Annotated in this window: 53 protein-coding genes, 1 tRNA gene and 1 pseudogene (1 of these 55 only partly in view); 22 read left to right on the top strand and 33 right to left on the bottom strand. The window is 62.5% G+C overall.

All coding sequences use genetic code 11. From position 1 onward, the window contains the following. Window positions 1-2,003, bottom strand: the 5' portion of a protein-coding gene (locus VGE08_RS10440) for a M13 family metallopeptidase (RefSeq protein WP_331067816.1). 46 nt of this gene lie to the left of the window's left edge; 2,003 of the gene's 2,049 nt are visible here — the first part of the coding sequence; the start codon lies at window positions 2,001-2,003; the stop codon falls past the left edge of the window. Between the two features lie 30 nt (window positions 2,004-2,033). Further along, on the bottom strand, window positions 2,034-3,782 hold the full coding sequence (locus VGE08_RS10435) for a homoserine dehydrogenase (RefSeq protein WP_331067815.1): 1,749 nt from the start codon (window positions 3,780-3,782) through the stop codon (window positions 2,034-2,036). Between the two features lie 368 nt (window positions 3,783-4,150). Between VGE08_RS10435 and VGE08_RS10430 the strand changes: the two genes are divergently transcribed. Next, window positions 4,151-4,357, top strand: coding sequence for a CsbD family protein (locus VGE08_RS10430; RefSeq protein WP_331067814.1), 207 nt, complete (start codon window positions 4,151-4,153; stop codon window positions 4,355-4,357). 70 nt (window positions 4,358-4,427) lie between these two features. Here VGE08_RS10430 and VGE08_RS10425 read toward each other — a convergent pair whose 3' ends face one another. Together VGE08_RS10425 and VGE08_RS10420 are read right to left on the bottom strand one after the other, a co-directional pair. Further along, window positions 4,428-5,969, bottom strand: coding sequence for a M48 family metallopeptidase (locus tag VGE08_RS10425; RefSeq protein WP_331067813.1), 1,542 nt, complete (start codon window positions 5,967-5,969; stop codon window positions 4,428-4,430). Between the two features lie 175 nt (window positions 5,970-6,144). Then, window positions 6,145-6,579 (bottom strand): RcnB family protein, encoded by a 435-nt coding sequence (locus VGE08_RS10420; protein ID WP_331067812.1) that lies wholly within the window; start codon window positions 6,577-6,579, stop codon window positions 6,145-6,147. A gap of 192 nt (window positions 6,580-6,771) precedes the next feature. Here VGE08_RS10420 and VGE08_RS10415 point away from each other — a divergent pair, with 192 nt between their 5' ends. Next, window positions 6,772-8,376: a glucan biosynthesis protein D gene (locus VGE08_RS10415; protein WP_349258671.1), complete on the top strand. Its 1,605-nt coding sequence runs from the start codon at window positions 6,772-6,774 to the stop codon at window positions 8,374-8,376. A gap of 448 nt (window positions 8,377-8,824) precedes the next feature. After that, complete coding sequence (locus tag VGE08_RS10410) at window positions 8,825-9,355, top strand: MEDS domain-containing protein (protein WP_331067810.1); 531 nt, start codon at window positions 8,825-8,827, stop codon at window positions 9,353-9,355. Here VGE08_RS10410 and waaA read toward each other — a convergent pair. Next, entirely contained in the window at window positions 9,334-10,653 is a 1,320-nt protein-coding gene (gene waaA, locus VGE08_RS10405; RefSeq protein ID WP_331067809.1) for a lipid IV(A) 3-deoxy-D-manno-octulosonic acid transferase, read from the bottom strand. The two genes, VGE08_RS10410 and waaA, sit on opposite strands and share 22 nt — an antisense overlap. Before the next feature lie 6 nt (window positions 10,654-10,659). Between waaA and VGE08_RS10400 the strand changes: the two genes are divergently transcribed. Together VGE08_RS10400 and lpxL are read left to right on the top strand one after the other, a co-directional pair. Then, entirely contained in the window at window positions 10,660-11,643 is a 984-nt protein-coding gene (locus VGE08_RS10400) for a hypothetical protein (protein WP_331067808.1), read from the top strand. Next, window positions 11,643-12,572, top strand: coding sequence for an LpxL/LpxP family Kdo(2)-lipid IV(A) lauroyl/palmitoleoyl acyltransferase (gene lpxL / locus VGE08_RS10395; protein ID WP_331067807.1), 930 nt, complete (start codon window positions 11,643-11,645; stop codon window positions 12,570-12,572). Before VGE08_RS10400 ends, lpxL begins: the two co-directional genes overlap by 1 nt. Here lpxL and VGE08_RS10390 read toward each other — a convergent pair. Next, entirely contained in the window at window positions 12,569-13,366 is a 798-nt protein-coding gene (locus tag VGE08_RS10390; protein ID WP_331067806.1) for a 3-deoxy-D-manno-octulosonic acid kinase, read from the bottom strand. The genes lpxL and VGE08_RS10390 overlap by 4 nt on opposite strands. 10 nt (window positions 13,367-13,376) lie before the next feature. On the opposite strand from VGE08_RS10390, the gene VGE08_RS10385 reads away from it, so the two are divergent. The 8 genes from VGE08_RS10385 (at window position 13,377) to aceK (ending at window position 22,433) form a co-directional block, all read left to right on the top strand. Next, a complete protein-coding gene (locus VGE08_RS10385; protein WP_331067805.1) occupies window positions 13,377-14,444 on the top strand; it encodes a glycosyltransferase family 9 protein in 1,068 nt (355 codons plus the stop codon). Between the two features lie 45 nt (window positions 14,445-14,489). Continuing rightward, on the top strand, window positions 14,490-15,323 hold the full coding sequence (locus tag VGE08_RS10380; protein WP_331067804.1) for a glycosyltransferase family 2 protein: 834 nt from the start codon (window positions 14,490-14,492) through the stop codon (window positions 15,321-15,323). Window positions 15,324-15,332: 9 nt separating this feature from the next. Continuing rightward, entirely contained in the window at window positions 15,333-16,364 is a 1,032-nt protein-coding gene (locus tag VGE08_RS10375; RefSeq protein WP_331067803.1) for a CDP-glycerol glycerophosphotransferase family protein, read from the top strand. A gap of 89 nt (window positions 16,365-16,453) precedes the next feature. Then, window positions 16,454-16,846, top strand: coding sequence for a DUF6165 family protein (locus tag VGE08_RS10370; protein ID WP_331067802.1), 393 nt, complete (start codon window positions 16,454-16,456; stop codon window positions 16,844-16,846). Between the two features lie 59 nt (window positions 16,847-16,905). Continuing rightward, window positions 16,906-17,592 (top strand): response regulator transcription factor, encoded by a 687-nt coding sequence (locus VGE08_RS10365; RefSeq protein ID WP_331067801.1) that lies wholly within the window; start codon window positions 16,906-16,908, stop codon window positions 17,590-17,592. Between the two features lie 52 nt (window positions 17,593-17,644). Next, entirely contained in the window at window positions 17,645-18,892 is a 1,248-nt protein-coding gene (locus VGE08_RS10360) for a HAMP domain-containing sensor histidine kinase (RefSeq protein WP_331067800.1), read from the top strand. A gap of 139 nt (window positions 18,893-19,031) precedes the next feature. Then, a complete protein-coding gene (icd, locus tag VGE08_RS10355) occupies window positions 19,032-20,333 on the top strand; it encodes an NADP-dependent isocitrate dehydrogenase (protein WP_331067799.1) in 1,302 nt (433 codons plus the stop codon). A gap of 336 nt (window positions 20,334-20,669) precedes the next feature. Further along, window positions 20,670-22,433 carry a bifunctional isocitrate dehydrogenase kinase/phosphatase gene (gene aceK, locus VGE08_RS10350; RefSeq protein WP_331067798.1) on the top strand — a complete coding sequence of 588 codons (1,764 nt, stop codon included), beginning with the start codon at window positions 20,670-20,672 and terminating at the stop codon, window positions 22,431-22,433. Between the two features lie 66 nt (window positions 22,434-22,499). On the opposite strand, the gene VGE08_RS10345 is transcribed toward aceK, so the two are convergent. Continuing rightward, window positions 22,500-23,066 (bottom strand): hypothetical protein, encoded by a 567-nt coding sequence (locus VGE08_RS10345; RefSeq protein ID WP_331067797.1) that lies wholly within the window; start codon window positions 23,064-23,066, stop codon window positions 22,500-22,502. A 214-nt stretch (window positions 23,067-23,280) separates the two neighbouring features. Between VGE08_RS10345 and VGE08_RS10340 the strand changes: the two genes are divergently transcribed. Continuing rightward, window positions 23,281-24,654 carry an amidohydrolase family protein gene (locus VGE08_RS10340; RefSeq protein WP_331067796.1) on the top strand — a complete coding sequence of 458 codons (1,374 nt, stop codon included), beginning with the start codon at window positions 23,281-23,283 and terminating at the stop codon, window positions 24,652-24,654. A 78-nt stretch (window positions 24,655-24,732) separates the two neighbouring features. Here VGE08_RS10340 and VGE08_RS10335 read toward each other — a convergent pair whose 3' ends face one another. Further along, window positions 24,733-25,065: a DUF962 domain-containing protein gene (locus VGE08_RS10335; RefSeq protein ID WP_331067795.1), complete on the bottom strand. Its 333-nt coding sequence runs from the start codon at window positions 25,063-25,065 to the stop codon at window positions 24,733-24,735. A 151-nt stretch (window positions 25,066-25,216) separates the two neighbouring features. Here VGE08_RS10335 and VGE08_RS10330 point away from each other — a divergent pair, with 151 nt between their 5' ends. From VGE08_RS10330 to VGE08_RS10320, 3 genes are all read left to right on the top strand, one after another. Next, window positions 25,217-25,366, top strand: a complete 150-nt coding sequence (locus tag VGE08_RS10330) for a hypothetical protein (protein ID WP_331067794.1) — start codon at window positions 25,217-25,219, stop codon at window positions 25,364-25,366. A gap of 181 nt (window positions 25,367-25,547) precedes the next feature. Next, window positions 25,548-25,853, top strand: a complete 306-nt coding sequence (locus VGE08_RS10325; RefSeq protein WP_331067793.1) for a type II toxin-antitoxin system RelE/ParE family toxin — start codon at window positions 25,548-25,550, stop codon at window positions 25,851-25,853. A 2-nt stretch (window positions 25,854-25,855) separates the two neighbouring features. Further along, a complete protein-coding gene (locus VGE08_RS10320) occupies window positions 25,856-26,170 on the top strand; it encodes an addiction module antidote protein (protein WP_331067792.1) in 315 nt (104 codons plus the stop codon). Between the two features lie 2 nt (window positions 26,171-26,172). Here VGE08_RS10320 and VGE08_RS10315 read toward each other — a convergent pair whose 3' ends face one another. The 11 genes from VGE08_RS10315 to VGE08_RS10265 all read right to left on the bottom strand — a co-directional run bounded on the left by VGE08_RS10315 (window position 26,173) and on the right by VGE08_RS10265 (window position 38,558). Then, a complete protein-coding gene (locus VGE08_RS10315) occupies window positions 26,173-27,159 on the bottom strand; it encodes an LLM class flavin-dependent oxidoreductase (protein WP_331067791.1) in 987 nt (328 codons plus the stop codon). Window positions 27,160-27,351: 192 nt separating this feature from the next. After that, entirely contained in the window at window positions 27,352-28,518 is a 1,167-nt protein-coding gene (locus VGE08_RS10310; protein ID WP_331067790.1) for an aminotransferase class I/II-fold pyridoxal phosphate-dependent enzyme, read from the bottom strand. Then, complete coding sequence (locus VGE08_RS10305) at window positions 28,515-29,324, bottom strand: amidohydrolase (RefSeq protein ID WP_331067789.1); 810 nt, start codon at window positions 29,322-29,324, stop codon at window positions 28,515-28,517. Before VGE08_RS10305 ends, VGE08_RS10310 begins: the two co-directional genes overlap by 4 nt. Window positions 29,325-29,452: 128 nt before the next feature. Next, the gene (locus VGE08_RS10300; protein WP_331067788.1) at window positions 29,453-30,598 is read right to left on the bottom strand and encodes a methionine aminotransferase; all 1,146 of its coding nucleotides are present in this window, start codon (window positions 30,596-30,598) and stop codon (window positions 29,453-29,455) included. A 51-nt stretch (window positions 30,599-30,649) separates the two neighbouring features. Then, window positions 30,650-31,486: an ABC transporter permease subunit gene (locus VGE08_RS10295; RefSeq protein ID WP_331067787.1), complete on the bottom strand. Its 837-nt coding sequence runs from the start codon at window positions 31,484-31,486 to the stop codon at window positions 30,650-30,652. A 10-nt stretch (window positions 31,487-31,496) separates the two neighbouring features. After that, a complete protein-coding gene (locus VGE08_RS10290) occupies window positions 31,497-32,504 on the bottom strand; it encodes an ABC transporter permease subunit (RefSeq protein WP_331067786.1) in 1,008 nt (335 codons plus the stop codon). After that, the gene (locus VGE08_RS10285) at window positions 32,501-33,661 is read right to left on the bottom strand and encodes an ABC transporter ATP-binding protein (RefSeq protein ID WP_331067785.1); all 1,161 of its coding nucleotides are present in this window, start codon (window positions 33,659-33,661) and stop codon (window positions 32,501-32,503) included. The genes VGE08_RS10290 and VGE08_RS10285 overlap by 4 nt, the downstream gene beginning before the upstream one ends. Window positions 33,662-33,676: 15 nt before the next feature. After that, a complete protein-coding gene (locus VGE08_RS10280; RefSeq protein WP_331067784.1) occupies window positions 33,677-34,777 on the bottom strand; it encodes a polyamine ABC transporter substrate-binding protein in 1,101 nt (366 codons plus the stop codon). 221 nt (window positions 34,778-34,998) lie between these two features. Next, a complete protein-coding gene (locus VGE08_RS10275) occupies window positions 34,999-36,387 on the bottom strand; it encodes an aspartate aminotransferase family protein (protein ID WP_331067783.1) in 1,389 nt (462 codons plus the stop codon). A 60-nt stretch (window positions 36,388-36,447) separates the two neighbouring features. Then, complete coding sequence (locus tag VGE08_RS10270; RefSeq protein WP_331067782.1) at window positions 36,448-37,782, bottom strand: glutamine synthetase family protein; 1,335 nt, start codon at window positions 37,780-37,782, stop codon at window positions 36,448-36,450. A 5-nt stretch (window positions 37,783-37,787) separates the two neighbouring features. After that, entirely contained in the window at window positions 37,788-38,558 is a 771-nt protein-coding gene (locus tag VGE08_RS10265) for a gamma-glutamyl-gamma-aminobutyrate hydrolase family protein (protein WP_331067781.1), read from the bottom strand. A gap of 248 nt (window positions 38,559-38,806) precedes the next feature. On the opposite strand from VGE08_RS10265, the gene VGE08_RS10260 reads away from it, so the two are divergent. The 3 genes from VGE08_RS10260 to VGE08_RS10250 all read left to right on the top strand — a co-directional run bounded on the left by VGE08_RS10260 (window position 38,807) and on the right by VGE08_RS10250 (window position 43,802). Beyond that, entirely contained in the window at window positions 38,807-40,180 is a 1,374-nt protein-coding gene (locus tag VGE08_RS10260) for a glutamine synthetase family protein (protein WP_331067780.1), read from the top strand. Window positions 40,181-40,346: 166 nt separating this feature from the next. Continuing rightward, a complete protein-coding gene (locus tag VGE08_RS10255; protein ID WP_331067779.1) occupies window positions 40,347-41,630 on the top strand; it encodes an FAD-binding oxidoreductase in 1,284 nt (427 codons plus the stop codon). A 138-nt stretch (window positions 41,631-41,768) separates the two neighbouring features. Further along, window positions 41,769-43,802 (top strand): response regulator, encoded by a 2,034-nt coding sequence (locus VGE08_RS10250; protein WP_331067778.1) that lies wholly within the window; start codon window positions 41,769-41,771, stop codon window positions 43,800-43,802. Between the two features lie 29 nt (window positions 43,803-43,831). Here VGE08_RS10250 and queD read toward each other — a convergent pair whose 3' ends face one another. From queD to VGE08_RS10225, 5 genes are all read right to left on the bottom strand, one after another. Then, window positions 43,832-44,188 (bottom strand): 6-carboxytetrahydropterin synthase QueD, encoded by a 357-nt coding sequence (gene queD / locus VGE08_RS10245; RefSeq protein ID WP_331067777.1) that lies wholly within the window; start codon window positions 44,186-44,188, stop codon window positions 43,832-43,834. Between the two features lie 79 nt (window positions 44,189-44,267). Further along, on the bottom strand, window positions 44,268-44,642 hold the full coding sequence (locus VGE08_RS10240) for a hypothetical protein (RefSeq protein WP_331067776.1): 375 nt from the start codon (window positions 44,640-44,642) through the stop codon (window positions 44,268-44,270). Window positions 44,643-44,932: 290 nt separating this feature from the next. Then, window positions 44,933-47,149 carry a bifunctional 23S rRNA (guanine(2069)-N(7))-methyltransferase RlmK/23S rRNA (guanine(2445)-N(2))-methyltransferase RlmL gene (gene rlmKL / locus VGE08_RS10235; RefSeq protein ID WP_331067775.1) on the bottom strand — a complete coding sequence of 739 codons (2,217 nt, stop codon included), beginning with the start codon at window positions 47,147-47,149 and terminating at the stop codon, window positions 44,933-44,935. 9 nt (window positions 47,150-47,158) lie between these two features. Then, window positions 47,159-48,034, bottom strand: a complete 876-nt coding sequence (gene aguB / locus VGE08_RS10230) for an N-carbamoylputrescine amidase (protein WP_331067774.1) — start codon at window positions 48,032-48,034, stop codon at window positions 47,159-47,161. A gap of 52 nt (window positions 48,035-48,086) precedes the next feature. After that, window positions 48,087-48,635, bottom strand: a complete 549-nt coding sequence (locus tag VGE08_RS10225; RefSeq protein ID WP_349258670.1) for a cupin domain-containing protein — start codon at window positions 48,633-48,635, stop codon at window positions 48,087-48,089. A 155-nt stretch (window positions 48,636-48,790) separates the two neighbouring features. On the opposite strand from VGE08_RS10225, the gene VGE08_RS10220 reads away from it, so the two are divergent. Beyond that, window positions 48,791-50,110, top strand: a complete 1,320-nt coding sequence (locus tag VGE08_RS10220) for an aspartate aminotransferase family protein (RefSeq protein ID WP_331067773.1) — start codon at window positions 48,791-48,793, stop codon at window positions 50,108-50,110. A gap of 91 nt (window positions 50,111-50,201) precedes the next feature. Here the strand turns inward: VGE08_RS10220 and VGE08_RS10215 are convergent, their stop codons facing one another. From VGE08_RS10215 to VGE08_RS10200, 4 genes are all read right to left on the bottom strand, one after another. Next, on the bottom strand, window positions 50,202-50,903 hold the full coding sequence (locus VGE08_RS10215) for a TorF family putative porin (RefSeq protein ID WP_331067772.1): 702 nt from the start codon (window positions 50,901-50,903) through the stop codon (window positions 50,202-50,204). 296 nt (window positions 50,904-51,199) lie between these two features. Further along, on the bottom strand, window positions 51,200-51,568 hold the full coding sequence (locus VGE08_RS10210) for a cupin domain-containing protein (protein ID WP_331067771.1): 369 nt from the start codon (window positions 51,566-51,568) through the stop codon (window positions 51,200-51,202). A 153-nt stretch (window positions 51,569-51,721) separates the two neighbouring features. Continuing rightward, window positions 51,722-52,441: an OmpA family protein gene (locus VGE08_RS10205; RefSeq protein WP_331067770.1), complete on the bottom strand. Its 720-nt coding sequence runs from the start codon at window positions 52,439-52,441 to the stop codon at window positions 51,722-51,724. A gap of 216 nt (window positions 52,442-52,657) precedes the next feature. Next, window positions 52,658-53,431 (bottom strand): glucose 1-dehydrogenase, encoded by a 774-nt coding sequence (locus VGE08_RS10200; RefSeq protein WP_331067769.1) that lies wholly within the window; start codon window positions 53,429-53,431, stop codon window positions 52,658-52,660. A gap of 264 nt (window positions 53,432-53,695) precedes the next feature. Here VGE08_RS10200 and VGE08_RS10195 point away from each other — a divergent pair. Further along, window positions 53,696-53,772: transfer RNA gene (locus tag VGE08_RS10195), tRNA-Met, on the top strand. 218 nt (window positions 53,773-53,990) lie between these two features. Here the strand turns inward: VGE08_RS10195 and VGE08_RS26540 are convergent. The 5 genes and pseudogenes from VGE08_RS26540 to VGE08_RS10170 all read right to left on the bottom strand — a co-directional run. Continuing rightward, window positions 53,991-55,100, bottom strand: a pseudogene (locus tag VGE08_RS26540) (Arm DNA-binding domain-containing protein); the annotation flags it as partial. After that, complete coding sequence (locus VGE08_RS10185) at window positions 55,082-55,315, bottom strand: hypothetical protein (RefSeq protein WP_331067767.1); 234 nt, start codon at window positions 55,313-55,315, stop codon at window positions 55,082-55,084. The gene VGE08_RS10185 and the pseudogene VGE08_RS26540, both read right to left, overlap by 19 nt. A gap of 311 nt (window positions 55,316-55,626) precedes the next feature. Then, on the bottom strand, window positions 55,627-56,049 hold the full coding sequence (locus VGE08_RS10180; protein ID WP_331067766.1) for a helix-turn-helix domain-containing protein: 423 nt from the start codon (window positions 56,047-56,049) through the stop codon (window positions 55,627-55,629). An 18-nt stretch (window positions 56,050-56,067) separates the two neighbouring features. After that, complete coding sequence (locus tag VGE08_RS10175; protein WP_331067765.1) at window positions 56,068-56,367, bottom strand: hypothetical protein; 300 nt, start codon at window positions 56,365-56,367, stop codon at window positions 56,068-56,070. Window positions 56,368-56,373: 6 nt separating this feature from the next. Next, on the bottom strand, window positions 56,374-56,724 hold the full coding sequence (locus tag VGE08_RS10170) for a hypothetical protein (protein WP_331067764.1): 351 nt from the start codon (window positions 56,722-56,724) through the stop codon (window positions 56,374-56,376). Window positions 56,725-56,868 lie beyond the last annotated feature (144 nt).

Genomic DNA, 56,868 nt, shown 5'->3' with positions numbered 1-56,868 from the left:
TCCGGCTGCACGTTGAAGGCTTGGTACCATTCGTCCATGTTACGCACCGCGCCGTTGACGCGGAAATACGGCGGAGCGTGCGGGTCCGACAACACCAGCGCACGCAGCGCTTCATCGCGGACCTTGGTCCGCCACACCTGCGCCCAGGACAGGAAGAAACGCTGATCTCCGGTCAGCCCGTCGATCACCGGCGCCGGCTTGCCCGCCAGCGAGTTGTGATAGGCCTCGTAGGCCATGTTCAGGCCGCCGAGGTCGCCGATATTCTCGCCCAGCGAGGTCGCACCGTTGACCTTCAAGCCCGGCAGCGCATCGAACGAGGAATACTGGTCCACCAGCACCTTGGTCTTGGCGCCGAACGCGTCGGCGTCGGCCTTGGTCCACCAATCGGTCAAGCTGCCGTCGGCGGCGAACTTGCGGCCCTGGTCGTCGAAGCCGTGACCGATCTCGTGGCCGATCACGGCGCCGATGCCGCCGTAGTTCACCGCGTCGTCCGCGGCGGGATCGAAGAACGGCGGCTGCAGGATGGCGGCCGGGAACACGATCTCGTTGTTGAGCGGGTTGTAGTAGGCGTTGATCTCGGTGACGCTCATGAACCACTCGTCGCGATCCACCGGCTCATCCAGCCGCGCGACCTGGCGATTCCAATCCCACACGGCCGCGCGCCGCACGTTGCCGATGATATCGTCACGCTTCACTTCCAATGCGGAGTAGTCCTTCCACTTGTCGGGATAGCCGATCTTGGCCACGAAAGTGGACAGCTTTTCTTTGGCGCGCTGGCGCGTCTGCTCGCTCATCCAGCTCAGTGTCGCCAGCCGTTCCTCGAGCGCGGCACGCAGGTTGGCCACCAGCACTTCCATCTTGGCCTTGGATTCCGGCGGGAAGTATTCCTTGACGTAGACCTGGCCGACCATTTCGCTCAGCGCGTCGCTGGTGAGCGCCACGCCACGCTTCCAACGCTCGCGCTGTTGCGGCTGTCCGCGCAGCTGCTGGCCATAAAACGCGAAGTTCGCTTCGTCGAAGCGCTTCGGCAGGAACGCTGCGTTGGTGCGCAACAAATGGAAGGTGAGATAGTCCTTCAGCGTCTGCAGCGACGTGGCGTCGACGACTTTGGCGCTGTCGCGGATCGCGGTGAGCGGCCCCAGGACGAAGTTCTCGCGCCCGCCCAGGCCCGTGGCTTCGAAGAATGCCTGCCAGTCGAAGCCCGGCGCATAAGCCAACAGCTGCGCCTTGGTGCGTGGGTTGTAGTTGGCCTCGGCGTCGCGGCGTTTCTCCAACGGCCATTGCACCTTGGCCAGGGCAGTTTCGAACTTCAGGATGTCGCGCGCCTTGGCGGCCGCGTTCTGCACGCCGCCGAGCGTCAGCATCTGCTCGATGTATGCAGCGTACTTCTCGCGATGCTCCTTGAGCTTGGCGTCGTCCTTCAAATAGTAATCACGGTCCGGCAGGCCGAGACCGCTCTGGCCGATATCGATGGAATATCGGCTGGGATCCTTGAGGTCGGGAGAAATGCCGACGCCAAAGGTCGACATGTAGCCCGGCAGGCCAAACAAGGTCGCGATGTCCTGCTTGGTCTTGGCGGCCTGGATGCGCGCCAGGTCCTCCTCGATGGGCTTCAGGCCCTTGGCCTCGATGCCCGCCTCATCCATGAAGCTCGCGTAATAGTCGCCGATCTTCTGCTCCGGCGTGCCGGGCGCCGGCTGCGCGGCAGCGGCTTGCTCGATCAGCTGCTTGACGCGCTGCTCGGACAGATCGTTGAGCTTGTGAAACGGGCCGTACGCGGAGCGGTCGGGTGGGATCTCGAAGGTGTCGTACCACTTGCCGCCGGCGTAGGCGAAGAAATCGTCGCCGGGTTTGACGTCGGGATTGCCGGCCGAGAGGTCCAAGCCGAAATCTCCCAGCTCAGCCTTGGGCGCAGCCACGGACGCTTCGGCTTGCGGCGGTTGGTTCCTGGTGCATCCGGATTGCAGCGCAAGCGCCGCCAGCAGCAGCAATGCTTTTTTCATGCTTGGGAAAGGTCCTGTAAGAGAGTTCGGTCATGCGTTGACTACGGCCGGCTCCGCCTGCGCCTCCTGCTGGTCCAGGCGTCGGCCCCGCAAATATTCATGGACATCGCCGAGGATGGAAAGTGCGGTCGGCCAGCGACCGGCCCCCTTGCCCGCCAGGCGCAGCACCTGGCCGTCGCCCGCCAGGATCTCGACGCGATTTTCCTCGGCCCGGGCCCCGGCCAGAAAGTCGCTGGCCGGCAGCTCGTGCAACTTCACCACACCACGAATGTGCCCTTCAATTCGCTCGCAACTGCCCACCAGCTTCAGGCTCGAGCCTTCCTCGCGCACCAGCGCGGCCTGACTGGCCGTCACGCCGACAATGCCGCGCACAGTCAACTCGAAATGCGAGTGCTCGCCGAACGCCGCCCGGGCAATCAGCTCGAGCTTGCGCGCCGCGTCCAGACCGACCAGATCGTCATGCGGATCGGCTTCGGCGAAGCCGTTCGCCTGGGCGTGCGCGATCGCCGTGTCGAAATCCATGCGCTGTTCCAGGGCGTCAAGAATGAAGTTGCACGTACCATTCAAGATGGCACGAACCTGGGCGACTCCCGCGTGACGCGCCAGCGCCGCGATCGTCTCCAGAACCGGCACGGCGCCGCCGACCGCAGCACCGAATCTCAGCAACGGTTGCCGGCCGGTGGCAAACCGCGCCAGCCTCTCCCACCAGGTCGAAGCGATCATTGCCTTGTTCGCCGTCACCACCGCACGACCGCGCAGCAATGCTGCGTGCACGACTTCTCCGGCCGGCTCCAGTCCCCCCAATGTTTCGATCACCAGATCGGCCGGCTGCGTGACGGCATCCCACACGTCGGTGGACAACAGAGACCGGGGCACATCGAGATCGGCTTGCGAGCTGCGCCGGGGCTTCTCCAGATCCCTGACCACGACGCGCACGATCTCGAACAAGTCCGGCCGCCGCGCCAGATGCGCATAGACACCGAGTCCGACAGTGCCCAGACCCAGCAACACGACTCGCACCGGCTGAATGTTTTCGTGCGGCACGATCGCCATGTCGTCCGGACCGGCATCGACCAGCGTTGCAAGGTTCGAGCCCACGCACGCGACTTCGAATGCCTGGCCATGCGACTGCGCGAACTGCAGCGCGCGCGGCTGAATGATGCGTCCGCCGATCTCCAGCGCTGTGCGCCAGCTCAATCGATTGAAACGTCGGGCGTGATTCTCGGGGATGGCGGGATCGCTTTCATACACGCCGTCGACATCCTTGATGAGCCGGCAGCGCGCGTCGAGACTCTTCGCCAGGAACAACGCCGTGAGATCCGAGCCGCCGCGTCCGAGCAATACCGTGCGGCCTCGAATATCCTGTGCGATGAATCCAGGGACCACGAGCACCGCGTGCTCATGCAAGCATTCGCGCAGATGATGCGTATTCAAAGAAACCGGCGTCGACTCGTGCGGCTCTCCATGAGCACGCAGCCCGGCTACACGCGCATCGACGTAGAGCGCCGACACGCCGTTCGCGACCAGGGCCGCCGCCAGCTTGTTGCCGGATTCCTCTTCACCACCGGCCACCCAGGCCGCTTGCTCGTGCAAATCGGAAGTGATGGCGCGTGTTTCCGCGAAACGCCGATCCGTAACGCCGGCGAACGCGGAGACGACGGCAATGACGCGATGCCCCTGGCGCCACTCGCGATAAATCTCATCGATGGCCTGCGGCAGATCCGCCTCGCTCTGCAATACCGAGCTGCCGAACTTGAGCACCAATATGGAAGGATTCACGCCATTCTCCCGACACGGATTCCGTTGCTTCACGGCGTCGACCAGGGCTGGCGGGGACCACGGCCGACCCGGATTCCGGTCGGCAAGCAGGCATAAAAAAACCCGCTCGCCAAAGCTCAAGCAGGGTTGCTTCGCTTTAGCCGTATTTCTTACGCGCCCGCAAGCTGAACTCAAATCGGCGCAAGGGCGAACGCTAAAGGCTCAGGGGCCGGGCTGTCAAGAAAAGAACCTGGCAATGTCAGCGCGGCACCGTGCCGGAAGTCCACGAACATCGCACCATCGACAAAGTGAACTTTGTCCGGCGGCGGACCGTTACTCCAGCACGGTGCCCACGGGCAACCTCATATCCAGCCGAACCGGAGACTCGCATGAACAGAGACATTACAGGCGGCAACTTCAAGCAGCTCAAGGGCAAGATCAAGCAACAGTGGGGCAAGCTCACGGACGACGAGATCGATCAGATGGAAGGCCACGCCGAGATTCTTGCCGGCAAGCTGCAGGAGCGATACGGATTGGCGCGTGAGGACGCCGAGCGGCAAGCACGCGAATTCCAGACTCGCAACAATTGGCAGTAGTTGCAGCGAACGTCCACGCCGCGGCCAGGGTCGAGCCGACGGCGCGGCGTTCGCGCTTGTGCCACCCCACTCAGCCTCGAGCGGCGATCGAATTGCGCAGGCCCGGAGGATTCTCATAGAGCTCCTGCGCCTTGGCCCAGAACCGCTTGGCTTCCTGCTCCCGGCCTCGGCGCATCAGATAAACATAGCCGGCCCTGCCCGCCTCGTCCGCCAGCTCCAGGTCCTGCTCCACAGCCGATAGCAAATGTTTCAGGCCGCGGTCGTCAGCGCGCTCCAGTAGCATGCGGCCCATGAGCAAATGCGCCTTGGGAAACTCGCGGTCGCGCGCCAGCAATTCCTCCAGCGTTTCCATCGCCTCGTCCTCGCGATCGATTTCCAGCTGTAACAGCGCTTTTTCCCAAACCTCCTGGTCCTCGAGCGCGGCCGTGTGGGCATCCTCGAGCAACGACAGCTTGGCCTTGGCTTGCGTGATCTCGGTGTGACGCTTGCGCCACTTCGGCACGGTGTCCTGTTGCCATTCGTCGTCGAAGAATTTCACCAGCGACGGCGTCGCCGGATGAAACAACGACAGCGCCGAACGATCGGTATCGTGCACGGGCATCGCCGGCTCGATGTCGAGCGCCGCCAGGCGTTCGGCCAGGCTCGGGTGGGTGTCGTCATCGGCCGCATAACGTTTCAGGCTCTGCTGCAGCCAATCCGGGCGCGCCCACTGCCGCTCCGCTGCCTTGAACGCGCGCGGCATCACCGCGTGCGGCATGTAAGGCGGATCGGGCTGCTTCTCGACCTGGTCGTACAAACGTTTCCAGAACACTTCGGATAGAAACCGTCCTGCCAGCTCCAGCTTGGTCAGTGCGGCACCGATGGCTTGCGCGCTGGTGACGTTCGCAGCCTCACGATCCGCGACATATTCGTGATTGCGCGCCAGCACGAAGCTGTACGCATAAAAATACGGCGCGTACCAGCCATAGAACGCCCCGAGAATCTGATCGAAGATGCCGACCGGATTGCTGAACTTGGATTCGAGCGCATGCCAGGTGACGCGTAGACGATAGATCCACGCGCCGAACTTGCCGTGCGCCTGCGACAGATGCCCCATTTCATGCGCGATCACCGCCTGCAACTCATCGACGCTGAGCACCATTGCCAACGGCAGGCCGATCTCCAGGTGATTGCGATAGTTGCCGAAGATGCCCCAGCGCGGCGTCTGCACGATGCAGGCATTGAACTCGGAGCTGACCGAAACCGAATCGACCTGCACGCCGCCCATCTTCGCCGCGACTTCGTCGATGGCATCAAATAAACGCGGTGCCTCGTCGCGGCTGATACGCAGTCCCGACGGTTCCGCGATCCGCACCCACAAAGCGCGAATCATCCCAACCAGTGTCACCAGTCCGACGGCACACGCGACAACGAGAGGCGCACGAAACCGTTCACCGGATAGCAGCGGACTGAATGTGTACCAGCACGTGACCAGGATGATCACGGCGAGAAAAAAAATGGAAACGTAGCCGAGTGCCGCGAGCGCGCCGACTTTGAAGGCATAAAGTTGCGGATTGTCGTCGGCCTGCCGTTCCAGGCGCCCGATCAGGGCCGAGAACTCGTGTCTTTCCATAATCTCTCGCCGCGACGGTCAAACCTCGGCGAGACTACGGAATCCGGTCACGTTTGCCATGTGACCGATATCTCATTTATCGATGGGAAAGACGGCGGAGGGCCTGCTCGCCGGCTGGCGGCGGGTACATCCATGTACCCGAGCAATGCCTGCGGTTTCAGATCACACGGCCGAATCAGTAGAAGAGGCCATTGACTACGCTCACCACGAGACCGCTGGCCACTGCCGCCAGGATCACGTCATTGTTCACCCGCACCCAGTGGTGGCCGCGCGGCGGCGGGCTCAGGTGGTACACGTGATAGTCGTGCACGATGTAGCGGCGCTCGTAATAGCTGCGCGGCAGATAGTCGCCGTGTCGCCAACTACGGACATAGTAGCCGCGCGGTGCGATGTAACGGCCGCGGTCGTAGCGACGCTGGTCGGCCCGGCCGTGACGGTACGCGTCGCGGCGATCCCAATTGTGGTCACGATCGTGGTGGCCGTGATGGTCGCGACGATCCTTGTGGTCGTAGTGCCGCTGGTGGCGGCCACGATCGTTATCCGCATACGCCGTCGTCACGGTCCCCGTCAGCATCGACACCGCGACAGCAGCAGCAAACAGGGTCTTCATCGCCATCTCCTCTTTGCACCGGCGCCGGGCCGGCTTGGGAGACACTATTGACCAGCGCATCTGATCGGAGCCTGAACGATTTTGGTCAGCTTGCGTTCAGCTGGTAACCTTCGGGCCGCCTCGAGCGTTGCGCTCTGCCGCCGGCCAGATCACTCGTTCGAGCCACCTGGAGATCCCTTGGGATATCACATGATCCGACGCCGCGACTTTCTCGAATCCGCCGTCCTGCTCTCCACGCTTTCCGCCACCGGTCTCGCTTCGGCCGCCGCTCCGAGCAATGCTCGCCGCGGCCCGGCTCAACCCTTCGATTACGCAAGCTTGAAGGGCCGGGCACGCGCGCTGGCGGGCAAGCCGTACCAACCGCCCACCAACCTGGCACCACAGGCGCTGATGGAATTGGGCTACGACGAATATCAGTCCATTCGCTTTCATCGCGACGAGGCGCTGTGGACCGATGTGCGGGATGGCAATTTCCGCCTGGAATTCTTTCACATGGGCCGCGGCTTCAAGGAGCCGGTGCGCATGCATGAAATCGTCGACGGCCAGGCACGCGAGATCCTGTATCACCCCGACCTGTTCGACCTGAGCCGCAGCGGCATCAACGCACGCTCATTGCCCGGGGACCTGTCGTTCGCCGGCTTTCGCGTTCACACCATCACCAATTGGGAAGCGGACGTCGCCTCGTTTCTCGGTGCCAGCTATTTCCGCTCGATCGGCAGCGACACGCGGCAGTTCGGATTGTCGGCACGAGGCCTGGCCATCGACACGGCGCTGGAACCGGAGGAGTTTCCGCGCTTCTCCGAGTTCTTCTTCGAACGCCCGCGGCCGGATGCACGCACGCTGGTGCTCTACGCCCTGATGGATTCGCCGAGCGTCGCAGGTGCGTATCGCTTTGCATTGACGCCAGGCGCGCCGCAGGTCGTCGAAGTGGACGCCGCAATCTATCCACGCAAGGAGATTCGCCGGCTCGGCATCGCACCGCTGACCAGCATGTATCAAGTGGGCGAGAACGATCGCCGCATGGGCTACGACTGGCGGCCGGAGATTCACGATTCGGACGGCCTGTGGATGCACACCGGCAGCGGCGAGTGGCTGTGGCGCCCGCTGAACAATCCGGCGACCCTGCGATTCAATTCCTTCCTGGACGAGAACCCGCGTGGCTTCGGCCTGCTGCAGCGAGACCGGGACTTCAACAATTATCAGGACGACGGCGTGTACTACGAGCGACGCCCGAGCCTGTGGATCGAACCGAAAGCGCCGTGGGGCAAGGGCTCGGTGCAGCTCACCGAGATTCCCACGCCGGATGAAACGTTCGACAACATCGTCGCGTTCTGGAACCCGGCGACGCCGCCCAAGTCGGGCGAAGAGCTGCTGTATAGCTATCGCATGTATTGGGGCACGCAGCTGCCGGTATGGTCTTCCCTTGCAGAAGCGATAGCGACGCGCACCGGGCTGGGTGGAGTCGTCGGGCAGCGGCGCAAGTATTTCTCGTGGCGGTTCGCGGTCGACTTCAAGGGAGGCGAGCTCGCGACGTTGCCCGAGCGAGCGAAAGTCGAGCCTGTCATTCACGTGTCGCGAGGCACAGTGGAGGTCACATCGGCGCGGCCGCTTCAAGCCATTCGCGGCTATCGGGCAATGTTCGATCTGAAGCTGCCGGATGACGAGAGCATGGCCCCCGTCGACATTCGCATGCACCTTCGCATCGGCCATCTGCCGTTGACCGAAACCTGGACCTACCAATATTCGCCGCCGACGCCGCAAGAGCGGTTGCTCTACCTGCGCAACGCCGGGCACTGATTCGTCTGAAGATGCTGCTGCGCGGCTCCTCCCATGAGAGACCGCGCTCGCCCTCTTGGAACGTGTATCGAAAGCCTGCCTGGAAGCGGCACAGGCCATCGCTGCCGGTCTGCGTGCGACGCTGCAAACTCGCAGAACCGACCACGATCAGCGCCGGTCAGCGCACCGATGTGGACCAAATACCACGCCTATCTCCGCGCCAATTCGCGCCTTTGACAATTTTCACGACACTGCTCCCCGCACTGTTGCGATGACTCGCGGGGAGGCTTCATGCAGCGCGTGTGTGACGATTACGTTTCAGCCAGATAACGGACGCAAGAAGGAACAACACGCCGCGGGCGCTGTCACTTCGGAAAGCAGCACTGCTCGAAGCCGTTGCCATGCAACTATCATCCGCGCCACCCTGCGACAGCCGCATGGGACTCGCGGCTCACCATTACTAGATTCGATGAGCAACTCAGCCCACATCATTCATTTTTACGCCAGTGACGAGGACTATGTTCAAGCGGCTGGCAGCTTTCTGCGCGAAGGCCTCGCCGCGGGCGACACCTGCGTGGCGGTGTCAACGGCTGAACATCACCGGCAGCTCGATGCTTATCTGTTGGATGCAGGATTGAATAGCGCCACGCTGGCCGCGGAATACCGCTACATCCCGCTGCAAGCCGACCACTCGCTGCAAACATTTTTCGATGCACGCGAAGGCATCGACCGCGACCGGTTTCACCGCCAATTCAACCTGCTGGTCAGCCAGGCAGCCGCGCGCGGCCAGCCGGTGCGGATTTTCGGGGAGATGGTGTCGCTACTGGCGGAGCAAGGTCATCCGACCGCGGCCATCGAGCTCGAGGAGCTGTGGAACGAGTTGAGCCGTCATCGCCACTTCACCTTGTTCTGCTTCTACAAGGTTTCGCCGTTCACGCAGAACCCGCGCTATCGCAAGCTCCTGCACAGCCTGCACAGTCACGTGTACGAAGACGCCTGAAGCAGCGGCTCGATCAGCTCCATTATTCGCTGCAGCGCGCCGCGGTTCTCCGCGACGATTGCGTAACCCTTCGCGCCCATCTCGGCACGCGCCGTCGGATCTGTATACAGCTCCAGGATGGCCGCCGCCAGTTGCGCGGCGGAATCGACTTGGCGCGCAGCGCCACGCTCCATCATCAGCTGTGCAATGTCAGGTGCGTTGAAGTTGTGAGGCCCCACGAGGATGGGCCGCTGCAAGACCGCTGGCTCCAGCAGGTTATGTCCGCCCACGGTGCTGATGAGACTGCCACCTACGAAAGCAATATCGGCGGCGGCATAGAAGGTCATCAACTCGCCGAGCGTGTCCACGAGCAACACTGTCGTTGCAGCAGTCATTGATTCGTTGCGGCTGCGTGCGGCATAGGCGATCTGTTCGGATTTCAACCAGGCATGCACGGCATCGAAGCGATTCGGGTGGCGCGGCACGAGCACGAGCAATGCATCGGGGCGCTGCTCGAGAACCAACCGATGCGCCTCGAGCAGTTGCTGCTCTTCGCCATCGTGCGTGCTGCCGGCAACCCAGACAGGACGACCCGCGAGCTGCGTCGCTCGCAACTCCTCACCGGCCTTGCGCGCCGCCTCCGGCGCTTCGATATCGAACTTCACATTTCCAGTGACCAGCACTCGGCGTGCACCGATCGAGCGATAGCGTTCCGCGTCCTGCGTCGTTTGAGCCGCGACAGTGACATTACCCGACAGCGCGTCACTGAACAGCGCCGCGAGTTTTTTATGTCGGAGCGCAGAGCGTTCCGAGATGCGCGCGCTCGCGAGCAGGATTGGGATGCGCCGGCGCTCGCATTCGCGAAACAAGTTCGGCCAGATCTCCCGCTCCATCACGATGGCCAGCGACGGTCTCACGCGATCCAGGAATCGCCGCACTGCGCCCGGCAGGTCGTAAGGCAAATAGGCATGGCGCACCGCCCCCCCGAACAGGGATTGAACTCGTTGCGCGCCGGTGGGAGTCGCCGTCGTGATCAGTAGCGAGTGCTGCGGATATTCCTTGAGGAGGGCACGCACCAGCGGTGCGGCCGCCTGAACCTCGCCGACCGACACCGCATGAATCCACAGCGGCGGCTGGGCCGAGGGCCCGCGAACGCGCGGGACCGGCTCCGACTCCGCGCCCGAGAATATCCTCGTGAACCCCAAGCGTTCGGGCAGCCGATCGCGATAGGCAGGATCGCGCACGCCCCGCAAGGCCGTGACCGCCAGGGCAATGGGCGCAAACACATACAGGAGTGCGGTGTAGACGGAACGCAGCATGTCGTGATGTTCTTCTATAAGATGGTACCTGCAACCGCTGCCATCCATGAAGTGATGACGACATCACCGCAGGCTTCCACATCCCCGCGCGTACCGCTCTACCGCTTTCTCGGACCAAGGTTCTGGCCCATCTGGCTGGGGCTGGGGCTGGTTCGAGCCGTAAATGTCCTGCCATTGCGCGTGCAGTTGGCGGTGGGTCGCACGCTCGGGCGGCTGGCGTATCGGTTCGCGAGACGCGATCGCCGCATCGCCTCGATCAACATTCGCATGTGCCTGCCCGGGCTGTCGGAACGCGAACGCGAGGATCTGGTGCGCGAGCATTTCGAGTCGCTCGGTTGCACTTTGCTGGAAACCGGGATGGTGTGGTGGGCCAAGGACGAGCGGCTGCGCAAGCTCATCCGGTTCGAAGGCGAGGAACATTTGCGAGCCGCGTTGGCCAAGGGCCGTGGCGCCCTGATGCTGAGCGCGCACTTCACCACGTTGGAAATGGGCGCCCGGGCGCTGACGCTGCTCGGCCCCACCAGCGTCATGTACCTGACGCCGAGCAACCCGCTGATCGCCGAGCTGTCGCGCCGTAACCGCGAGCGGCACACCGTGCAGGCCGTGACGAGCGAACAGATCCGCGAGCTGCTGCAGAACCTGAAGAACAATCTGCCGGTCTGGTATGCCCCCGACCAGCGCTATACCGGCAAGAACAGCGAGATGGTGCCCTTCTTCGGCGTGCCGGCCGCCTCCAACGTCGCCACCTCGCGACTGGCGAAGATCTCCGGCGCGCCGGTGTTACCCTATTTTCCCGAGCGCCGCGCCGACAATTCCGGCTACGTGATCGTCATTCATCCGCCGCTGAGAAATTTTCCGTCGGGCGATCCCGTGGCCGACACGCGGCGCTTCCATGAGCTGATCGAAGATCACACCCGGCGCAACCCGGCGCAATACTTGTGGACCTACAAGCGCTTCAAGCGCCCCGACGACGACCCGTATCGACGCTGATGAAGAAGACTCTGACGCCCTTGCTCCGGCCGCGCTATTGGCCTACGTGGCTGGCCATCGGCGCGCTGCGCGCGCTGCAGCCGCTGCCGCATGCGGTGCACGTGTTTCTGGGCCGGGCCCTGGGCGGTCTCGCCGTCCGGCTACCGCTACCGTTCGTGCGCATCGCCAGAACCAACCTTGGCATTTGCATGCCCGAGTTGCTGGAGCCGCAGCGCGAGGCGCTACTGAAGGAGCATTTCAAGAGCCTCGGGCTCGGCATTTTCGAGACCGCGACCGCCTGGTGGGGATCCAAGCGACGCATTGCCCGGCTGACTCAACTGGAAGGTCTGGAGCATTTGCGCGCAGCGCTGGAACGAGGGCGCGGGGCGATTCTGCTCAGCGCGCACTTCACGACGCTGGAGATCGGCGGCCGGGTGCTGTGCGATCGGCTGTCCGGCGAAATCAACATCATGTACCGGCCCACGAACAACGCGGTGCTGGAACGATTTCTGGCGCGTAATCGCAGCAATCGCACCAAGCGCGCCATTCCGCGCGACGACATTCGAACCCTGATCACCGCGCTCAAGGCCAATGAACCGGTGTGGTATGCGCCGGATCAGGCTTATCGCAAGAAAGGCGCGGAGATGGTGCCATTCTTTGGTATCCCTGCCGCGACCAACACGGCCACTTCGCGGCTGGCGCGGATGACCGGCGCGGCCGTGCTGCCCTACTTCCAGGAACGCATGCTGGACGGGCGCTATCGCATGGTTATCTATCCCATGCTCGAGAACTTCCCCAGCGACGATCCGGCCGCCGATGCGCGCCGCTTCAACGAATTGATCGAAGCCCAAGTGCGCCGCGTGCCCGATCAATACTTGTGGATTCACCGCCGGTTCAAAGGACTCACGGCGGACTACCCGGACTACTACAAGCGCAAACGCGCCAGCTAACGGCCCTCGATCGCCGCGACCAGCCACTGCCACTCGCGCTCGCCGAATCTCACATCGGCGCGCTGGCCTTTGATCTTTTCCAGCGACCGTCGCAGGCGCGCGATCACCGCCTGCTCCCACGAGCCACGCGGTTCAATGCGGCCGCGATCGAAGTCGAGCAAATAAACACTGCCCGGGGGCTCGCCCAGCAGGATGTTGTTGGCATTGAGATCGGCGTGATGCACGCCTTCGCGATGAAACGCGGCGATGGTGCTGCCGACCGCACGCCACCCCGCTTCCGGTAAGTCATTGCCCGTGATCACGTCAGCCAAGGTGCGGGTGCCTGGCAGCAACTCGGTGATCAAGTCGGCGCGATACGTCAGCCAGCCGCGCGCGTAATGAGCGGCGATCGGCGCCGGCACGGGCAAGCCACGGCGGCGCAACTCGGCCAGCAACCGCCATTCGGCGAACGAGCGCGTGCGCTCCTGCCCGCTCCAGAGGTAGCCGTCTTGCGACAGCTTGGCCATCAGGCCGCCGCGGCGATAATGGCGCAGTACCCAGCGAGTGTCCCCCGGTGCGAGGCCCAAAGTCCCGGCGCCAGACGAAGAACGAGCGTGGGCGCCGGGCCCCTGCGGACCCGAGCAGGCAGCGAGATTCAGTACGGCGATGGAGCCGCGGCCGCCGGCAATTTCTTCGAGCGCGCCGCGGCTGGCCCAGTAGGAACGCGAGAACAATTCCGCACGTGGCTTACTTAGTCGCGAAGCGTCGTATAGGATGCCGCCGCCGGCGGTGGCGATGAATTGCTCGTCGGTCATTCGAACAGCAATGTATAACGTCACTCACCCACCTGCCAGCGTCTGCATCCTGCGGCTTTCGGCGATCGGCGATACCTGCCACGTGTTGCCGGTGATCCGCACCTTGCAGCAGGCCTGGCCCCAGACCCATTTCACCTGGGTGATCGGCCGCCTCGAGGCGAAGCTGTTCGGTCACCTGCCGGATATCGAATTCATCGTCGTCGACAAGCGCGAGAGTACCTGGCGAGCGCGCGGCAAGCTGAAAGAGGCATTGCGCGGCCGCAGCTTCGACGTGCTCATGCACATGCAGCTGTCGCTGCGCGCCAGCCTGTTGTCGACCGCGATCCCGGCCAAAGTCCGGCTCGGCTTCGATCGCCGCCGGGCACGCGAGCTGCAATGGCTGTTCACCAACATGAGCATCGCACCGGCGGCCAGGCAACACGTGCTGGACAGCCTGTTCGGCTTCGCCGAGAAGTTCGATATCTATGAACGGCTGCTGCGCTGGGACATTCCGCTCACCGACGACGCGCTCGCGTATGCGCAGCGACTGATTCCCGAGCCCGGCAATACGTTGCTCATCAGCCCCTGTTCGAGTCATCGGCTGCGCAACTGGCGGCCGGAATACTATGCGGAGGTCGCCGACTACGCGATCTCGTCGCTGGGCATGCGGGTCATCCTGTGTGGCGGGCCGAGCGAGATCGAGCGCCGCACCGGTGAGGAAATCGTGAGCCGCATGCGGCAGAAGTGCGAGAACACCATCGGTCAGGACACACTGCTGCAGTTCCTCGCGACCTTGGAGCGCGCCACGCTGCTGATCACGCCCGACTCCGGTCCAGCCCACATGGCCACCGCGGCCGGAACGCCGGTCATCGGCTTGTATGCAGCGACCAATCCGGCGCGCAGCGGCCCTTATCTGAGCCGTCAGTGGTGCGTAGACAAGTACGACGTCGCCGCTCGCCGCCTGCTGGGACGGCCCGCCGCCGAGCTGCCCTGGACCACCAAGATCGAACGGCCCGGCGTGATGGACCTCATCACACCCGATGACGTCATAAAGAAGTTGCACGCGGTGTTGCTCAGCCTGGCACGCAACAGGAAGTGATGGTCTCCCATTGCCGGCCTGCACGCACGCTGCGAAACTGCACCCATGGTCGAACCCAGCCAGCCGGCGAAGCTGCCCGTCACGCTCCTGATCATTGCGCGCAATGAAGCGGCCGCGATCGGCCGCTGCCTGGACAGCGTGCCGTTCGCCGCCGAAAAGCTGGTTATCGATTCGGGCAGCACCGATGGCACGCAGGAAGTCTCGCAGCGGCACGGTGCCCGGGTGGTGCATCAGGATTGGCTCGGCTTCGGACCGCAGCGCAATTTCGCCAGCACCCAGGCCAGCCATGACTGGATTCTCGCGCTGGATGCCGATGAAGCGCTGTCGCCGGAGCTGGCCGCCGAAATGCAGCAGCGCCTGCCGCAGCTCATGCAGTCCGCGAATGCGGGCGCGATTCTCCGCCGCCAGACCTGGTACATGGGCGCTCCCATGCGCTGGTATCGGCCGATGGTTGGCGAGCGCATGGGCCGCCTCTATCACCGCGGCCGCGCGCGTTGGACCGACGTGCGCGTGCACGAGTCGCTGCGCTTCGACGGCCCGACGCCTACGTTCAAGCATCCGTTCATTCATTTGAACAACCCGACTCTGGTGCACAAGCAGCTCAAGACCCTGCGCTATGCCGAGCTGAAGGCGCGCGACTGGCTGGATCGCGGCAAGCCGGTGCGGATGTGGATGACGCCGTTCGTGTATCTCGCCGCCTTCATCAAGGATTATTTCCTGCGACTGGCGCTGCTCGATGGCTGGCGTGGTTATGTCGTCGCGCAGACCGCCGCAGCCTATGCGGTCTACAAGCGCATGCGCTATTACGAAATGCGGCGCAATCCGGAATCGCGCGACATGGCAGCGACTCTGCTGCACGGCTATGGACTGGACCCGTAAATCCCGGCAATGACCAAACACTATCTACTGTACGGTTCGGAGCGTTACGCGCTGGCCATCCTGCGTCCATTGCAGGAGGCGATTCGCGCGCGTGGCCACAAGACAGCATGGTTCTTCGACGGGCCCGGCGGCGACGAGCTGCGGCCCGATGAAACATTCCTGCGCACGACTCGCGAGGTGCGCCAGTTCAATCCGATCGCGGTGCTCACTTCCAGCAACGCGGTTCCGCATTTTTTTCCGGGCGTGAAGGTCGAAGTGTTTCATGGCTTCGATGCCGGCAAGCCGCGCCATATCTACATTCGTGGTTTCTTCGACCTGTACTGCACCACCGGCGCTCGGGATACGCAGGCGTTCACCGAAAAATCTCGCCAGCTGGGGCATTTCGCCGTCAAGGAAACCGGCTGGCCGAAGCTCGACCCGTTCATGCGCGAGCATGGCTCGCCGGAACCGCCGCCGGTGCGCGAACAGCCGGTGATTCTGTATCACTCGACGTTCTCGCCTTCCTGGAGCGCCGCGCCGATTCTCTACGACACCATTCGTGAGATGTCGCGCAGCGGGCGCTGGCGATGGATCGTGACGCTGCATCCCAAATCCGCCGCAGAGACGGTCGCGAAGTACAAGGCGCTCGAAGGCGAGTACCTGCGCTTCGCCACCGAGGACAACATTCTCGATCTGTTCCCGCAGGTGGACATGATGATCTCGGACACCTCCTCGGCGCTGAACGAGTTCCTTTTGACCTACAAGCCGGTGGTGACTTTCAAGAACCGCCGGCCCGGCCCGCAGCTCATCGATATCGATTCCCCGGATCTGTTGCTGCCCTCGATCGAAAAGGCGCTGGCACGGCCCCCGGAGCTGATGCGCGCCATCCGCGAGTACGCCGATTCCATTCACCCGTACCGCGACGGCCGCTCCAGCGAGCGAGTGCTCGACGCGGTCGACGAGTTCATCGCCGCCGGTGCCCGCAATCCCAAGCCGAAACCCGCCAACTGGTGGCGTAAACTCAAGATCCGCAAGCGCCTGGGTTATTGGGGGAGTGTTTAATGGCTCGGGATCGGGCATCCTGCCACGACCCTCGCGCGAAACGGCAAGAGACGCGACTTTTGCCGGCCGACGTTCATTCTTGAGTCACCATGAGCACCGAAATCAAAGTCCCCATCTCGCCGGGCGAGTTGATCGACAAGATCACCATCCTGGAAATCAAGGCCGCCAACATCAGCGATGTCGCCAAGCTGGCCAACGTGAAAGTCGAGCTGCAGCTGCTGCAGGACACGTGGCGCACCTCGGGCTACGCCAACGTCGACATCGACGCGGAATGGAAACAACTGCGCGACATCAACAAGAAACTCTGGGACATCGAGGACGACATCCGCGACAAGGAGCGCGAGCGCAAGTTCGACCAGGAGTTCATCGAGCTGGCCCGGGCCGTGTACATCACCAACGATGAGCGGGCGGCGGTGAAGAAGCAGATCAATACCAAGCTTGGCTCGAAGATTGTTGAAGAGAAGAGTTACGCGAAATATTGATCATCCGTCGCTGCGAGCGATCCAAGAGGTCCAATCAGTCGCGTCCGATATTTCCGACCATGCGCCTGCTGCTCATCGAAGACCACCGTGACATCGCCGCCAACATCGCCGAGTTCTTCGAGGCGCATGGCGACACCGTCGAGCACGTGCTGGATGGCGAGCGCGGGCTGCAGCTCGCGCTGAGCCAGCAATTCGACGCCATCGTGCTGGACCTGATGCTGCCCGGGCTCGACGGACTGTCGCTGTGCCGGCAGCTGCGCCAGGCGGGCCACACCCGTGTGCCGGTGCTGATGTTGACGGCGAAAGATCTGCTCGCCGACAAGATCGAAGGCTTCGAAGCCGGCGCCGACGATTACCTGGTGAAGCCCTTCTCGCTTGCCGAGCTCGACGTGCGCCTGAGAGCTCTGCTTCGCCGCGCCAACGTCCCGCCGGCGCAACGGCTGCTCACCGTCGGCGATCTCACATTCGATCTCGACACGCTGGAAGCCGAGCGCGGCGGCGAGCGCATCAAGCTCAACCCGACCACGCGCCGTCTGCTGATCGTCTTGTTACAAAACTCGCACCGCGTGGTGACTCGCCAGGAGCTGGAACGCGAGCTATGGGGCGACCAGCCGCCGCAAGGGGATTTCCTGCGCGCCCACATGCACGCGCTGCGCACGGCGATCGACAAGAACTTCGCGACCAAGCTGCTACACACCGTCCATGGCACCGGTTATCGACTTTCGGCGGAACCGCCTCGTTCTTAAAGCGAGCGGGTGGTACGCGCACCTCAGCCTGCGCGCGCGCATCGCTGGCACGATGATCGCGCTGCTGGCGATGGCCGGCCTGATCCTGAGCGCCTGGGCTTATCTCGCCGACGAACGTCTGAAACATAACATCACGCTCGACCTGCTCTCCGAAGAGCTCACCCACTTCGAACAGCGCCTGCATGCGGATCGCGGCGCCGAGCCGCTACGCTCGGCGCGCCTGAGCATTTACCGATCCAGCGATCTTTCCGAGCTGCCGCGACACATCGCCATGCTCAAGCCCGGCGAGATGCACCGGGTGCGATCGGGCGGGCGGCTGCTGGACGTGCTGGTGCGCGATGGCAATTTCGGCCGGTTGTATATCACCTACGACGTGACCACCTATGCCACGCAGGAAAGGATCGCCCTGCTCGTGCTCGGCCTCGGCGTGGTGGGCGTCGTGATCATCGCCGGCCTCGCGGCCACTGCGATTTCGCGCCGGCTGGTCGAGCCCATCACGGCGCTTGCCGATCAGCTCACGCGGATCGATCCGGGCCAGCGTCATGTGCGCATCGGCTCGCACTTCGCTGGCAACGAGCTCGAGCCTATCGCGCGCTCGGTCGATACGTTCATGGAACGGCTGGATGGCTTCGTCGAGCGCGAGCAATCGTTCACCGCCACCGCCAGCCATGAATTGCGCACGCCGCTCGCAGTAATGCGTGGAGCGGTAGAGCTCCTCGAAACGCAGACTGCGGGTCAACCGGCCGCCGCGAAGGCGCTGGCTCGCATCCAACGTGCGGTCCGTGAAATGAGTGAATTCACCGACGCACTCCTGGCCTTGTCCCGCGAACCTCAGCGTGCGACGCCCGCCGAAACCGCTTGCGACGTGTATGCGGTGCTGACCCGGGTGGTCGAGGACCAGCGCAGCGTTGCACCAGAAAAGAACATCGTGATGGATCTACACGGCGGCCCGTTGCGAGTCGCGGCTCCGGAAAGCATGGTCGCCATGACACTCGGCAATCTGGTGCGCAATGCTGTTCAGCACGGCGCGGGCCCCGAGATTCTGTGCCGCTCCGAAGGCCGTCAATTGGTAGTCAGCAATGGCGGTGCGCTGCCTGCTGGCCTGGTGCAGTCGGGCAACCCGCCTGGCGCCGGGCAATCCGGCACCGGACAACTGGAAAACATCCCTCCCCGCTTCACCTCGCACCCCGGCGGCCACGGCATGGGGCTGTATCTGGTGCGACGGATCTGCGAACGCTACGGCTGGGCCATTCGCCTGGAAAACGCCGGCGGCGGTGTGACGGCAACCGTGAGCTTCTGAGCGGCGGGCTCGTCTCGTCCTCCGCGACCCGCCCCCGCCTGGTGCGACCGGCCGGGAGCGACCCGGGTGTGGTAGCATGCCGCCCCCCAAAATACCGGCTCAAAGATCCACTTACGAACCAGCTCCACGGAGTTCGTCGATGTCGACCGCAGTAAAACTGAACGTGCCCCCGCAGGGGCAGAAAATCACCATCCAGAACGGCAAGCTGAGCGTTCCCGACCAGCCCATCGTGCCCTTCATCGAAGGCGACGGCACCGGCCCGGACATCTGGCGCGCCTCGGTGCGCGTGCTCGATGCAGCCGTGCAGAAGGCTTATGGCGGCAAGAGAAAGATCCACTGGATGGAGGTGTACGCGGGTCAGAAGTCCAACGATCTGTTCAACACCTGGCTGCCGGATGAAACCGTGCAGGCCTGCCGCGACTACCTGGTGTCCATCAAGGGCCCGCTCACCACGCCGATCGGCGGCGGCATCCGTTCGTTGAACGTCGCGCTTCGCCAGATGCTGGATCTGTACGTCTGCTTGCGCCCGGTGCGTTACTTCAAGGGCGTGCCTTCGCCCGTGCGCACCCCGGATCGCGTCGACATGACGATCTTCCGCGAGAACACCGAAGACATCTACGTCGGCATCGAATTCGAAGCCGGCACGCCGGATAACAAGAAGTTCCTGGAATCGTTCAAGGCCGCGTTCCCCAAGCAGTACGCGAAGATCCGCTTCCCCGAGACTTCGGGCATCGGCATCAAGCCGGTGTCGCAGGAAGGCACTGAGCGTCTGTTCCGCGCGGCCGTCGAGTACGCCATCGTCAACAAGCGCAAGAGCGTGACGATCGTGCACAAGGGCAACATCATGAAGTTCACGGAAGGCGCGTTCCGTAACTGGGCCTATGCGCTGGCCGAGAAGGAATTCGCCGATAAGGTGTACACCTGGGATCAATGGGAGCGCACCAAGGCCGCCAAGGGCGAGAAGGTCGCCAACGAAGAACAGGATGCGGCCAAGAAGTCCGGCAAGATCATCATCAAGGACGCGATCGCCGACATCACGCTGCAGCAGGTGCTGACGCGCCCCGAAGAGTTCGACGTGATCGCCACCATGAACTTGAACGGCGACTACCTGTCGGATGCGCTCGCTGCCCAGGTTGGCGGCATCGGCATCGCGCCGGGCGGCAACGTCAACTACGTGACCGGCCATGCGGTATTCGAAGCGACGCACGGCACGGCACCCAAGTACGCCAACCTGGACAAGGTGAATCCGGGCTCGGTGATTCTCTCGGGCGAAATGATGTTGCGTTACATGGGTTGGGTGGAGGCGGCTGACGCCATCATCGCGGCCATGGACAAGACGATCGGCCAGAAGACGGTCACTTACGACTTTGCGCGCTTGATGGAAGGTGCGAAGGAAGTGAAGTGCTCGGAATTTGGCGATGCGTTGATCCGGAATCTGTAAGGGGGCGCGGGTTCTCCCCTGGCGGGGGAACCGCTCTTTGCTGGATTTTCAAATGGGTTTTCCCCCTTCGGGGAAAACCCAGCCCCTAAGGGGCAAGCGCTTTTCTAATTCACTGTATTCTCTATCTGGATTCCGCACAGAGCGAAGTATTTCGCCGGGACGGCGCTCTCCTACGGGGAACGGCTCATTGTTCGACCAGGCGCGCCCTGGGACGTGGCAGAGGGTGAGCCAGCCGGGGCCCCCGGTTGCGCGGCTGTCGCGCCTGCATTGGGGCGCGGTAATATCTAAGACATCTTCACGGGATCTCGCGGATCCCGGGGCCATGGAATCAACTGAATGTCAGCCTCAGCAGCCACCGTTCTTTCTCGCGACGCGCTGGTCGACACATGCGCCGGCGCCCTCGTGCAATCGTTCGCCGATTACAACGCCGAATTTCGCGCGATCACACGCCGCGCGCCGCAGCGCTTCGAAGAGCGCGACTGGCGAGGCAGCCTGAAGGACGCGGTCGAGCGCATCGAGCTTTACGACAAGTGCGTCAATCGCGCCGTGCATCAGATGCAGGCACGGCTGGGTGAGGATGTGACGGAGCGGGCCCTGTGGAGCAGCATCAAGCGCCGCTTCACCGAATTGATCGCCGCGTTGCCCGATCTCGAATTCGACAAGACGTTCTTCAACTCAGTGACACGCCGCACGTTCGGCACCATCGGCGTCGACCCGGCCGTGGAATTCGTCGCGCTGGATCTCGATCCCATCGCTACTGTCACCTCGCCGATCGATACCAACGTTTACGTGAACCGCGGCTCGCTCGAGCTGCTGTTCGAAGAAGTGCTGGCGGACTTTCGGTTCCGCACGCCATACGTGGACTTCGACCGCAGCGTGCGAACCATCACCAATGAAGTGCGCGCGCAGTGCGAGGCGGACGCCGACGCATCCAAGCCGCCACTGCAAGTCGATCAGATCGAAATCATCCGCACCGTGTTCTATCAGATGACGCGCGCCTATCTGGTCGGCCGCATCTCGGGGCCGGGCTGGCGCCTGCCCTTCGTGCTGGCCCTGCAGAACACCGAAAGCGGCGTGCGCATCGATGCGGTGATGATGGACGAGAGCACCGTCAGCATCCTGTTCAGCTTCACGCGCTCGTATTTCCATGCCGACCTGGCGCACGTCGGCCAGGCCATCGTGTTCCTGAAGAGCATCCTGCCGCGCAAGCCGGTCAGCGAGCTGTACACCGTGCTCGGCCGCGCCAAGCAGGGCAAGACCGAACGCTATCGCGAGCTCTTCAAACATTTGCAGAAGAGCGACGATCAATTCGTGCACGCACCGGGCGACCGGGGCCTGGTGATGATCTGCTTCACGCTGCCCTCCTTCGACGTGGTGTTCAAGATCATTCGCGACCGCTTCGCGTACCCGAAGAACATCCTGCGCGAGGAGGTGCAGAAGAAATATGAAATGGTCTTCAAGCACGACCGCGCCGGCCGGCTGGTCGACGCGCAGGAATTCAAGCGCCTGAAGTTCCCGGCCTCGCGCTTCGCCAAGGAACTGGTGGACGAGCTGAGGGACGAGGCCGCCAACACCGTCCATTTCGAGGACGGCGACGTGATCATGGATCACGTCTACATCGAGCGCCGCATGACGCCGCTCAACCTGTACATCCGCAACGCCTCGCGCGAAGACGCCGAAAGTGCCGTGCTCGACTACGGCCAGTGCATTCGCGACCTGGCGGTCACCAATATCTTCGCCGGCGATCTGCTGCTGAAGAACTTTGGCGTCACGCGCCACGGACGCGTGATCTTCTACGACTATGACGAGCTTTGCGCCGTCACCGACTGCCGCTTCCGCGACGTGCCTCAGTCACAGTTCGACGAAGACGACTTGCGCGCCGAAGCGTGGTTCCACGTCAACGACAATGACGTGTTCCCCGAAACGTTCATGCAGTTCCTCGGCTTCGATCCGCAGCTCAAGGAAGTATTCATGAAGGTGCATGGCGAGATCATGACCGCCGACTGGTGGCGCGGCATTCAACAGCGCCTGCTGGAAGGGGAAGTGCTGGAAGTGCTGCCGTACCACCGGCATCGCGTGCGGGTGTTCAGCAGCCTGTAACCTTGCGTCGAGTCGACGCAGCCGGGCGAGGCACGCTCGCCCGGCATGTGCTCCAGTCGCGGGCCGCTAGAACATATATCTGAAAATCAACCGCGTCTGCGTGCCGTGGGCCTTCTGCTCGACCTCGTTCACGGACGAGAAAAAGTCGGCGCTCGTGGTCGACTTGCCTTCCACATCCTGGAACGTGTAACTGACCTCGCCGCCCACGGAGAAATGTCCGCCGAACAGGTACTCGAACCCGACGGTAGGACCGATGCGGTACCCGTCCTGCGAGCTCTCGGTGCGAATCTCGCTGCCGAACAGAGTTTGCACCGTCGTGCTTTCAGTATCGATGTAGGCCAGGCGCGCGCCATAGTAGATGTGGGCGGCGTCAGTGACCTGCTTCAGGCCGAAGACGCCGATGCCGAGCTCGACGGTGTCGCTATCCTGACTGACGAGATCTCCGTCTTCCGACAGCTCGATATCGCTCGATATGTAGCGGATGCTCGGCTCGATCCGGAACGTTTTGGAAACATTGATGGGAACGTACAGAATCCCGTCATCCGACCGGGCCGTGATGCCGACGCCAAAATCCGCGGCCAGCACGCTGCCCGAGCACAGCGCCAGCCCAGCCGCTACAAACAAACTCCGCATTGGAACTCCTTGTCTTCCTTCCCCATGAAAGGCCGGGCGCAAGTTTCGGGCATCGCCCGGCGTCGGGCTGTGCACGCGTCACAATTCGTCGAGTTTTGCCGGTTTCGTGCATGAGATATGCAATCCGGGCAACTCCTGGCAGGCGGACTGGCGTGAGCACCTGCCGGTTGCCTAAGATCGTTCGCTTTGCGGTCTCATTGACAGGAATCAAGACATGCAGCGATCGCTTCTCGCCCGTTCCTCCCTCACCCTGACCGTCGCAGTCGCCAGCGCCATGGCACTGCTTGGCCCGGCATACAGCTCGGCCCAGGTTGCAGCGCCTGCCGGCAAAGCCGTCTACATTCATGCAGGCACGCTGCTCGACCGTCCAGATGCCTCCCCGCGCGGTGCGTCGACGCTAATCGTGCGCGACGGAAAAATAGAAGCGATCCGGGATGGTCACATTGCGCCGGAAGGAGATGCGCGGCTGGTCGATCTGAGCAAACAGTTCGTGCTGCCCGGCCTGATCGACATGCACGTTCACATCTTCAACGACGATAACAAGCTGCGCGCCCGCATCGAACAGAACAATCGCGACGTTGAAGACAACATGATCATTGGCATCGACAACGCCCGCCGCACGCTCGAAGCGGGCTTTACGACGCTGCGGGATCTCGGCTCCGATATCCACAGCGTCTCGGCGCTGCGTGACGGCATCAACAATGGCTTGATCGCTGGCCCGACGCTGTACGTCGCGGGACGAATGATCTCGATTACCAGCGGCCACGGCGACTCGTCCAACAACACCAATCGCAACTACGCCGACATGATGCACGCTCACACCGACAATACCTGCAACGGCGCCGACGACTGCCGCCGAGCCGTTCGCGCGCAGATCTCGCAAGGCGCCGACGTCATCAAGTTTGCCGCGACTGGCGGTGTGAACAGCAACATCGCCGGCGGCCTGAATCAGCAGATGTTCGCTGACGAAATGAAGGCCATCGTGGACACCGCGCATATGTTCGGCCGCAAGGTCGCGGCCCACTCGCATGGCAATAACGGCATCAAGGCGGCGCTCGAGGCGGGGGTTGACTCGATCGAGCACGGCACCTACACAGACGCTGCCACGAACGCACTGTTCAAGAAGCACGGCGCCTACTTCGTCCCGACCATGGTCGCTCCGCACGCGGCGCTGGCGCAGGCAGAGGCAGGCGCTCGCAATCCGAACACCCTGCTCAAAGCCCGGGAAGCCGTAGCCAGCCACGCGAAGAACACTGCCAGCGCCATCAAGGACGGCGTGAAGATCGCGTTCGGCACCGATTCAGGTGTCGGCGATCACGCCATCAACGCCAAAGAGTTCGCGCTACTGGTGCAGGCTGGAATGACGCCCGCTGCCGCCATTCGCTCGGCGACACTCGATGCCGCCACGCTGCTGGGCCAGGAGGCGCGCATCGGGTCGCTTGTACCGGGCAAGGACGCCGACATCATCGCCGTGAGCGGCAGCCCGCTCGAAGATGTCACGCGCCTGGAGAACGTCAACTTCGTGATGCGCCGTGGTGTCGTGCACAAGCTCGACGGCAAGCGCCAGGCGTTCCCGGAACAGCTCTGAAGCACAATTGGACGGGCGGGCCGCACCCGCCCGTCGCACCCTGCTGTCGCCGGGCGAATTCATCCGCATCCATCGTGGCTAAATCTTGATCTTGCCCAGCCAGATATCGCGGTACATCACCCAATCGCCGACAAAGCTGTACAGGGGCCGCCGAAAGCTTGCGGGCTTGTTCTTTTCGAAGCCGAAGTGGCCGACCCAGGCGCAGCCATAGCCACACAGCAGGCCGACCAGCAGCCAATAAAAATTGCCGGTGGCCAGCAGCAAACCGAGACACACCAGAGCCAGCGTCGAGCCGATGAAATGCAGGCGCCGGCAAGTGCGGTTGCTGTGCTCGGCCAGATAGAAGGGATAAAATTCCACGAAGCTCTGGAACGATCTCGGGTCGGCCGCAGTCGCAGGCTGGGTGTCCATGCTTGCTTTCTCCCACAAACGCAACTGGATTCGCATACCTTGCGCCAGCGCGCGTCAAACAGCAATGGCCCGCGCCTGCACCCACTGAACGCTGAGCGACTTCGACCACATCCCCGACGTCCGCGATGGCCTGACGCGCAAGGAACGCATCGTGCTGTACGTTCTGCACAAAACGCAGCAGGAGCGCGGCGGCCACAACGTGCCCACGCCCATGCTGTGGGGCCGGGTCTGCGAATATTTCTATATCAGCCCGGAAGAGCTTTCCAGGATGCTGGCTCGCCTCGGCGCCCGGAAGGATTGAGCTTCCCGTCTCGAACCCTGCGCTAACTCATCTACACATGCGCCTGAGCGCGTCTTGGCGGCCAAAACGCCCGATAAGACGGCAATTCGCAACACCACGCCCGCTATAGGCTCCGCCTGCTCGCCTTCGGTCGAGCGGCCTCCGTGAACTGGAGTTTACAAACTGTAGCCTATGGTTTACGATGAATCCGCGTTTCGAGATCTTCCGTTCCGCGACGTTCGATCAGTGGCTGAGCGGTTTGCGAAACAGGCAAGCGCGTACCCGGGTGCATGCCCGGATCGATCGGTTGAGGAGCGGCAACTCGGGCGACGCGCGATCCGTGGGCGACGGCGTGAGTGAGCTGCGCATCGATCACGGGCCCGGATACCGCGTGTACTTCATGCGGCGCGGTGTGGATGCTGTCGTTCTGCTGTGTGGCGGAGACAAGCGTACGCAGCCCCGGGATATCGAGCGAGCGATGACCATTGCTCAAGACTGGCGAGGTTGATCATGGCTACCAAGAGCAAGAAACGAGTCAAAGAAACATTCGCGCCCTACGATACGGCCGACTATCTCAAGACGGACGAAGACATGGTCGCCTACCTCGAAGCCTGCATGGAAGAAGCCGGCGACGATCCGGCGTTCATCGCCGACGCACTCGGCACCATCGCCCGCGCCCGCGGCATGACTCAGCTCGCTGTGGAAACCGGACTGACGCGTGAAGGGCTATACAAGGCTCTCAACAAGGACGCCAATCCCAGCTTCGGCACCATTCTCAAAGTGATGCGCGCGCTCGGGCTGAAATTCGTTCCTCGTATTGCCTGAAATCAACTGGCGTTGACCTCGGCTGCAATTTCATACGAGCGCAGCCGAGCGGCGTGATCGTAGATCATGGCCGCGACGATGATCTCGTCCGCGCCACTGCGCTCGGCGAAAGCTTTCAGCTCACGACGCACGGTGTCTGGAGATCCGATCGCCGAGCACGCCAGCACCTCGTCGAGAATCGAGCGGTCGTGCGGATGCAGGTTCTCGTAGTAACCGGGCACCGGCGGTGGCAACTTCTTCGGTGTGCCGGAGCGCAGATTCACGAACGCCTGCTGCATGGACGTCACGAGCAGCTTCGCTTCCTCGTCCGTGTTGGCCGCGAACACATTGAAGCCCGCCATCGTGTAGGGCTTGTCGAGATAGGGGGAAGGCTTGAACCGCGCGCGATAGATCTCGAAAGCGTGCATCAACTGCGCCGGCGCGAAATGCGATGCGAACGCGAATGGCAAGCCCAACGCCGCGGCAACCTGTGCGCCGAACAGACTGGAGCCAAGGATCCAGATGGGAACATTGAGCCCCTGCCCCGGCACGGCCTGCACGCGCTGCCCTTCCTGCGCGGGACCGAAATAGGCCAATAGCTCCAGCACGTCCTGCGGGAATGCCTCGGGATCGGAATTGAGCGTACGACGTAACGCACGCGCCGTCGCTTGATCCGATCCTGGCGCGCGTCCGAGTCCCAAATCGATGCGCCCCGGGAACAACGATTCCAGAGTGCCGAACTGCTCGGCAACGACCAGCGGCGCATGATTCGGCAGCATGATGCCACCGGCACCAACGCGAATGGTCGACGTGCCGGCCGCGACGTGGCCGATGACCACCGCGGTTGCCGCGCTGGCAATGCCTGGCATGCTGTGATGCTCGGCGAGCCAGAACCGCCGGTAACCCCAGCGCTCCGCGTGCTGCGCGAGGTCGAGCGAATTACGCAAAGATTGGGCGGCGTCGCCGCCGACCGGGATGGGTGACAGGTCGAGCACGGATAGCATTGCCATGGCGGCAGAATACTTGAGTCCCGCCCGGCGGATTCAAGCTATGCAGGAACAACAGAAGTTCGCGACCGCGGCGCGGCGCCAAAAAAGCCCGCCTCGGGGCGGGCTGGAGCGTTGGGTCGTAGCAAATCGACTACTCTCCCCGCTCTCTTCGCTGCGCGCGGTCCGATGGATGTATCGATCTGCCCGCCGCGGTCAATTCGTAGTCAGCGCCTGCCGCAAATCGGCGACCAGGTCTTCGGCATCCTCGATGCCGATCGACAAGCGCATGGTGCGCTCCGTAACCGCCGCCCACCGCTGTTCGTCCGCGCTGAGATCGCGAGGCATCATCAATTGGCCCGGCAGCACCAATGATTCCGTAGAGCCGACGCTGGCGGATATAGCAAACAACTTCAGCGCATTCGCAAAGCTTGCCGGTGCCACGCCCTGTTCCTTCAGCTCGACCGAGACGACGGTCCCAGCATCGTGCATCTGCCGCTGCGCCAAATGATACTGAGGATGCGTGCTCAAGCCTGGATACGTGACGCTCGCCACCTGCGGATGAGTTTCCAAAAAGCGCGCAACGTGCAATGCATTCGCGCATTGCCGCTCGTATCGGAGCGCATATGTCTTCAAGCCGCGCTGGATCAGGAACGCCGCGTGCGGGTCCAGCGTTGCACCGATGACGATGAAGTCAGTGCGCATCTTCTCGATGATATCGCGGCGAGCGATGACCGCACCGCCCATGACATCACCGTGACCGGAGGCATACTTGGTCAGGCTGTGCACGAACACGTCGATGTCGAACTGACCGTAGTTGTGGAACCCGGCGAAGGTGTTATCCAACACCGTCAGCGTACCGTGACGCCGGGCCGCCGCAGTGATCGCTTCGATATCGGGCACTTTGAGCACCGGATTGGTCGGTGACTCGAATATCACCAAGCGGGTTGGCGTGCTCGCCAGGGTCTGCTCGATACCTACAGTATCCTCGATCGACAGCATGGTATGAGTGACGCCGTACCGCGCCAACAGACGACGCACCATATAGCGCGTCGGCTGATACATCTCGGCAAACGAGATCACATGGTCGCCTTGTTTACACAGCGCCAGCAGTGCGAGATTCACTGCTGCGACACCGGATGCCGTGAGCAAACACCCATCGCGCCCCTGCAGTTCCGCCAGCGTCAGCCCCAGCTGCTCCAGCGTCGGGTTGGAAACGCGGGAGTACTGAAAACCCTGGCGCTGACCGCGAGACTGGCGCTCGGTCTCCGCCACATTGTCGAACGTGAACTTCACGGATTGATAGATCGGCGCCACCAGCGGCCGGTTGTCGGCGGGCACCGCGACCACGGGCGGGTGATTGACGCGAGTGGCGATCTTCATGGCGTGTCTCCGGGCTCGCGCCCGAGCAAACGAAAATCGTCGGCATCCAGGTGCGCAGGGAACTTGGCTCGAAAGCCATCGAGCGCCGCCTTATGGAGCGTGACGGTCGCGACGAATTCCTGCTCCGAGGGCTGGGTCATCGGCTGCCCCAGAAAATCGATGGCGGCACTGTCGCCGGCGTAGTTGATGCCGATGCCATCCTCGCCTACGCGATTGACCCCGATGCAATAGCTCAGGTTTTCGATGGCTCGCGCCATGAGCAACGTCTGCCACGCGTGCCGCCGCCGATCGGGCCAGTTGGCCACATACAGCAGCACATCGTAGGCCTCGCCGCCGCCGATCCGGTTGCGGCTCCAGACTGGAAATCGCAGGTCGTAACAAATCAGCGGCAGGACCTTCCAACCCTTCAGCTCGACGATCGGGCGGCGCGAGCCGGCCGAATAGTGGTCCTGCTCGTGCGCCATCCGGAACAGGTGACGTTTGTCGTAGCTCTCGTACGTGCCGTCCGGACGCATCCAGACCAGGCGATTGTAGTATTTGTCGCCCTCTTTCGTGACGATGCTGCCGGTGATGACGGCGCCAAGCCTGGCGGCCTGCTCCCGCAGCCACGCGACGGACGGCCCATCGGCGGCTTCTGCGACCGAGCTTGCTTCCATGGTGAAGCCGGTCGTGAACATCTCCGGCAGCACGATGAGATCGGTTTGACTGCCCAGCGCCGCAAAATGCTCCTGCAAGCGTCGGCGATTTGCTTCGGGGTCGTGCCAGGCGAGATCGGCCTGGACCAATGTGACATTGAGAGTGCTCATGACCCGGAAGATACGGCGCCGGAGCCCGTCTCGCCAGTGGTTAGCGGTTGGCGGTTAGTGCCTAGCCACAACAGGAGCTTGGCCCTTATTCTTCACTAGCCACCAACCACCAACCGCCAACCACTGCCCTAAAGCTTGCACAGCCGCTCGGCGGCCTCTTCCAGGGTGGAATCGTTCTTGGCGAAGCAGAACCGCAGCACGTTGAGCTTGGGCGGCGACTGATAGAACGGCGATACCGGAATCGACGCCACGCCCGCTTCGCGCAGTACCTGGTCGGCGAATTCGGCATCGCTCTGCTTGCTGATGGCGCTGAAGTCCAACAGCTGAAAGTAACTGCCAGCGGCCGGCGTCCAGCTGAAGCTGGAGTTGCGCAACAACTCCAGGAAGCGGTCGCGCTTGGCCTGATAGAACGCGGCGAGGCCGGCATTGTGATCCGGCACCTGCTTGAGGAAATCGGCAATCGCCAGCTGCAACGGATGCGCGATGCTGAACGTGTTGAACTGATGCACGCGACGAATCTCGCGAGTGATGTCCGGCGGCGCCACCGCATAGCCGATGCGCCAACCCGTCGCATGCATGGTCTTGCCGAACGAGAACACAGCCACGCCGCGCTCATATAACTCGGGATGCTCGACGATGCTGGCGTGGCGCGCACCGTCATAGATCATGTGCTCGTACACTTCATCGGAGATCACCATTGCCTCGGTGGGCCGGATGATCTCGGCCAGGATGTCCAGCTCTTTCGCCGGAATCACTGTCGTAATCGGGTTGTGCGGCGTGTTGATCATCACCAGCCGCGTGCGCGGCGAAATCGCGGCGCGCACACGATCCCAATCGATCTGAAACTTGGGCGGATCGAGCGGGATGTGAATGGGTCGCCCGCCCGCCGAGATCACCGCCGGCGCATAGGAGTCATAGGAGGGATCGAACAGGATCACCTCATCGCCCGGATGTACGAGCGAGACAACCGCAGAAAAGATCGCCTCGGTCGCTCCGAGCGTTACCGTAATCTCCGACTCCGTGTTGAGCATGCGGCCATAGCTTGCCCCCAACTTCAGCGCGATCTGCTCGCGCAACTCGGCAACGCCGATCATGGGCGCGTACTGGTTGTGGCCCGCCGCCACGTGATAAGCGAGCAGATCCTTCAGCTTCGCCGGCACGTCGTAGTCGGGAAAACCCTGCGCCAGATTGATCGCGCCCAGCTCGCGGGCGCGATTGGTCATGACGGTGAAAATGGTGGTGCCGACATGCGGCAATTTCGAACGGATCTGCATCCCGCCCCCTCGTCGATCATCCGTCGCTCGCCTCGGCGCGAGCTGCGCGGACTATTTTGCAGCCGCGGCCATCTGCATGTCGCGCAAGCGGCGTTTTTCCTGCCGGGCCAGGAAGATACCGGCGGTGACCACGCCGATGGTCACGAGCAATACGATGATGGAGGCCAGTGCGTTGATGTCCGGGCTCACGCCCAGGCGTACCTTCGAAAAGATCACCATCGGCAGCGTGCTCGAACCCGGCCCGGAAACGAAGCTGGCGATCACCAGGTCGTCCAGCGAAATGGTGAACGCCAGCAGCCAGCCGGAGATCAGCGCCGGCGCAATGATGGGTAGCGTAATGACGAAAAACACCTTCGTGGGCCGTGCACCCAAATCCATCGCGGCTTCTTCGAGCGAGTCGTCCAGCGTCGACAGGCGCGACTGCACGATGATCGTCACGTAGGCAAGCGTGAACGTCATATGAGCGATGGTGACCGTGGTAACCCCGCGGCCGGCCGGCCAACCGAACAGTCCCTCCATCACCACGAACAACATCAGCAGCGACAAGCCCGTGATGACTTCGGGCATGACCAGAGGCGCCGTGGTCATGCCCGACAACAACGTACGCCCGCGGAATTTTCCGAAGCGCGCCAGGGCGAGCCCGGCCAGCGTGCCGAGGATGACCGCGCCCGTGGCATTGATGGCGGCGATCTTCAGCGACAGCCAGGCGGCATCGAGAATCTGAGTGTTGTTGAGCAGCCGGCCGTACCACTGCGTGGAGAAACCCGCCCACACCGTGACCAGTCGCGACTTGTTGAACGAATAGACGATGAGCGACAGGATCGGGATGTACAGAAACGCAAACCCGAACACGAGCACGGTCAAGCGGAACGTCGATGATTGTTTCATCGATGCGGCCTTATCGGTGCGCCCCGCGCGCCTCGGCGGCTTGCGAACGCTGCAACAGCACGATCGGGATCACCAGCAGGAGCAGCAGTGCGATGGCTACGGCGCATGCCGCGGGCCAGTCGCGCTTGGTGAAGAACACCTGCCACAGCACCTTGCCGATCATCAGCGAATCGGACGGCCCGAGCAGCTCCGGAATCACGAACTCGCCCACCGCCGGAATGAACACCAGCATGGAGCCCGCGACGATGCCCGGCATGGACAGCGGCAGGGTGATGGTGAGGAATGTCTTGACCGGGCGTGCGCCGAGATCGGCCGCGGCCTCGAGCAAGGTCAGGTCCATCTTCTCCAGGTTGGAGTACAGCGGCAGGATCATGAACGGCAGGTACGAGTACACGATGCCGATGTAGATGGCGAAGTCGGTCTGCAACATCACGATGGGCTCATCGATGATGCCGGTCCACATCAGGAAATTGTTGATCAGCCCGTTGTTCTTGAGGATGCCGATCCAGGCGTACACGCGCAGCAGGAACGACGTCCAGAACGGCAGGATCACCATCATCAACAGCACGTGGCGCCAGGTGGATTGCGCCCGCGCGATGGCGTAAGCCATGGGATAGCCGAGCAGCAGGCACCACACGGTGGCGATGGCCGCCACCTTGATCGAATTGAGATATGCCTTCCAGTACAGGCTGTCCTGGATCATGTTGGCGAAGGTGGCGAAGTTCAGCTTGATCTGCGCCGCGCCGCCGTCCAGCCACTGGATCAGCGGCGAGTACGGCGGAATGCCGATGCGAGCCTCGGCGAACGCGATCTTCAGGACGATGATGAACGGCACCAGGAAGAACAGCAGCAGCCAGAAGTACGGAATGGCGACGACCGCAGTCCGGCCGGTGAGGCCCCAACGCACCAGACGCGCCCTCGTCCAACGATAAGGCGGCAGGCGCTGCAGAAAATCCAGAATGAGATGAACTCCCGCGCTGTGGCGATGGCGCGAGGGCAACTCGGCCCGCGCGCTCATTCGCTCAGCACCACGGGGCTGGAAGCGTGCCAGCTCAGATACACCGTCTGATCCCAGGTGATGGAATCCTCGGCGTGACGATAGGTGTTGGGTTGCGTGATTCGCACGACCTTGCCCGAAGCGAGCTGCACCAGGTACACGGACATGTCGCCCATGTACGCGATCTCCTTGACGGTGCCCTGGACGACATTGTCGCCCTGCCTCGATCCAGCTGCCACGGCCGGACGCTCGACCGAGATGTTGATCTTCTCGGGCCGGATCGCCGCCGAAACGATCGCCTCGGGCGGCGAGCTCACGCCGTGGTCGACGTAGATCGTGCCGCCCAGCTCCGGCGAATCGATGCGCACGTGATCCGGCTCGTCCTCGATCAGGCGGCCTTCGAACATGTTCACATTGCCGATGAACTCGGCGACGAACTTGCTGTTGGGATATTCGTAGATGTCCTTGGGCGTGCCGACCTGGACGATCTCGCCCGCATTCATCACGCCGATGCGCGTCGACAGCGTCATGGCTTCTTCCTGGTCGTGGGTCACGACCACGAACGTCACGCCGAGCTGCTCCTGCAGGTTCACCAGCTCGAATTGCGTGTGCTCGCGCAGCTTCTTGTCCAGCGCGCCGAGCGGCTCATCGAGCAGCAGCAGCTTGGGACGCTTCACCAGCGAGCGCGCCAGCGCCACACGCTGACGTTGGCCGCCAGAGAGCTGATGCGGCTTGCGCTTCGCGAATTGCGACAAACGCACGAGCTTGAGCATGTCATCGACACGCGCGCGGATCTCATCCTTCGACACGCCGTCCTGCCTCAGGCCGAACGCAACATTCTGTTCCACCGTCATGTGCGGAAATAGCGCATACGACTGGAACATCATGTTCACCGGCCGGTCGTATGGCGGGATGTTGGTCATGTCCACGCCGTCGATGAAGAGCTTGCCGCTGGTCGGCTCCTCGAAGCCGGCCAACATGCGCAGCAGTGTGGTCTTGCCGCAGCCGGAGCCGCCGAGCAGGCAGAACAGCTCCTTCTTGTAGATCTTCAGCGAGACGTTGTTGACCGCGATGAAGTCGCCGAACTTCTTGGTGACACGGTCGATGTGCACGTACGGAACAGCTTGCGGATCGGTCCAGACCGCAAGCTGTTCCTGGGGCCGCGAATTCGTGGCCATTGCGAGGCGGCGTGCTTACTGGCCGGTGGTGAACTTCTGCCACAGGCGCGACATGAGCGCGGTGGCCTGCTCGTCGTAAGCCAGCGACGGGAACAGCTTGGCCTTCACTTCCGGCGTCGGATAGACGCCCGGGTCGTTCCTCACTGCCTCGTCCACCAGCTCGAACGCGGCCGCGTTGGCGTTGGCGTAATTGACGTAGTTGGAGTTGTTGGCGGCGACCTGCGGATCCATCAGGTAGTTGATGAAGGCATGCGCGTTCTTCGGATGCTTGGCATCGGCCGGGATGGCTAGCATGTCGAACCACACGACCGTGCCTTCCTTCGGAATGGAGTAGGCCACTTTCACGCCCTGCCCGGCCTCTTCGGCGCGGTCACGCGCCTGCAGGATGTCGCCGCTCCAGCCGATGGCCACGCACAGCTCGCCGTTGGCCAGGTCGTCGATGTACTGCGACGAGTGGATCTTGCGGATGTAAGGACGGATCAGCTGCAGCTTCTCGGCCGCGGCGGTCAGGTCCTCCTCCTTCTGGCTGTTGGGATCTCGCCCCATCCACTGCAGCACCAGCTTCAGGATCTCGTCCGGAGCGTCCAGCACGGACACGCCGCACTCCTTGAATTTGGCGATCTGCTTGGGATCGAAGATCTGGTCCAGGGAATCCAGCGGCGTGTCGCCCAGGATCTTCTTGACCTTGTCGACGTTGTAGCCGATGCCGGTGGTGCCCCACAGGTAGGTCACCGAATGCTCGTTGCCCGGGTCGTGCAGGGCGACGCGCTGCTGGATGTCCGGGTCCATGTTGACCAGGTTCGGCAGCTGGCTCTTGTCCAGCTTCTGGAACACGCCGGCCTTGATCTGGCGCTCCAGGAACGAGGCCGACGGCACCACCACGTCGAAGCCGGAATTGCCGGCCAGCAGGCGGGTCTCGAGCATGTCGTTGGAGTCGAAGACGTCGTAGGTGACCTTGATGCCGGTCTGCGCTTCGAAGTTCTGGATGGTGTCCTCGGCGATGTAGTCCGACCAGTTGTACACGTGGAGGATCTTCTCCTCCTGGCCGGCGGCGCCGGGGGCCTGACCCTGCTGGGCTTCTTCTTTCTTGCCGCAGGCCGTGATTAGCAGCGCCATCGAGGCAACCGCGAGACCTCCGCGCACTGAACTGCTCAACGACCTACTCATCAGGCTCTCTCCCCGCAATGTTGATGTACCGACGTGCGTGCCACCGCACAGCCTATCGGCGGTGCCGAAAGCGTAACGCAGAAAGCGGGGCCGGGCTATAACCGCGGCAAGAGAAATGTTCTTCGGAACATTGACTTGGCAAGCTCCGCGCAGCGCACGGGTGGTTGCCGTTAGAGCTTGCCCTGGCGGTGCAGCTGCTGCTGGGTCTGATCCAATGCGAGGCGCGCCTTGTCGACGAGCTCGTCGATCTGCGCATGCGTAATGACCAGAGGCGGCGCAATGATCATGGTGTCGCGCACCGCCCGCATCACCAGGCCATTGGCGATGCACAGATCCCGGCACAGCAAGCCCACTTCACCGGGATCGGGGAAGGTCTGACGCTTGCCTTTGTCTTTCACCAGCTCGAGCGCGCCGATCAAGCCGATGATGCGCGCCTCGCCCACCAGCGGATGAGACGCCAACTCCTGCCAGCGCCGCTGCAGGTACGGACCGACATCATCCCGAACGCGCTCGACGATGCCCTCGTCCCGCAGGATGTTGACGGCGGCACACGCAACGGCGCACGCCACGGGATGGCCCGAGTAGGTGAAGCCGTGATGAAACTCGCCCGCCTTGTCGGTCATGACGGCGGCGACCCGGTCGCCCACCATCACCCCGCCAATGGGCAGGTAGCCCGACGAAAGGCCCTTGGCGATGGGCATCAGATCGGGGCGAATGCCGAAATACTCGGAGCCGAACCAGCGGCCGGTGCGGCCGAAGCCGCAGATCACTTCGTCGGCCACCAGCAGGATGCCGTACTCATCGACGATGCGCTGGATCTCCGGCCAGTAGGTTGCTGGCGGAATGATCACTCCACCGGCGCCCTGAATCGGCTCGCCGATGAACGCCGCGACCTTCTCCGGACCGATCTGCAGGATCTTCTCCTCCAGCGCCCGCGCCGCCACCAGGCCGAACTCCTCCGGCGACAGCTCGCCGCCTTCGCCAAACCAGTAGGGCTGGCGAATGTGGACGATGCCGGGAATGGGCAAGCCGCCCTGCTCGTGCATGGGCTTCATGCCGCCCAGGCTGGCACCCGCCATGGTGCTGCCGTGATACGCGTTGTGCCGGCTGATGATCACCGTGCGTTGCGGCTGGCCCAGCACGTTCCAGTAGTGACGCACGGTGCGCACCACCGTGTCGTTCGCTTCCGAGCCCGAACCGGTGAAGAACACATGATTGAACTGCGGCGGCGTGACTTCGGACAGCAGGCGCGCCAGCTCGATTGCCGGCGGATGAGCCACCTGGAAGAAGCTGTTGTAGTACGGCAGCTGCTGCATCTGGTTGAAGGCAGCTTCGGCCAGCTCGCGGCGGCCATAGCCCAGGTTCACGCACCACAAGCCGGACATGCCATCGAGAATCCGACGGCCGTCCGCTTCATATAGGTACACGCCCTCGGCGCGGGTAATGACCCGCGTGCCCTTCTTGCTCAGCGCCGCATGGTCCGTAAATGGATGGATGTAGTGGGCTGCATCGAGCGCCTGCCATTCGGCGGTGCTGCGCTCGGGGATCGAGGACACCATGATTGCGGATGGATACTCTGAATGAATTTATCTGAAACGACGAAAGTAACTCATAAAGCCTTACACGTTGAGCAGCAGGTGCTCGCGCTCCCAGGAGCTGATCACCTGCAGGAAGGTTTCATATTCGTTCTCTTTCACGGCCGCATAGGCGATGACGAAACGCTCACCGAGGATGTCGATCAGCGGCCGGCAGTCACGCAGCAGCCGCAGCGAATCTTCGATGTTGCGGGGTAGAGAGAACGGCAAGTCATACGCGCTGCCGGTGATGGGCTCGCTCGGCTTGAGTCCTTCGACCATGCCGAGATAGCCGCACGCCAGCGAAGCGGCGATGGCCAGATAGGGATTGGCGTCGGCACCGGCGATCCGGTTTTCGACGCGGCGGTTCTTGGGATTCGACACCGGCACACGTAGTCCGGCGGTGCGGTTGTCATAACCCCATTGTGTATTGATCGGTGCGGAATAGTGCCGCGTGATGCGCCGGTAGGAATTCACGTTCGGCGCAAACAGCGACATGGCGGCCGGCAGATACTTCTGCAGACCGGCGATATGCGAGAAGAACAACGGCGAAGGCCGGCCCTCGGCGTCGCTGAAGATGTTGTTGCCGGTGCGTCGGTCGATGATGCTCTGGTGGATGTGCATGGCGCTGCCGGGCTCGCGCGCCATCGGCTTGGCCATGAACGTCGCATACATCTTGTGGCGCAGCGCTGCTTCACGCGCCGTGCGCTTGAACAGGAACACCTGGTCCGCCAACGACAGCGCATTGCCGTGCAGGAGATTGATCTCCATCTGCGCCGCGCCGTCTTCGTGAATCAGCGTGTCGATCTCGATGTCCTGCGCCTCGCAGAAGGCGTACATGTCGTCGAACAGCGGATCGAACTCGTTCACCGCGGCGATCGAATATGACTGGCGGCCGATCTCGGGCCGGCCCGAGCGGCCGATCGGCGGTTTCAAGGGGTAGTCCGAGTCGGTGTTCGGCTCGATCAAATAAAACTCCAGCTCGGGCGCGACCACCGGCTCCCAGCCGTGCTGCGCATACAGCTCCAGCACGTGCTGAAGCACATAGCGCGGCGCCATGGTCACGGGCCGGCCATCGGAATAAAAGCTGTCGTGGATCACCTGCGCGGTGGGCTCGGCGGCCCAGGGCACGACGCGGATGGAATTGGCATCGGCCTTCATCACCACATCGATCTCCGAAGGACTGATGGCGCGCTCATCGTCGGGATACTCGCCCGTGACGGTCTGCAGAAAGATGCTCTCGGGCAGGCGCATGCCTTCTTCTTCGGCGAACTTCGCCGCGGGCATCACCTTCCCGCGCGGCACGCCGGCCATGTCGGGGATGATGGCCTCGCACTCCGAGATGCCGTGTTCTTTGAAGAATTGTTGAATGGTGCTCATACGAATTACCTGTTCTTGGCCGAGCGCTGTCGCGCTCGCTCGCGTGCGGCTTCGCCAAAGGCGGCGAACAGCGCGCGCGACAAAGCGTTGTCCTGAAATTTCCACTCGGGGTGCCACTGCAACCCGAGCGCGAACGACGGTGCGTCCGCCACTCGAAATGCCTCGATCACTCCGTCCGGAGCGCGCGCCTCGACCACGAGACCGGGCCCCAGGGTCTGCACTCCTTGAGAGTGCAATGAATTCACTTTCACTCGCCGCTCGCCCGACAGCCGCGCCAGCAAACCGTCCGGCTCCAGCTCGATGTCGTGCGCCGGTGCGTATTGCTCGTCGAGCGGCGCCTCGGTGTCCTCGCGGTGATTCTGGTAGCCCGGCACTTCGTGCAGCTTCTGCCAGAGCGTGCCGCCGAACGCGACGTTCATCTCCTGAAAGCCGCGGCAGATCGCCAGCAGCGGCAGTCCGTTGGCGATGACCTGCGGGATCATCGGCAGCGTGGTCGCATCCCGCCACGGATCGTGCAATGTGCCCGGATCGCTGGCGGAGCCACCGTAGTGATGCGGCGCCACGTTCGAAGGACTGCCCGTCAGCAGGATGCCGTCGAAATCCGCGAGCAGCTCACGCGCTTCCAATCCGTCTCCGAGCGATGGGATCAGAACAGGCACCGCCTGAGCGCCTTCCGCCACCGCGGCGATATATTTCTCGCCGACGCAGTGGAAGTAATGGTGGCCCAACAGACGCCTGTCCGCCGGAATACCGATGAGAGGCCTGCGTGTAGACACGTTTAAGATCTTTAACAACCGGTGGGATCACCGGCGGGGTTGTAGGCTGTCATTTAAGCACAACCGCGGCCCGGCCGCTCGTCCGGTGATGGATGATGGGGGCGAAAATCAGCTATTTCAACGGGTTATATTCGCATGTATACCGCCAGCCCCCTTGCCGCGGCCAGCGGCCAGTCGTTATCCTCGCTGCCGCGCGGGCCTGTCGGTAACTTGCCCGACGACTCCAAATCTTAAACAGGTAACCCCCTATGGCGGTCACTGACCCCGCTGTGCAGCTGACCGCCTTCCGGCAGCGCCACCCGCAAACGCGCTTTGTCGATGTGCTTTTGGCGGATTTGTTCGGAATCCCTCGTGGCAAGCGCGTGACTATCGACGAGCTTCCGCATCTCTCGCAAGGCAGCTTTTTGTTGCCGGGCTCGATGTTCGCGCTCGATGTGCTCGGCGGCACGATTCAGGAAACCGGGCTGGGATTTGACGAAGGCGATGCGGATCGCCGCTGTCTGCCGATCGACGGCACCTTGGTGCCGGTGCCCTGGCGCGAAGGCGAGGGCGTCGCGCAGGTGCAGGTATCGATGATCGATCACGATGGCTCGCCTTTTTACGGCGACCCGAGGCATGTGCTGGCCAATGTATTGAAACGCTTCAGCGCACTCGGCCTGACGCCGGTGATCGCCGTCGAGCTGGAGTTCTATCTGCTCGATCCGGAACGTACCGTCGATGGCCGGGCACAACCGCCGCGCCTGCCTCAAACCGGCCGGCGCGAATACCAGACCCAGATCAACTCGATGCTGGATCTGAACGAATACTCGGCGGTGCTCGCCGAGATCTCTTCTGCGTGCGAAGCGCAGGAGATTCCCTCCGGGACAGCCCTCGCCGAATACGGCCCCGGCCAGTTCGAAGTAAATCTACTGCACTCGACGGATGCGCTCGCGGCGTGCGATCAGGCAATTCGCTTCAAGCGGCTGGTGCGAGGCGTCGCCGCTCGCCACGGCATGGAAGCGACGTTCATGCCAAAGCCGTACATGGACATGGCAGGCAGCGGAGCACACCTCCACGTCAGCATGCTCGACCAACAAGGTCGAAACATTTTCGCCCACGATGATGCGGCCGGCAGCCCGTTGCTGAAGCACGCCATCGGCGGGCTGGCCGCGACCATGGCCGACGCCATGCTGATCTTCGCGCCGACCATCAATTCATATCGTCGCTATCGATCCGAAGCTTACGTACCGCTCAACCCGAGCTGGGCCGTGAACAATCGCGGCGTCGCCCTGCGGATTCCCGCGAGCACGCCGGAGAACCGCAGGATCGAACACCGAGTGGCGGGCGCCGACGCCAATCCCTATCTGCTGACGGCAGCCGTGCTCGCCGGCATTCACCACGGCCTGCAACATCGCCTGGACCCTGGTGCCCCCGTCACGGGCAACGCCTATCGCGATGCTCCCACGACGCTACCGATCACCTGGCCCGAAGCCGCACTGAAATTCGAAGCCAGCGCCCTGATGCGCGAGTACCTCGGCGAGAAATTCCATCACTTGTTCGTTACGACCCGCCGCGGCGAACTGCAAGCCTTCGAGTCGCACGTGAGTCCGCTGGAATATGCGTGGTACGCGCGCACATGCTGAACCATCGGCCCAGCTCCGCCGCGTCTGTCTTCTTACAAAGTGGAAGAAACCAACAATCAAGTTTCCTCCCGTGTATGGAAGACGCAGAGTTGCGCAAAACCGAAGGCCACAATAGTTTCCGGCCTGTGGATCGGCTTCGCAGCGGGCCAGCTTTCTGGAGCTTCATTTGACGAACGACACCAAGCACGCGCTCTCCTATTACGCAGCGTCGGCCAACCCCGCGCCCGAACATCCGGCCTTGCGCGGCGACATCGCTGCCGACGTTTGCGTCATCGGCGGCGGCATCGCCGGCTGCTCGACAGCGCTGGAGCTCGCCGAGCGCGGCTACAAAGTGGTGCTGCTCGAAGGACGCCGCATCGGCTGGGGTGCATCCGGCCGCAGCGGCGGCCAGGCCATCGGCGGTTTTGCGAGCGGTCAGAGCAAGCTGGTGAGCCAGGTCGGCATCGAGAACGCCAAACGCATGTGGGACATCTCGCTGGAAGGATTGCAGCTGATCCGCGACCGCGTGGCGAAACACAACATCGATTGCGATCTGCACTGGGGTCAGATGCACGTCGCGATCAAGCCCCGGCAGCGCGCCATGCTGCAGGAGGAACAGCACGAGGCCGAGCGAACCTATGGCTATCGTCAGCTGAAGTTCCTGGAACGCGAACAGGTCGAGTCATTGCTGGAGACCAAGCGCTACATCGCCGGCCTGTACGACAGCGGCAGTGGCCACTTGCATCCGCTGAACTACACGCTCGGCATGGCCGCTGCCGCGAGCGCTGCGGGCGTGACCATCTACGAACATTCGCTGGTCACGGATATCAACTACAACCAACCTGCGGTTGTGACTACGGCCCACGGCAGAGTGCAGGCGAAGTTCGTCGTGCTGTGCTGTAACGCCTATATGAACAGGCTCGTCCCCGCATTGCGCTCGCGCATCATGCCGGTCGGGACATACATCGTCGCGACCGAATCGCTCGGCGAGCAACGCATGCAGCGCCTGATCCGCGAGAACATCGCGGTCACCGACGTGAACTTCGTGCTCGACTACTTCCGCCGCTCGGCGGACCACCGCCTGCTGTTCGGCGGCCGCGTGAGCTATTCCGGGCTGGACCCATTCAATACCGCCAATGCAACGCGCAAGCGAATGTTGAATGTATTCCCTCAATTGTCCGACGTGCGCATCGAGTACGCATGGGGAGGTTATGTTGACATCACCATGAGCCGTGCGCCGGACTTCGGGCGTCTCGCGCCACATATCTACTATCTGCAGGGTTTCTCCGGTCACGGCATCGCGCTCACCGGCATCGCCGGGCGCCTGGCCGCCGAGGCCATCGCGGGCCAGGCTGAACGTTTCGATCTGTTCACGCGGCTGAAACATAGGAATTTTCCCGGTGGCGAGCTGCTGCGCACCCCTGCCCTGGTCCTCGCCATGCTCTGGTACCGCGCCAGAGATCTGCTGTAGCCCCGCTGGAACTTCCGTCCTCTACAGGCATTGGAAGTAAGCGCTCGGCACGTCTGCGGCCGAGACTACATCTACAGTGCGGACCCGTTCACGACTGACGCGACGGCTGCAATTGCGCCAATGAAACAGGGGCAGGGGATGGAGACACCTTCGGCAGCCACGCCCGAGGCTGGCACCGAGGTCGCCGCGCCCGCCGAAATCCTCAAGCCAACCGCCAGCATTCTGCTCATCGACGATCAGCCAGCCCGGCTGCTCACCTACGAAGCGATTCTCTCCACGCTCGATGTCGAATGCGTGCGCGCGTTGTCCGGCAGAGAAGCGCTCAAGCAACTGCTCGTCAAGGACTTCGCCCTCATCCTGCTGGATGTGAACATGCCCGAGATGGACGGGTTCGAAACGGCGCGCCTGATTCGCGAGCATCCGCGTTGGGAGCGCACGCCCATCATCTTCGTCACCGGGATCAATATCTCCGGTCTCGATGAGCTCAAGGGGTACGAGGTCGGCGCCATCGACTACATTTCCGTGCCGGTGGTGCCGGAGATCCTCCGCTCCAAGGTCAAGGTGCTGGTGGACCTGCACGAAAGGCACTGTCGTCTCGAAACGCTGAACAGCTCGCTGACCCGTGCACGGACGGAGCAGGACGCACGCTACGCAACCGCCATGGCGGAACGCGATGCCCAACTGCGAGCCATCTTCGAACATCCGACCGATCTGATCGCGGTGTTTCAAGTCGTAAGGGATGTGCACGGCGCGATCATCGATTGGCAGTATCGCGACGCCAACACCAATACGCTGCAGCTGCTCAGATATACGCGAAGCGAGCTGCTGGGCCGGCGCATCACGCAAGTCTTCGAGCCGGAACACGCACAGGGCGTCATCGCCCAATGCACGAGCGTGCTCGAATCGCGGCAGGTCGTCCGTTATGAGGCGCGGTTCGGCGACAAAGTCTTCTTCGTCACCCTGTTTCCGATGGGGCCCGACTGCGTCGTCAGCTCCGCCACCAACATCACCGAACGCAAGCGCGCCGAAGCAGAGTTGAGTCGCAGTCACGAACTGGCGAAGGAAAGCGAGGCACGGTTGCGCGAAGCGAACGAGCGCAAGGACGAGTTTCTGGCCATGCTGAGCCACGAGTTGCGCAATCCCGCCGCCGCCATCGGCAATGCAGCTCAAGCCCTGTCACGCCTGGTGCGCAAGGATCAGGAACAATCGCTGGTCGGCATCGTCGACCGGCAGATCCGCCATCTCGGTCACTTACTGGACGATCTGCTGGATGTATCGCGCATTACGCGCGGCCGGATCGAGATCGAGCCAGAACGAGTGACGCTGCAATCGTGCATCGACCTGGCTTTGGAAACCACGCAGCCGCTGCTCCAGGAAAAACAACACCGGCTCACTCTCGACACCTGGTCCGAGCCGCTCTGGGTGAACGCCGACAAAGTACGGCTCGCCCAGTGCATCGCGAACCTGCTCACCAACTCGGCCAAGTACACCGAGCCTGGCGGTGACATTCAATTGCGTTGCCTTGCTGAAACAGACGCAGCAGTGATCGAGATCACGGACACCGGGGTCGGTATGCCTCCCGAGCTCATTCCGCGCGTGTTCGAGTTGTTCGTACAAGGCGAACGTCCCTTGGACCGTTCCCAGGGAGGCCTCGGCATCGGGCTGCCGGTGTGTCGCATGCTCATGGAAATGCAAGGAGGCAGCGTCACCGCCAGCAGCCCTGGCGTCGGACAAGGTTCGACCTTCACGCTAAGCATGCCGCTTGCGAGTGCGACTGTCGATGCGGTCCCCAACCATCCGGCAGCGAGCCGCAAGTCGGCGCGCGTGCTCATTGTCGACGACAATCGCGACGCAGCCGACTCGCTTGCGCTTTTGCTACAGATCGAGGATCACGTCACGCTGACCGCCTATTCCGGCGCGGACGCGTTGACACAAGCGGCGACGTTCGAGCCGCATTTCGTGCTGCTGGATATCGGCCTGCCCGAGATGGATGGCTACGAAGTGGCGCAACGCATGAAGGCCATCGTTCCACAGGCTCGCCTGATTGCCATCACGGGCTACGGCCTGGTCGGCGACCGGAACCGCTCGGCGAGCTCGGGCTTCGAAGCGCATCTGGTCAAGCCGGTGAGTCTGACCGACATTCAAACGACATTCGCTACGCTGGTTCACTGAAGCGCCCGGAGCGCGTCAGTGCCGCAGATTCACTCGCCGCGATATTCGCAGCCGCTGGTGCAGGTTTCGTGGATCACGACCTTGGCCAGCAGCGGCAGGACGGGCTTGGTTTTCCGCCAGACCCAGCGCGCCAGGTTCTCGCTGGTGGGATTCTCCAGCCCCTCGATCTCGTTCAAGTAGTGATGATCGAGCTGGTCGTAGATGGGCTGGAACGCCGCCTTCACATCCGCGAAATCCATCACCCAGCCGGTGGTCGCCTCGACCTCGCCCTGCAGATGCAGCTCGATGCGAAACGAATGACCATGCAGCCGCGCGCACTTGTGACCCGCCGGAACATTCGGCAGGCGATGTGCGGCCTCGATGGTGAATACGCGAAAAATGTTCATATGAAAAAGGCGCCGGTGACGGCGCCTCATATCTCAATTCAGTGTCTCGATTCAGCGGCTGTCGCAGCCGCTGCCCGGATCACGCGGCCTTACGGCGGCGCGAGCTGGAAACGCAGCTGCAGGTGCCACAGGTGCAGCGGATGGCGCTGCAATCGCTGCACACGGCGAAATCCACGGAGCCGAAGTGACGACGGCACTGTTCGCAGTAGGGCTTGCGGCGGCCGCTGCGGGCGGCACGATACGTGTCGACAGCGCCGGCGCTCTGGCTGGCCGCATCGCCGGTGCAGGCATTCAAATCCTTGCTGACGATGCCGCGCATGAACGTGCTGGACGTCATGGAGCCGACCTTGAACAGGCGCATCTGCTCGCGAGCCAAACCCATCTGGGCGACGGGGTCGTAGATCACCACGCCCAATTTAGGATGAAAATGAACCTGGAACGGATCGCCGCTCATAACAATCACTTCGTAATCTTTGACAAATCTCAGGGGGACCGGGGTCCTGCGCATCCTGCGCGCCCGGAGTCGGGCATCATGCCCAGCAGGGGGCTGTAACGCGGGCGCAATTGTGCTGCAACCGCCCTGTCAAGGCAATGAGCTTCGGCCCCTATTTTTTGACCATTCGCAGGGAAAACCGCATGCTTCACTGTTTTGGCGCAACGCTCTTGCGCTTTGCCCATGCCTCAGGTTGGCCCATTCGCCCTACCCAAGGCAGCGCCCTCGTTCAGACCGCCCTTGCGGTGACATCAATCCCGGGGAACCGGGGCAGCGGCCGCGTCTGTAACTCCTGCAAGCACGGCCGCACGCGGACGTAAGACATAACAAGCGTGAATCCGGGGGTTGCGCTCGAAGTCGCGCGGCAACGTCCGGCGCCCGATGTCCTCCACCTCGAATGCTGCAAGCCCCTCGCGATCCAGCCGAAAACGCGTGTAATTGTTCGAGAACACGATGCTGCCGCCCGGCGCCAGCAGCTGCGCAGCAAGCGTCAGCAGCTGCACGTGATCCCGCTGCACGTCGAAATCCTGTTCCATTCGCTTGGAGCGCGAATGGGTGGGCGGGTCGATGAACATGAGATCCCAGCGACGCGACCTGTCCCGCTGCTCTTGCAGCCAGGCCAGGCAATCGGCCTGCACGAATCCATGCTGCGGACCCGCGAGGTTGTTCAGCGCCAGGTTGCGCTTCGCCCACTCCAGATAGGTGCGCGACATATCGACCGTGGTCGAGGACGCCGCGCCACCGCCAGCGGCATACACCGTCGCGGTACCCGTATACGCAAACAAATTGAGGAAGCGCTTGTCGCGGGCCATTTCCCCAACCAGCCGTCGGGTCAGGCGGTGATCCAGAAACAACCCCGTGTCCAGGTAATCGGTGAAATTTACGGCGAACCGATAGGGATGCTCGCGCACGAGCTCAAATTCGCGCTCGTTGTCCAGCTTCTCGTATTGCGCGCCCTCCTTCTGCTGGCGACGCTCACGAATGAACAAATGATCGGCGGCAATATCGAGCTCGTGCGGGATCACCGCGAGCGCTTCGTTACGACGCTGCCGCGCGGCTTTCGGCTCGATGGACTTCGGTGGTGCATATTCCTGCACGACCACCCAACGCTCGCCTTCGCCATTGCTGTACTGATCGATGGCGAATGCATACTCCGGCATGTCCGCATCGTAGATGCGATAACAGTCGACGTTCTCGCGCCGCGCCCAGTCCTGCATCACCTTGATATTCTTGCGCAGGCGATTGGCAAACATCTGCGCACCCGGCCGCTCGCGCAGGGCTGCCGCATCAGGCGGCGGCTTTCGCTCGCCGATGTAGTCCGCTGGTGAGACATCGAAGCGCAACAAGCGACATTCGATGCGTCCATTGAACAGCGTGTGTGTGCGCCGTGCATTGATGCCAATCGCTTTCGCCAACGGCGGATTGCCCGTCAGCACCGCTGCCTTCCAACCCTCGAAATGTTCACGCAGCTTGGCGCCCAAAGTCTGATACAGCGCCTGCAATCGCTCCTGATCGCCGATGCGTTCGCCATAGGGCGGATTGGTTACTACCAATCCCGTCGATGCCTCGCTCTGGCGCGTCAACTGCTCCAGATCGCGGCGCTCGATGTGGACCACGCCTCGAAGTTTGGCTCTGTCGACGTTTTCGATTGCCGCGCGAACGGCCTGCGCATCGGCATCGTAACCACGAACGGTAATGCGCTTCGCAGCGCCAGCCTCGCGACGTGCTCGAGCCTCTTCGATGAGCCGAGCCCACAGCGCTCGATCATGACTCCGCCAGCCGACAAAGCCGAAGTAACTGCGCAACAATCCCGGCGCGATATCCAGCGCCATCAACGCCGCTTCGATGGGAAGCGTGCCCGAGCCGCACATGGGATCGACGAAATCGCCGCCCGCTTCCGCAATCGCGGGCCAGCCGCAACGAAGCAGCACCGCCGCCGCGAGATTCTCCTTCAAGGGAGCGGCGACACCGCGGGCCCGGTACGCGCGTCGATGCAAGCTGTCGCCGGAGAGATCGAGACTGACCGTCGCGCGGTCGCGATCGAGACGCACATCGATACGCACGTCCGGTTGTTCGAGCTGAACCGACGGCCTCTCGCCGGTACGCTCGCGAAACTGATCGACAATGGCGTCCTTGGTCTTGAGCGCGCCGAAATGCGTATGCGTGATGCCGCTCGACGCGCCCCCGAAATCAATTGCGATCGTGCCCCTGGGACTGATGTGCTGCTGCCAATCGATGCTCGCGATGCCTTCATAGAGCTGGTCCTGCGTAGCCGCGGGAAACGAGCCCAGCGGCAGCAGCACGCGACTCGCAGTGCGCGACCACAAGCAGGCGCGATATGCCACTTCCAGCGAGCCTTCCGCCTGGACGCCCAGCTTGAACTCGCGCGTTTGCGTCGCCCCGCAATTGCGCAGCTCAGCAGCAGTCAGATCCGCCACGCCGGGCGGACAGGAAACGAAGATTTGCATGAGGCTGAGTTATCGTGGGCGCTGCTGGCCGTCGAGCGTCATGATCGGGCCGTACAACTCCGGCCGGCGATCGCGAAACACGCCCCAGGCATTGCGGTAGTTGCGAATCCAGTCGAGATCGAAAGTCGCGGTCAGGATGGCTTCACCCTCGCGCGGCGCCTGTTTGACGATGGCGCCGGTGTGATCCGCGATGAACGACGAACCGTAATAGGTGACCTTCCAGTGCTCGCCTTGCTCGGTGCCCACGCGATTGGACGCAACCAACGGCATGATGTTGGACGCGGCGTGGCCCTGCATCGCGCGCTGCCAGTGATCGCGTGAGTCGATGCTCAGGTCCTGCGGCTCGGAGCCAATGGCCGTGGGATAGAACAGGATTTCCGCACCCTGCACGGCCATCGCGCGCGCCGACTCCGGAAACCACTGGTCCCAACAGATCGCCACGCCAATGGTGCCGAAGCGCGTCGGCCACACCTTGAAGCCGGTGTCGCCCGGCGAGAAAAAGAACTTCTCGTGATAGCCCGGGCTCTCCGGAATGTGCGCCTTGCGATAGGTGCCGAGCAGCGAGCCGTCGGCATCGATGATGGCGACCGAGTTGTAGAACGCGTTGCCGGCGCGCTCGTAGACGCTGGCCGGCAGGACCACGTTCAGCTCGCGCGCCAGCTCCTGGAAGCGACGCACGGCCGGGTTCTCCGCGATCGGCATCGCTATCGAGAAGTACTGCGGGTTGTGTACCTTGCAGAAGTAAGGCGTCTCGAACAATTCCTGAATCAGGATGATGTTGGCGCCCTGCTTCGCCGACTCGCGCACCAACCGCTCGGCGGTAGCGAGATTGGCGACCCGATCCGGCGTGCTGGCGAATTGAGTGGCGGCAACGGTTGTCTTCATGAGTAAGAGCGAAGTGACTGGTGACTAATGACTAATGACTGGTCAGAACGGTTCAGAACGTGGGCGGTGTGCAGGCGCTCACCAGCTCGCAGGGCTCGTCGCCGACGTTGCGGAACCGGTGCGGGACCGCGCTGGCGAAATAGTACGCGTCTCCGGGCCCGAGCACCTTGCTTTGACTCCCGACGGTCACTTCCAGATGCCCCGTCAGAATGATGCCGCCCTCCTCGCCCTTGTGGCTGAGCATGTCGGCACCGGTGTCCGCCTTCGGGCGAAAGCGCTCGTGCATGATGGTCATGGCGCGATTCGGCCGCTTCGCCGCCACCACCTGCAGCGACACGTCACGGTCGCCGATGTCGGTGAGCTCGTCCCGGGCGTAGAACACTTGGGGAGTTTCCTGCAAATCCAAGGTGAAGAAATCCGCCAGCGACATGGGCACGCCGTCCAGCACTTTTTTCAGCGAGCTCACCGACGGGCTGACGCGATTCTGCTCGATCAGCGAAATGGTGCCGTTGGTGACGCCGGCGCGCTTGGCCAGCTCGCGTTGCGACAGCCCATACATCATGCGGACCGCCTTCAGATGACCGCCTACGTCGATGCTCATGCAATCTGCCTCGTGATGGAGTTGTTTAGAATAATAGACACACGAGCTGCACCGCCAGCTGTTTTTTAGCGACTCTTGCGAGCACATTTGAGCTGCCTGTCGATTTTTCTTATCATCGCGCACCCCCCTTCCTCGACGAATCTGGCGGTAGCCCCATGACCACGGCTCTCACCCGCGATGCTCTCGAAGCTTTCTGGATGCCCTTCACCGCCAATCGGCAATTCAAGAATCAGCCGCGCCTGCTGGCTCGCGCCGAAGGCATGCATTACTGGACGCCCGATGGCCGCAAAATCCTGGATGGTTGCGCGGGGCTGTGGTGTGTAAACGCAGGACATGGCCGCAAGGAGATCACTGCGGCGGTGAGCGAACAGCTGGCGACGCTCGACTTCGCGCCTACCTTCCAAATGGGACATCCCGCGGGCTTCGAGCTTGCGAATCGCCTGATCAAGCTGACGCCCGGCGACCTCGATCACGTGTTCTTCACCAACTCGGGTTCCGAGTCGGTCGATACCGCGCTGAAGATCGCCCTCGCTTATCACCGAGTGAAGGGCGATGCTTCGCGTCAGAGGCTGATCGGCCGCGAGAAGGGCTATCACGGCGTGGGCTTCGGCGGCATTTCCGTCGGCGGCCTGTCGAACAATCGCAAGTTCTTCGGCTCGCTGCTACCCGGCGTCGACCATCTTCGCCACACACTGGACATCGAGCACAACGCGTTCACTCGGGGGCTGCCCGAATGGGGCGTGCATCTGGCCGATGACCTGGAACGGCTGGTGACGCTGCACGATGCCTCGACCATCGCTGCCGTCATCGTCGAGCCGATGCAGGGATCGGCCGGCGTGATCCTGCCGCCGAAGGGCTATCTGCAGAAACTGCGCGCGATTTGTGACAAGCACGGCATTCTGTTGATCTTCGATGAAGTGATCACCGGTTTCGGCCGCCTCGGCACCGCGTTCGGCGCGCAATATTTCGACGTGATGCCGGACATCATGACCACCGCGAAGGGTCTTACCAACGGTGCGATTCCCATGGGCGCCGTGTTCGTGCGCAAGCAGATCTACGATGCGTTCATGAAGGGCCCGGATAGCATCGAGCTCTTCCACGGTTACACCTATTCCGCGCATCCCGCCGCGTGCGCGGCCGGTCTCGCGACCCAGGAAATCTACGAACGCGAAGGCTTGCTGACGCGCGGCGCCGGATTGGCGAAGCCGTTCGAAGACGCAGTCCACTCGCTGCGCTCGGTGCCGAACGTCATCGACATTCGCAATATCGGTCTCGTCGCGGGTATCGAGCTGGAGCCTCGCGCCGGCGCGCCCGGTGTGCGTGCCTATGAGGCCTTGGTGAAGTGCTTCGAGAAAGGCATTCTGATCCGCACCACCGGCGACACCATCGCACTGTCACCGCCGTTGATCATTTCACCGGCGCAGATCGACGAGTTGGTGACGCGACTGGGTGAAGTGTTGAAGACGATCGCGTAAACCCGAGCTTGCGATATATTGCTGAGGCTGAAAAAAAGCCCAGCATCCTTCGATGCGGGGCTTCTTCGATCCACCGGGCGTCAGCCGTCGATCAGTCGTTCTTCCAAGGGAAGGTGGTGGCGATCGTGAAGATCACGCGGCCTTCGTTGTTGAACACATCGCCGCGCTCGACCACGTCGGTATCCGTATCGACGTACTTCAACGCCAGGTCGAACCTGTTCAGGGTGTAACCCACGCCGATCGAGTAATCGAGCGTCTCGTCGCCGACCTCATCCCAGTAGTCGCCCCAGCTGTAGCCGACGTGCGCCAGCAGCGAGAAATTCTGCGGCAGCGGGAACGTGGCGTTGGCTTCCAGGTAGAACGCCTCGGTGCTGCCATCGGTGTCGTCGCCACCGAGGTCATTCGAGAACCACAGCTTGCCTGCAAACCAATCCTTCGAAATGCCGCCATAGGCTTCGAAGTAGTTCAGGTCGCTGTCGTCCGGATAAGCGTAGTAGACCACGCCCACGTCGTAGCCCAGCCCACCTTCGCTCTCGCCCGAGAAGCCGGTGTACAGGTCCACTTCCAGATCGACGTCGCTGTCGAAATCCACATTGCTGCCCCAGGCGCCGACATACCAGCCACTGTCAGCGGCGTAATCGATGCTGCCTTGAATGGCGGGATCCTTGGCCGACTGGGAGTAGCCACGGAAGTCGTAGTCGTTGGTCAGCGTCCAGGTCGAGGTCACCTCGGCGTTGGCCACCGCAGCCGCCCCCATGAGTCCCAACGCGGCCAGAATCCTCAGATTTTGCATACATCTCCCCTTTGTGGTGAGAAAGAAACACGCCAACAGCGGCGTGAGGGTTGAGTTTACTGTAATTTGCCAGAGGACACGTCATTCTGCGGCCAAAAAGCCACACATGCGCCCACCAATGAAGAATGCAGCAAGCATGCCAACCTGTTCAGATTGCTTTTAACAGGCCCGCGCAGGGCCAAAGGCCAGCAATGGCGCGGATCTTTGTATCCCAAGGACATAGTGGCTCGAAGCCGCGGCCCTGCTCGACGATGGCGCAGACGCCCCAAGATAGGGCAAAGCCGGCACAATTTGCACTAAGCCGGCTCGTAGATCACATAGAGCTTGGCGGTAGGCTCCAGGACCTCCCACACCCCACTGAATCCCGCAGGAATCACGAAGGAGGCGCCGGCTGAAAACGTCCAGCCGCGGCCCGAGTCATGCTCGATGCGCACCCGGCCGCGCGTGATGTAGCAGAACTCGTTCTCCGAATACCGCACCCGCCACTTGCCGGGAGTGCTTTCCCACACGCCCGCGAAAAAGCGGCCGGTGCTATCGCTGAAATAATTACGCGCGATTTGTTTGGGATCGCCCGCGAGCACGCGGTCGCTGGGCGGCTTGGAATGCGTGGTCTCAGGCGTGGCCGCGCCGAAGTCCACGATCAAGGCACTGGCTACTTCGGACATCACGATGCTCGCAAGACACATGAGGAACCCGACTCTAGAAGGTGGCTGCGGGGATGGCTACTGCAAAAGCAGCTTTCCTGACGCGCCCGGCAAAGGATCGGCTTTACCGGGCGCTTGTTGTTTGAAAGCACGGGGTGCTTTCCAGCGCAGGGATCACTCGTTACGCGCCACTGCGGATGTTGCAATGGGCCGGATCGAGAGACTCACCCGACGCTCCCAGGCGTAGGCCTCCAGGTCTCCTTTCGGCGCCGTCGTCAGATCCGAGCCATGCGCCGACAATTGGATCTGTTCCGGCGCGGCGCCACCACGAATCAACGCCTCGCGCACCGCGTTCGCTCGCTCCAGCGAGAGCTCGAGATTCTTCTTCGACGAGCCGCGCGGATCGGCGAAGCCGTGCAACTGCACTTCCAACTGGCCATGCATCGCGAGGAGTTTGCCGAGGTCTTCCAGCTTGTTGACCACGTCGGCTTCCATCGTCGCCTCGTTGGTACGGAACATCACATCGGCGTGTAGCCGCTGCGCCAGCGCATCGAGCATTTCGTCACCGCCGGTGCGCTCGCTGGCTTTAGCCAGCGCAATGCGCGTGTCGATCAACTCCTGCTCGAACTTCCTGGATTGTTCTTCCATCTGCTTCGCATGCAACTGCGCTCGCGAAGCCGTGCCGACGCTGTCGCCGAGAATGCCACCGAACATGAAGCCCACCGCGGCGCCGATCGGGCCGCCCACGATGGCACCCGCCGTCGCGCCGCCGAGCATGCCCACGCCCTCTTCTTTGGTGAGCTTGTTCTTTTCACCTGCGTGAGCCGCACCCGCACTCATCGCCAGGGCCACCGCTGTAATCAACGCCTTCTTGAACATAGTTGCGCTCCTCATGGAACCGGCCGTCGTTGCTCCCCTTGCGGGAGGCGGGTGACGTTTGCCCGTGAGTGCTATTCAAGACCTGGAAGCGGACGCAATCCGCTGCGCGCTGTGGCGATGCGCGTAAGGAATGTGGCGAATTGTGATGCGTTCTTGGCGACGACGAGCGTCGTCGCGATATCGCGCGGAGGCTGGCCGACGACAGCAATGCAACTGCCGTCGGCCTGTTTCTTATAGAGCGCTGGTGAGATGCCCGCCGTCCACGACGATGGTCGCGCCATTCATGTAGCTCGATGCATCCGATGCCAGCAGCAACAGCGGCCCTTCCATCTCTTCGAGCTCACCGAGCCGGCGCATCGGCATCCGCTTGATCATTGCCGCTCCCCCCTCGGTCTCGAAGAAGCCTTGATTGATCTCCGTCGCGAAGTATCCGGGCGCAATACCGTTGACGCGAATCTTGTAACGCGCCAGCTCCAGCGCCATCGACCGGGTGAGCTGCGTAAGCCCCGCCTTCGACGCGGCATACGGCGCAATCTGCCCGGCCTGCCGGAAGCTCAGGATCGATTCGATATTGATGATGCTGCCGCCCTTGCCATCGACCCGCATCCGCCTCGCCACCTCAGTGGCCACCAGAAATGCGCCACGCAGATTCACATCGAGCACGGCATCGAAGTCCTCTTCGGTCTGTTCGAGCAGCGGCTTGGCGATCGAGACGCCGGAGTTGTTGACGAGCACATCGATGCGCCCGAACTCATCAGCGATCGTCTTTACCGCTTCCTTGACCGAGGCACTGTTCGCGACATCGAGCTTCACCGTCGCCGCCGTTCCTCCGGCCTGGCGAATCTCGGCGGCGATCGACTCCAGCGTATCCACCCTTCGCGCAGCCAATCCCACCTTCGCCCCTTCCCTCGCCAACACTCGCGCAAAGTGCGCGCCGAAACCGCTGGAGGCACCCGTGATCAGAATCGCCTTGTCTCGCACCGAAAATCGCTGGCTGCCGTTCATGTCATCCCCTGATGGAAAATCGGGCGCGACTGTAGCAAAAGCGGGTTGCGGAAAGCGCAGAGAACGGCCGCCTCGTGCTTCGCTGGCGTTGTCGGGTTGGTGGGCGTTTCGCCGCCGGATGCGGCAGAAATTTGCCCTTTTCGGCCCAGATGGCCGAATTCCCGGCCGCTCATCTTGACACCCCGGACGGCCACCGGGAGAATCGCCGCCCCCGCCTCCAGGGACCCGCCTTCACCGCGGCATCCCTTTCGTTGGCAACGGCTTGGAAAGGTAGCTCAGCCGGTTAGAGCACGGCACTCATAATGCCGGGGTCGAGGGTTCGAGTCCCTCCCTTTCCACCATACATTTCCCTTAGCATTCCGCGAGTTACGCATTCGTAGCGTGGTTCCAGTGCCAATCCAGTGCCAATACGCTGGGAGGGCGCAAGGGATGCTGGGGGATCGCACTCCAATCCTGGCTCGATCAGCCTCGTCAGTTGTGCTGGCCTCGCCTCCATCGCTCGGCGGATCGCCTCGATGTCCTCCGGCTGGGAGCCATCAATCCAGGTGGCGTACGTATCGAGCATCGTCTGCACACTGTGCCCGTGCTGCTTGGCGACCCACAGCAGATTCTTGCCCAGCATCAGGTTCCAGCTCACGAACGAGTGGCGGGCGTTGTACGGCTCGCGATATCGGCCCTTGACCGTCATGCTCAGCGACCAGCGCCATCGGTCGTAGGGATGCCGGATAAGCCCGAAGGGTTTGCCATTCGCGCGGAAGAACAGATGGTCGTGTTTGATGCGTCCCGCCTGCTTCATTCGCTCCCTCAGCCCGAGTTGCCGCTTGAGGACTTCGATCGCTCGCGGGCATAGCTCGACGATTCGATCGACGCCGGTCTTGGTGCGGTCCTTGTCGCGGTTCATTACGCGAGCCTTGGTGACTTTGAGCTTGCCCTGCTGGAGATCACAATCCTGGACCAGCAGTGCGAATTGCTCCGAGGGACGCAGGCCGGTAAAGAAACGAAACTCATCATAGTTGCCCTGTGCCTCACCCCAATCACGGTGGATCGCAGCGATCAGCGCTTCGGCCTCTTGAATCGAGAATGGATCCGGAGCCGGGCGATCTTTCTTCGTCAGGCGAAAGCACTTGAGCACAGACGCTGGGTTGGCCTTCCCAGGATGATCGCGATAGCCGTACTCGAACGCGCAGCGGATGACGCTGACGACGTTGTTGTGGGTCTTCTTCGAGATCGCCCACTTCGCATCAATGATCTTGGCCAACGTCGAATACTTCACCTCTTCGAAGATCAGCTCGCCGATCGCGGGCCGCCAGGTCGACTCCAGAATCTTTCGATAGCTCTCGACCGTCGCGAACGCGAGATCCGTCTTCGCCATGCGCGCTTCGTTGTGCGCCATGAACTCATCGAAGACCTGGTTGCATGTCCGCGGTGCTTGAACGGGAGCGAACGCGTGGAGATCGCGGAACTCCGGGAACTCCTCGGCGAACACAAACGTGCCGAGCGCGATTCGGCGCTTGATCTCTTTGAGTTGGACGTGCGCGCGCCGTAGGTTTGCCTCGGAGGGGATGCGCTTGAGCGTGGGCCGGTAGCGCCGGCCCTGATACTCGAAGTCGAACTGGATGCGGTCCGGCCCTTTGGCGCGCACACCAACCGTTAGCGACTTTCGACCCATCGATGATAGCCCTGCATGTCGATCATGATGTGGCCGTCCGGCGCGTGCCGCCACACCTTGCCCTCCTGCCAGTCGCCGCGCTCGATCTTTCGTTCCATCGCTTTGACGGTGTAGCCGGTGAGTAGGTGGGCTACGGGAAGCAAGACGTAGCGAGCTGGCGCGAGGACCATCCGTTCCGTTGTCGCGATTGCAATGTCATTGGTTACAGCTGACATGGCGAGTACCTCCTTCCTTCATTATTCCGATCTCCGATGTACAAATGCGAGGCCCGACACAGCAGAGCGTGCTAACGAATGAACTGATGCTTGCATCGGTCATGGTGACCTCGCTGCTGTTCCGAACGTCGGGGGACGTGCTGTCACGAATAGAGCGTTGCTTAACAGCGCAGGGAAAGCACTATCAGGTTTCGCGGAAAATTCGGTCGATTCTCGATGGCGAGTCGGCGCGCCTGTTACGCCGAAAAATCGGCGAAACTCGCCCTCGTGCAGCCCCGTCTCTCTCGTACTCCGATGCACCTCCGCGAACGTCATGCGCCAGTTCTCGGCCGAGCGGTCGCCGGCTTGTTGTGCTCCTCCAGCACATCGATGATTCGCACCACAAAACGCTGCTGCGTTTTGGACAGCGCCTGTAGGCGCTCCGCGTGGCGCATCGCCCTCGGCGAGAGCCGCCGTTTTCTGACCGGCTCTGGGGCGAAGCCGAGGAGCTGATCCATGGTCAACCGGAATAACCTTGCGATCCGTTCCAAAATGATGGCCGAGATTCGCCGGTCGCCAATTTCGTAAGCGAACACCGCCTGCTGCGAAACACCGAGCGCGCGAGCCAACTCCGCCTGCGTCATACCTCGTGACTTTCGTAACTGGGTGACGCGCTTGCCGAGCGCGGCGAAATAAACACGACTTTCCCTTTTTATCTGAGAGGACTTGGGCGGTGAGGCCTGAGTGTCGCTCATGTGCGCGCCCTGCTCGCCCTACGCCGCACCACCGGAGTCCGCGTCACCCGATGCCTTGTTCGGTGGCGGGCCGAACTCGCCGGCCTTGAAGCGCCTCACAATCTTCTCTAGCGCATCGACCGATTCTGCGATCAGCCTCGCCATGAGCTCGGCCACATTGGCGTGCATCGTTCCATCGTCGTCATCGGAGTACAGCAAGACGTCGTAGAGACATCTGGCCATCCCGTGAACCTGCATGAGATTGGCCCGCTCCGCTTCGATGAGTTCTTCGAGAGAGCGGCCGGCGGGAAGTGCTTCGTATATTTCCTTCTCCGCCATGAGTCGTTACCTCTTGCGGAGCGGTGAGCAGCACAACCGCTCGATGGCCTCTGCGCCACCGATAAGTCGTTCGTGGAGCGCCGCCTGCCCTTCGTGGCATTGCTGAGCCGCGTCGCGCAGGCCGTCAGCAACGAAGAGCGCTTCGGTGACGTCGTCGTTCGCTGCTTCGCCAGTGCTTGAGCTTGCGAAGAACTTGCTGCGGGTTAGGAGGATCGCGTGGATCAGAAGGCGGGTGCGCCGGAGCGATGCCACGTCACCCTGGGATCGGCACCATGCCTCGGTCTGCCGCACGCTGGCGAGCAGCGAGTTGAGGCCCATACTGAGGACGACCATGTCTTCGCGGCTGGCGCGGGTCATGGCTGGTGAGCCTGCGCAGATTAATTGAGTCATCACCCCGGGGATTCTGATCACGGTCGATGAGGCAGCACGGCTCAGTGCCCTCACGGATCGTGACCGATTCGGCGATCGTAGGGGGGCTCAGCTCGCTGGGGTTGGGTCGAG

The organism is Steroidobacter sp., assembly GCF_036406195.1.
Classification (GTDB): Bacteria; Pseudomonadota; Gammaproteobacteria; order Steroidobacterales; family Steroidobacteraceae; genus Steroidobacter.
The sequence above is the reverse complement of the archived record's forward strand: the minus strand, read 5'-3'. Positions and strand labels throughout refer to the sequence as shown.

Excerpts from the sequence above, each read along its gene's own strand:
- VGE08_RS10345 (WP_331067797.1), bottom strand. The coding sequence starts at position 23,066 with ATGCGGAGTTTGTTTGTAGCGGCTGGGCTGGCGCTGTGCTCGGGCAGC.
- VGE08_RS10385 (WP_331067805.1), top strand. The coding sequence starts at position 13,377 with ATGTATAACGTCACTCACCCACCTGCCAGCGTCTGCATCCTGCGGCTT.
- VGE08_RS10390 (WP_331067806.1), bottom strand. The coding sequence starts at position 13,366 with ATGACCGACGAGCAATTCATCGCCACCGCCGGCGGCGGCATCCTATAC.
- waaA (WP_331067809.1), bottom strand. The coding sequence starts at position 10,653 with ATGCTGCGTTCCGTCTACACCGCACTCCTGTATGTGTTTGCGCCCATT.
- VGE08_RS10175 (WP_331067765.1), bottom strand. The coding sequence starts at position 56,367 with ATGGCGGAGAAGGAAATATACGAAGCACTTCCCGCCGGCCGCTCTCTC.
- VGE08_RS10310 (WP_331067790.1), bottom strand. The coding sequence starts at position 28,518 with ATGAAGATCGCCACTCGCGTCAATCACCCGCCCGTGGTCGCGGTGCCC.
- VGE08_RS10305 (WP_331067789.1), bottom strand. The coding sequence starts at position 29,324 with ATGAGCACTCTCAATGTCACATTGGTCCAGGCCGATCTCGCCTGGCAC.
- VGE08_RS10170 (WP_331067764.1), bottom strand. The coding sequence starts at position 56,724 with ATGACCCGCGCCAGCCGCGAAGACATGGTCGTCCTCAGTATGGGCCTC.
- aguB (WP_331067774.1), bottom strand. The coding sequence starts at position 48,034 with ATGAAGACAACCGTTGCCGCCACTCAATTCGCCAGCACGCCGGATCGG.
- VGE08_RS10210 (WP_331067771.1), bottom strand. The coding sequence starts at position 51,568 with ATGTCCGAAGTAGCCAGTGCCTTGATCGTGGACTTCGGCGCGGCCACG.
- queD (WP_331067777.1), bottom strand. The coding sequence starts at position 44,188 with ATGAACATTTTTCGCGTATTCACCATCGAGGCCGCACATCGCCTGCCG.
- VGE08_RS10400 (WP_331067808.1), top strand. The coding sequence starts at position 10,660 with ATGTTCTTCTATAAGATGGTACCTGCAACCGCTGCCATCCATGAAGTG.
- VGE08_RS10290 (WP_331067786.1), bottom strand. The coding sequence starts at position 32,504 with ATGAGCGCGCGGGCCGAGTTGCCCTCGCGCCATCGCCACAGCGCGGGA.
- VGE08_RS10285 (WP_331067785.1), bottom strand. The coding sequence starts at position 33,661 with ATGGCCACGAATTCGCGGCCCCAGGAACAGCTTGCGGTCTGGACCGAT.
- VGE08_RS10315 (WP_331067791.1), bottom strand. The coding sequence starts at position 27,159 with ATGGCAATGCTATCCGTGCTCGACCTGTCACCCATCCCGGTCGGCGGC.
- lpxL (WP_331067807.1), top strand. The coding sequence starts at position 11,643 with ATGAAGAAGACTCTGACGCCCTTGCTCCGGCCGCGCTATTGGCCTACG.
- VGE08_RS10325 (WP_331067793.1), top strand. The coding sequence starts at position 25,548 with ATGAATCCGCGTTTCGAGATCTTCCGTTCCGCGACGTTCGATCAGTGG.
- VGE08_RS10320 (WP_331067792.1), top strand. The coding sequence starts at position 25,856 with ATGGCTACCAAGAGCAAGAAACGAGTCAAAGAAACATTCGCGCCCTAC.
- VGE08_RS10335 (WP_331067795.1), bottom strand. The coding sequence starts at position 25,065 with ATGGACACCCAGCCTGCGACTGCGGCCGACCCGAGATCGTTCCAGAGC.
- VGE08_RS10270 (WP_331067782.1), bottom strand. The coding sequence starts at position 37,782 with ATGAGCACCATTCAACAATTCTTCAAAGAACACGGCATCTCGGAGTGC.
- VGE08_RS10180 (WP_331067766.1), bottom strand. The coding sequence starts at position 56,049 with ATGAGCGACACTCAGGCCTCACCGCCCAAGTCCTCTCAGATAAAAAGG.
- VGE08_RS10220 (WP_331067773.1), top strand. The coding sequence starts at position 48,791 with ATGACCACGGCTCTCACCCGCGATGCTCTCGAAGCTTTCTGGATGCCC.
- VGE08_RS10295 (WP_331067787.1), bottom strand. The coding sequence starts at position 31,486 with ATGAAACAATCATCGACGTTCCGCTTGACCGTGCTCGTGTTCGGGTTT.
- VGE08_RS10365 (WP_331067801.1), top strand. The coding sequence starts at position 16,906 with ATGCGCCTGCTGCTCATCGAAGACCACCGTGACATCGCCGCCAACATC.
- VGE08_RS10375 (WP_331067803.1), top strand. The coding sequence starts at position 15,333 with ATGACCAAACACTATCTACTGTACGGTTCGGAGCGTTACGCGCTGGCC.
- VGE08_RS10225 (WP_349258670.1), bottom strand. The coding sequence starts at position 48,635 with ATGAGCATCGACGTAGGCGGTCATCTGAAGGCGGTCCGCATGATGTAT.
- VGE08_RS10185 (WP_331067767.1), bottom strand. The coding sequence starts at position 55,315 with ATGTCAGCTGTAACCAATGACATTGCAATCGCGACAACGGAACGGATG.
- VGE08_RS10360 (WP_331067800.1), top strand. The coding sequence starts at position 17,645 with ATGATCGCGCTGCTGGCGATGGCCGGCCTGATCCTGAGCGCCTGGGCT.
- VGE08_RS10250 (WP_331067778.1), top strand. The coding sequence starts at position 41,769 with ATGGAGACACCTTCGGCAGCCACGCCCGAGGCTGGCACCGAGGTCGCC.
- VGE08_RS10370 (WP_331067802.1), top strand. The coding sequence starts at position 16,454 with ATGAGCACCGAAATCAAAGTCCCCATCTCGCCGGGCGAGTTGATCGAC.
- VGE08_RS10200 (WP_331067769.1), bottom strand. The coding sequence starts at position 53,431 with ATGAACGGCAGCCAGCGATTTTCGGTGCGAGACAAGGCGATTCTGATC.
- VGE08_RS10205 (WP_331067770.1), bottom strand. The coding sequence starts at position 52,441 with ATGAGGAGCGCAACTATGTTCAAGAAGGCGTTGATTACAGCGGTGGCC.
- VGE08_RS10420 (WP_331067812.1), bottom strand. The coding sequence starts at position 6,579 with ATGAAGACCCTGTTTGCTGCTGCTGTCGCGGTGTCGATGCTGACGGGG.
- VGE08_RS10300 (WP_331067788.1), bottom strand. The coding sequence starts at position 30,598 with ATGCAGATCCGTTCGAAATTGCCGCATGTCGGCACCACCATTTTCACC.
- VGE08_RS10380 (WP_331067804.1), top strand. The coding sequence starts at position 14,490 with ATGGTCGAACCCAGCCAGCCGGCGAAGCTGCCCGTCACGCTCCTGATC.
- rlmKL (WP_331067775.1), bottom strand. The coding sequence starts at position 47,149 with ATGCAAATCTTCGTTTCCTGTCCGCCCGGCGTGGCGGATCTGACTGCT.
- VGE08_RS10260 (WP_331067780.1), top strand. The coding sequence starts at position 38,807 with ATGGCGGTCACTGACCCCGCTGTGCAGCTGACCGCCTTCCGGCAGCGC.
- VGE08_RS10340 (WP_331067796.1), top strand. The coding sequence starts at position 23,281 with ATGCAGCGATCGCTTCTCGCCCGTTCCTCCCTCACCCTGACCGTCGCA.
- aceK (WP_331067798.1), top strand. The coding sequence starts at position 20,670 with ATGTCAGCCTCAGCAGCCACCGTTCTTTCTCGCGACGCGCTGGTCGAC.
- VGE08_RS10410 (WP_331067810.1), top strand. The coding sequence starts at position 8,825 with ATGAGCAACTCAGCCCACATCATTCATTTTTACGCCAGTGACGAGGAC.
- icd (WP_331067799.1), top strand. The coding sequence starts at position 19,032 with ATGTCGACCGCAGTAAAACTGAACGTGCCCCCGCAGGGGCAGAAAATC.
- VGE08_RS10240 (WP_331067776.1), bottom strand. The coding sequence starts at position 44,642 with ATGAGCGGCGATCCGTTCCAGGTTCATTTTCATCCTAAATTGGGCGTG.
- VGE08_RS10215 (WP_331067772.1), bottom strand. The coding sequence starts at position 50,903 with ATGCAAAATCTGAGGATTCTGGCCGCGTTGGGACTCATGGGGGCGGCT.
- VGE08_RS10425 (WP_331067813.1), bottom strand. The coding sequence starts at position 5,969 with ATGGAAAGACACGAGTTCTCGGCCCTGATCGGGCGCCTGGAACGGCAG.
- VGE08_RS10275 (WP_331067783.1), bottom strand. The coding sequence starts at position 36,387 with ATGGTGTCCTCGATCCCCGAGCGCAGCACCGCCGAATGGCAGGCGCTC.
- VGE08_RS10280 (WP_331067784.1), bottom strand. The coding sequence starts at position 34,777 with ATGGCGCTGCTAATCACGGCCTGCGGCAAGAAAGAAGAAGCCCAGCAG.
- VGE08_RS10430 (WP_331067814.1), top strand. The coding sequence starts at position 4,151 with ATGAACAGAGACATTACAGGCGGCAACTTCAAGCAGCTCAAGGGCAAG.